The sequence below is a fragment of the Arthrobacter sp. genome (assembly GCF_031179385.1).
Taxonomy (GTDB): domain Bacteria; phylum Actinomycetota; class Actinomycetes; order Actinomycetales; family Micrococcaceae; genus Arthrobacter_D.
The window spans coordinates 55819-113489 of sequence record NZ_JAPSHV010000001.1; the positions used below are offsets into that span (position 1 = coordinate 55819).

At 64.3% G+C, this 57671-nt stretch carries 42 protein-coding genes and 4 tRNA genes (2 of these 46 only partly in view); 23 read left to right on the forward strand and 23 right to left on the reverse strand.

Annotation, left to right across the window (positions count from 1 at the left end; genetic code table 11):
- The 3 genes from RIF85_RS00290 to RIF85_RS00300 form a co-directional block, all read left to right on the forward strand.
- Positions 1 to 369, forward strand: the 3' end of a protein-coding gene (locus RIF85_RS00290; protein ID WP_309069906.1) for an acyl-CoA dehydrogenase family protein. Its footprint begins 825 nt before the window's first position; 369 of the gene's 1194 nt are visible here — the last part of the coding sequence; its start codon lies off the left edge, out of view; the stop codon is at positions 367 to 369.
- 50 nt (positions 370 to 419) lie between these two features.
- Positions 420 to 1760 carry a cytochrome P450 gene (locus RIF85_RS00295; protein ID WP_309069907.1) on the forward strand — a complete coding sequence of 447 codons (1341 nt, stop codon included), beginning with the start codon at positions 420 to 422 and terminating at the stop codon, positions 1758 to 1760.
- Between the two features lie 85 nt (positions 1761 to 1845).
- Positions 1846 to 2769, forward strand: coding sequence for an NADP-dependent oxidoreductase (locus tag RIF85_RS00300; protein ID WP_309069908.1), 924 nt, complete (start codon positions 1846 to 1848; stop codon positions 2767 to 2769).
- 63 nt (positions 2770 to 2832) lie between these two features.
- Here the strand turns inward: RIF85_RS00300 and RIF85_RS00305 are convergent, their stop codons facing one another.
- The 10 genes from RIF85_RS00305 to RIF85_RS00350 form a co-directional block, all read right to left on the reverse strand.
- A complete protein-coding gene (locus RIF85_RS00305) occupies positions 2833 to 4218 on the reverse strand; it encodes a hypothetical protein (RefSeq protein ID WP_309069909.1) in 1386 nt (461 codons plus the stop codon).
- Complete coding sequence (locus tag RIF85_RS00310; protein WP_309069910.1) at positions 4103 to 4816, reverse strand: VTT domain-containing protein; 714 nt, start codon at positions 4814 to 4816, stop codon at positions 4103 to 4105. Before RIF85_RS00310 ends, RIF85_RS00305 begins: the two co-directional genes overlap by 116 nt.
- A 93-nt stretch (positions 4817 to 4909) precedes the next feature.
- Positions 4910 to 5818 (reverse strand): RluA family pseudouridine synthase, encoded by a 909-nt coding sequence (locus tag RIF85_RS00315; protein WP_309069956.1) that lies wholly within the window; start codon positions 5816 to 5818, stop codon positions 4910 to 4912.
- 45 nt (positions 5819 to 5863) lie between these two features.
- Positions 5864 to 7792: a DUF6541 family protein gene (locus RIF85_RS00320; protein ID WP_309069911.1), complete on the reverse strand. Its 1929-nt coding sequence runs from the start codon at positions 7790 to 7792 to the stop codon at positions 5864 to 5866.
- A 55-nt stretch (positions 7793 to 7847) separates the two neighbouring features.
- The gene (locus RIF85_RS00325; RefSeq protein WP_309069912.1) at positions 7848 to 8642 is read right to left on the reverse strand and encodes a DNA-formamidopyrimidine glycosylase family protein; all 795 of its coding nucleotides are present in this window, start codon (positions 8640 to 8642) and stop codon (positions 7848 to 7850) included.
- A complete protein-coding gene (locus RIF85_RS00330) occupies positions 8635 to 13305 on the reverse strand; it encodes an ATP-dependent helicase (RefSeq protein WP_309069913.1) in 4671 nt (1556 codons plus the stop codon). Before RIF85_RS00330 ends, RIF85_RS00325 begins: the two co-directional genes overlap by 8 nt.
- Positions 13306 to 13368: 63 nt before the next feature.
- Positions 13369 to 14055, reverse strand: a complete 687-nt coding sequence (locus tag RIF85_RS00335; RefSeq protein ID WP_309069914.1) for a DUF4232 domain-containing protein — start codon at positions 14053 to 14055, stop codon at positions 13369 to 13371.
- Between the two features lie 82 nt (positions 14056 to 14137).
- Positions 14138 to 14872: a YcnI family protein gene (locus tag RIF85_RS00340; protein ID WP_309069915.1), complete on the reverse strand. Its 735-nt coding sequence runs from the start codon at positions 14870 to 14872 to the stop codon at positions 14138 to 14140.
- A gap of 78 nt (positions 14873 to 14950) precedes the next feature.
- Positions 14951 to 15550, reverse strand: coding sequence for a hypothetical protein (locus RIF85_RS00345; protein WP_309069916.1), 600 nt, complete (start codon positions 15548 to 15550; stop codon positions 14951 to 14953).
- A gap of 97 nt (positions 15551 to 15647) precedes the next feature.
- The gene (locus tag RIF85_RS00350) at positions 15648 to 16115 is read right to left on the reverse strand and encodes a 23S rRNA (pseudouridine(1915)-N(3))-methyltransferase RlmH (RefSeq protein ID WP_309069917.1); all 468 of its coding nucleotides are present in this window, start codon (positions 16113 to 16115) and stop codon (positions 15648 to 15650) included.
- Positions 16116 to 16333: 218 nt separating this feature from the next.
- On the opposite strand from RIF85_RS00350, the gene ectB reads away from it, so the two are divergent.
- The 4 genes from ectB to RIF85_RS00370 all read left to right on the forward strand — a co-directional run bounded on the left by ectB (position 16334) and on the right by RIF85_RS00370 (position 24250).
- Positions 16334 to 17605, forward strand: coding sequence for a diaminobutyrate--2-oxoglutarate transaminase (ectB, locus tag RIF85_RS00355; protein WP_309069918.1), 1272 nt, complete (start codon positions 16334 to 16336; stop codon positions 17603 to 17605).
- Between the two features lie 95 nt (positions 17606 to 17700).
- On the forward strand, positions 17701 to 18981 hold the full coding sequence (locus RIF85_RS00360; RefSeq protein ID WP_309069919.1) for an aspartate kinase: 1281 nt from the start codon (positions 17701 to 17703) through the stop codon (positions 18979 to 18981).
- Complete coding sequence (locus tag RIF85_RS00365) at positions 18978 to 23210, forward strand: Pls/PosA family non-ribosomal peptide synthetase (protein WP_309069920.1); 4233 nt, start codon at positions 18978 to 18980, stop codon at positions 23208 to 23210. The genes RIF85_RS00360 and RIF85_RS00365 overlap by 4 nt, the downstream gene beginning before the upstream one ends.
- Before the next feature lie 317 nt (positions 23211 to 23527).
- A complete protein-coding gene (locus tag RIF85_RS00370) occupies positions 23528 to 24250 on the forward strand; it encodes a lysyl oxidase family protein (protein ID WP_309069921.1) in 723 nt (240 codons plus the stop codon).
- A 204-nt stretch (positions 24251 to 24454) separates the two neighbouring features.
- Here RIF85_RS00370 and RIF85_RS00375 read toward each other — a convergent pair whose 3' ends face one another.
- The 5 genes from RIF85_RS00375 to tadA form a co-directional block, all read right to left on the reverse strand.
- Positions 24455 to 25495, reverse strand: a complete 1041-nt coding sequence (locus RIF85_RS00375; RefSeq protein ID WP_309069922.1) for an AAA family ATPase — start codon at positions 25493 to 25495, stop codon at positions 24455 to 24457.
- An 81-nt stretch (positions 25496 to 25576) separates the two neighbouring features.
- A tRNA-Ser gene (locus tag RIF85_RS00380) sits at positions 25577 to 25666 on the reverse strand.
- A 52-nt stretch (positions 25667 to 25718) separates the two neighbouring features.
- Positions 25719 to 26180, reverse strand: coding sequence for a pyridoxamine 5'-phosphate oxidase family protein (locus tag RIF85_RS00385; protein WP_309069923.1), 462 nt, complete (start codon positions 26178 to 26180; stop codon positions 25719 to 25721).
- 103 nt (positions 26181 to 26283) lie between these two features.
- Complete coding sequence (locus RIF85_RS00390; RefSeq protein WP_309069924.1) at positions 26284 to 27207, reverse strand: SDR family NAD(P)-dependent oxidoreductase; 924 nt, start codon at positions 27205 to 27207, stop codon at positions 26284 to 26286.
- A 45-nt stretch (positions 27208 to 27252) separates the two neighbouring features.
- The gene (gene tadA / locus RIF85_RS00395; protein WP_309069925.1) at positions 27253 to 27732 is read right to left on the reverse strand and encodes a tRNA adenosine(34) deaminase TadA; all 480 of its coding nucleotides are present in this window, start codon (positions 27730 to 27732) and stop codon (positions 27253 to 27255) included.
- A 22-nt stretch (positions 27733 to 27754) separates the two neighbouring features.
- Between tadA and upp the strand changes: the two genes are divergently transcribed.
- From upp to RIF85_RS00410, 3 genes are all read left to right on the forward strand, one after another.
- A complete protein-coding gene (gene upp, locus RIF85_RS00400) occupies positions 27755 to 28390 on the forward strand; it encodes a uracil phosphoribosyltransferase (protein ID WP_299167573.1) in 636 nt (211 codons plus the stop codon).
- Positions 28391 to 28840: 450 nt separating this feature from the next.
- A complete protein-coding gene (locus RIF85_RS00405; RefSeq protein WP_309069926.1) occupies positions 28841 to 29683 on the forward strand; it encodes a winged helix-turn-helix domain-containing protein in 843 nt (280 codons plus the stop codon).
- Positions 29684 to 29713: 30 nt separating this feature from the next.
- The gene (locus RIF85_RS00410) at positions 29714 to 30238 is read left to right on the forward strand and encodes a histidine phosphatase family protein (RefSeq protein WP_309069927.1); all 525 of its coding nucleotides are present in this window, start codon (positions 29714 to 29716) and stop codon (positions 30236 to 30238) included.
- On the opposite strand, the gene RIF85_RS00415 is transcribed toward RIF85_RS00410, so the two are convergent.
- Positions 30235 to 31647 carry an NAD(P)/FAD-dependent oxidoreductase gene (locus RIF85_RS00415; protein WP_309069928.1) on the reverse strand — a complete coding sequence of 471 codons (1413 nt, stop codon included), beginning with the start codon at positions 31645 to 31647 and terminating at the stop codon, positions 30235 to 30237. The genes RIF85_RS00410 and RIF85_RS00415 overlap by 4 nt on opposite strands.
- Positions 31648 to 31756: 109 nt before the next feature.
- Positions 31757 to 31832, reverse strand: a tRNA-Arg gene (locus tag RIF85_RS00420).
- Between the two features lie 292 nt (positions 31833 to 32124).
- Between RIF85_RS00420 and RIF85_RS00425 the strand changes: the two genes are divergently transcribed.
- Positions 32125 to 33984, forward strand: coding sequence for a phosphoenolpyruvate carboxykinase (GTP) (locus RIF85_RS00425; RefSeq protein WP_309069929.1), 1860 nt, complete (start codon positions 32125 to 32127; stop codon positions 33982 to 33984).
- 75 nt (positions 33985 to 34059) lie between these two features.
- Here the strand turns inward: RIF85_RS00425 and RIF85_RS00430 are convergent, their stop codons facing one another.
- On the reverse strand, positions 34060 to 35466 hold the full coding sequence (locus RIF85_RS00430) for a phosphomannomutase/phosphoglucomutase (RefSeq protein WP_309069930.1): 1407 nt from the start codon (positions 35464 to 35466) through the stop codon (positions 34060 to 34062).
- 123 nt (positions 35467 to 35589) lie between these two features.
- Between RIF85_RS00430 and RIF85_RS00435 the strand changes: the two genes are divergently transcribed.
- Complete coding sequence (locus RIF85_RS00435) at positions 35590 to 37704, forward strand: RecQ family ATP-dependent DNA helicase (RefSeq protein ID WP_309069931.1); 2115 nt, start codon at positions 35590 to 35592, stop codon at positions 37702 to 37704.
- Between the two features lie 97 nt (positions 37705 to 37801).
- On the opposite strand, the gene RIF85_RS00440 is transcribed toward RIF85_RS00435, so the two are convergent.
- Both RIF85_RS00440 and RIF85_RS00445 read right to left on the reverse strand, forming a co-directional pair.
- A tRNA-Ser gene (locus tag RIF85_RS00440) sits at positions 37802 to 37889 on the reverse strand.
- A gap of 63 nt (positions 37890 to 37952) precedes the next feature.
- Positions 37953 to 40043 (reverse strand): prolyl oligopeptidase family serine peptidase, encoded by a 2091-nt coding sequence (locus tag RIF85_RS00445; RefSeq protein ID WP_309069932.1) that lies wholly within the window; start codon positions 40041 to 40043, stop codon positions 37953 to 37955.
- Between the two features lie 161 nt (positions 40044 to 40204).
- On the opposite strand from RIF85_RS00445, the gene RIF85_RS00450 reads away from it, so the two are divergent.
- Together RIF85_RS00450 and RIF85_RS00455 are read left to right on the forward strand one after the other, a co-directional pair.
- Positions 40205 to 42598, forward strand: coding sequence for an excinuclease ABC subunit UvrA (locus tag RIF85_RS00450; protein WP_309069933.1), 2394 nt, complete (start codon positions 40205 to 40207; stop codon positions 42596 to 42598).
- A gap of 62 nt (positions 42599 to 42660) precedes the next feature.
- Entirely contained in the window at positions 42661 to 44583 is a 1923-nt protein-coding gene (locus tag RIF85_RS00455; RefSeq protein WP_309069934.1) for an FAD/NAD(P)-binding protein, read from the forward strand.
- An 87-nt stretch (positions 44584 to 44670) separates the two neighbouring features.
- On the opposite strand, the gene RIF85_RS00460 is transcribed toward RIF85_RS00455, so the two are convergent.
- The 3 genes from RIF85_RS00460 to RIF85_RS00470 all read right to left on the reverse strand — a co-directional run bounded on the left by RIF85_RS00460 (position 44671) and on the right by RIF85_RS00470 (position 50291).
- Entirely contained in the window at positions 44671 to 49149 is a 4479-nt protein-coding gene (locus tag RIF85_RS00460; RefSeq protein ID WP_309069935.1) for an ExeM/NucH family extracellular endonuclease, read from the reverse strand.
- 318 nt (positions 49150 to 49467) lie between these two features.
- Positions 49468 to 49989, reverse strand: a complete 522-nt coding sequence (locus RIF85_RS00465; RefSeq protein ID WP_309069936.1) for a septum formation family protein — start codon at positions 49987 to 49989, stop codon at positions 49468 to 49470.
- Between the two features lie 214 nt (positions 49990 to 50203).
- Positions 50204 to 50291 (reverse strand) — tRNA-Ser (locus RIF85_RS00470).
- A gap of 92 nt (positions 50292 to 50383) precedes the next feature.
- On the opposite strand from RIF85_RS00470, the gene RIF85_RS00475 reads away from it, so the two are divergent.
- The 9 genes from RIF85_RS00475 to RIF85_RS00515 form a co-directional block, all read left to right on the forward strand.
- Positions 50384 to 51373 (forward strand): NAD(P)H-quinone oxidoreductase, encoded by a 990-nt coding sequence (locus RIF85_RS00475; protein ID WP_309069937.1) that lies wholly within the window; start codon positions 50384 to 50386, stop codon positions 51371 to 51373.
- A gap of 64 nt (positions 51374 to 51437) precedes the next feature.
- The gene (locus RIF85_RS00480; protein ID WP_309069938.1) at positions 51438 to 51677 is read left to right on the forward strand and encodes a hypothetical protein; all 240 of its coding nucleotides are present in this window, start codon (positions 51438 to 51440) and stop codon (positions 51675 to 51677) included.
- Between the two features lie 132 nt (positions 51678 to 51809).
- Complete coding sequence (locus RIF85_RS00485; RefSeq protein ID WP_309069939.1) at positions 51810 to 54107, forward strand: carbon starvation CstA family protein; 2298 nt, start codon at positions 51810 to 51812, stop codon at positions 54105 to 54107.
- Entirely contained in the window at positions 54107 to 54283 is a 177-nt protein-coding gene (locus RIF85_RS00490) for a YbdD/YjiX family protein (RefSeq protein ID WP_309069940.1), read from the forward strand. Before RIF85_RS00485 ends, RIF85_RS00490 begins: the two co-directional genes overlap by 1 nt.
- Before the next feature lie 103 nt (positions 54284 to 54386).
- On the forward strand, positions 54387 to 54641 hold the full coding sequence (locus RIF85_RS00495; RefSeq protein ID WP_309069941.1) for a hypothetical protein: 255 nt from the start codon (positions 54387 to 54389) through the stop codon (positions 54639 to 54641).
- Positions 54642 to 54672: 31 nt separating this feature from the next.
- Positions 54673 to 55323, forward strand: coding sequence for a bacterial proteasome activator family protein (locus RIF85_RS00500; protein ID WP_309069942.1), 651 nt, complete (start codon positions 54673 to 54675; stop codon positions 55321 to 55323).
- Between the two features lie 16 nt (positions 55324 to 55339).
- Entirely contained in the window at positions 55340 to 55798 is a 459-nt protein-coding gene (locus RIF85_RS00505) for a hypothetical protein (protein WP_309069943.1), read from the forward strand.
- 65 nt (positions 55799 to 55863) lie between these two features.
- Positions 55864 to 56703, forward strand: a complete 840-nt coding sequence (locus tag RIF85_RS00510; protein WP_309069944.1) for an aldo/keto reductase — start codon at positions 55864 to 55866, stop codon at positions 56701 to 56703.
- A gap of 109 nt (positions 56704 to 56812) precedes the next feature.
- Positions 56813 to 57671 carry the 5' portion of a beta-propeller fold lactonase family protein gene (locus tag RIF85_RS00515; RefSeq protein ID WP_309069945.1) on the forward strand. It continues 188 nt past the right edge of the window, so 859 of the gene's 1047 nt are visible here — the first part of the coding sequence; its start codon is at positions 56813 to 56815; its stop codon lies off the right edge, out of view.

Below are 57671 nucleotides of genomic sequence, written 5' to 3' on the forward strand. Positions count from 1 at the left end.
CGTCCACTGGCAGGCTTCCAGCTCATCCAGCAGCAGCTGGTGCGAATGCTCGGGAACACCACGGCGAGCCTTGGCATGATGGCGCGCGTGGCGCAGCTGCAGCAGGACGAGCATCTGGGACCGCAGGGGCTTCCGCACAGCGGAGCCGACATGGCGCAGGCTGCGCTCGCCAAGTCCTACACCTCCTCGTTGATGCGGGAGACAGTGGCCCTGGGCCGATCGATCTTCGGCGGCAACGGGATCGTGACTGACTTCGGGATGGCGAAGATTTTCGCCGACGCCGAAGCCATTTTCACCTACGAAGGTTCCTTTGAAATCAACACACTGATTGTCGGGCGGGCGGTCACGGGAGTCTCGGCCATTCTTTGAATGCCTGGGTTGCGGTTGCCGCGGCGGACCATTTCACACCACAGTGGAGTATGAGTACCGATGCATCCCTCCCGATGCTTACTGTGCGGGAGACCGCGGCGGTCCTGACGAACGTCTTCGCGCCGAATATTGCAAAAGGCCCGATCATCAGGCGGCCGAAGGTGGTCGCGCTCAGCGAAAAGCTGCGGCTGGATGAACGGGCTGTTGCCACGGTGAAAGCGCTGTCTGAGAAATACCCGCAGTCCCCAGTGCTCCTCCGGTTGCCGCTGCGTCGCCAGGCGATTGTGCTCGAGCCGCGGGACGTCCACCGTATCCTGGCCGAGAGCCCTGACCCGTTCGCCACTGACAGCAGCGAAAAGAAGGCTGCCCTGGCACACTTTCAGCCGCGGAACTCACTTGTCTCCCATGGGGCGGAGCGAAGTGTGCGACGGGCCCTGCAGGACCAGGTGCTCGACAGCGCCAGCCCAGTCCACCACCTTGCGGAACCATTCCTTCGAGTCGTGGCCGAAGAGGCCGAAGACCTACTGGCCGCATCGAGGGCGACAGGGGTTCTGGCCTGGGACGAGTTCATCCGCAGCTGGTACCGAATGGTGAGGCGGATCGTCTTCGGCGACGCCGCGGCCGACGATCACGAGTTGACGGATATGCTCCAGCAGCTGCGCGCCGACGCCAACTGGGCGTTCCTCAAGCCCCGAAGGAGGAAGCTTCGCGCTGAGTTTCTTGCCGCCGTCGAACGCCGGATGCAGTCGGCACCTCCGGGCAGCCTCGCCGCAGTGACGGCGGGAGCGAACCCGCCGGACGACGCCGCTCCCCGCGAACAGATTCCGCAGTGGCTGTTCGCCTTCGACCCGGCAGGGATGGCAACGTTCCGCAGCCTTGCTGCAATAACAGCTCACCCCGGGGTGCTCTCACGGGTGGCCGAGGAGGTTGCTGAGGCCCACGGCCAACGCAGTTACCTTCCATGGCTTCGCGCATGTGTCCTGGAGTCGCTGAGGCTGTGGCCCACCACGCCGATGGTTCTCCGGCAGACCACCGCCGACGTCGAGTGGGAGACAGGCACCATCCCTGCGCACTGTGGTGTGCTCATCTACGCTCCCTTCTTCCACCGGGATGAGCGCACGGTTCCAAACCCGCATGCGTACACTCCGGAACGGTGGCTGAATGACGACGACGGCGACTGGGCACTCATTCCCTTCAGCGACGGCCCTGCGGCATGCCCGGGACGCCACCTGGTGTTGATGCTCACCAGCGCCTTCCTGTCGCACCTTCTCGGCGGATCGGCGTTGAAGCTCGAGTCTCCCGGGCGGCTCAAGGTGGGCGGACGGCTGCCTGGAACGCTGGACAATTATTCCTTGCGCTTCGTGGTCGAGGCGAACGCTCCCCAGATGTGACGAGGTCCTCGCCGTTCCACGGAATGCTGGGGAGGGTCCGCACGGTTCTTCTGGGGGAAGCAGAACCGATGGAAGGAAATCCCCAGTGAAGGCAGTGTTCTATTCGAAGTACGGCGACCCCGGCGTCCTTGAGTACGGTGAGCAGCCGGAGCCGAAGGTGGGCCCGGACACGGTCCTCGTCGAAATCAAGGCAACCTCAGTCAATCCCGTCGACTGGAAGGTGATGGGCGGCTACCTTGACGGCGCACTCACGGCGCACTTCCCGGTCATTCCCGGATGGGACGTTTCCGGCGTCGTCATTCAGCCAGGGCCCGCCGTCCCCGAGTTTGCTGCCGGCGACGAGGTCTTCGGCTACGTCCGGATGGACACCGTCGGCCAGGGGACCTTCGCGGAACGGGTGTCCGCCCCGGTCCGCACCCTCGCTCGCAAGCCCTCGAACCTCTCCTGGGCGGAGGCGGCCACGATTCCACTCACCGGACTCACAGCCCTGCAGACACTGGATGCACTGGACGTGTCGGACGGTGACACGGTGCTCGTCCACAACGGCGCCGGCGGCGTGGGCACGCTCGGCATCCAGATCGCTCGGTCGCGCGGCGCCAGGGTCATTGCCTCCGCGTCGGAGCGCAACCACGACTTCCTCCGCGAACTGGGTGCTGAGCCCCTAGTTTACGGGGATGGGATCGCTGACCGGGTCCGGAAGATTGCCCCGGACGGCGTGAGCGCCGTCGTCGATTTCGTTGGCGGTGCCGATTGGCAGGCATCCCTCGACGTCCTCAACCAGCCGGGACGGGTGGCATCCATCGCCGACGCGAAGGTGAAGGAACACGGCGGACGGTATGTGTTTGTGCGTCCGGACGCACAGGGTTTGTCTACGCTCGCGGACCTCATCGAGGCAGGCCACGTGAAACCTGTGCTCGCCGCCACCTACCCTTTGGAGCAGGCCGCGGAGGCGTTTACCGCGAATATGGCGGGCCATACGCGCGGGAAGATCGCGCTCACGGTCGGCTGATGCGTCCGGGATGAGTCAGCGGGAACGGCTGGTCGGCGCACATGCGCCAGCCGTTCCCGAGGCTCAGCGCCGGTCGTCGGGGCGGCCGAACCGTCCGGGGTACTCGTCGTAAAAGTCATCGTCGTCGTCCTCGTCATCCAGGTTGAGCGGCGGAAGGTTCGCAGTCTGACGACGGCGAAGGGCCCGCCGGTAGGAATGATCCACGCGGTGGCGGCGCGAGCCTGACGTGATGAGGAGCAGGAATGCCGCGAGTGCCGCGGTGCCCGCTATGAGCAGGGACTGTGGTTGCCCGATGATGCGTTCCACCACGATCCAGCCGATGCCCCAAACCACGGCGAGAGCGACGGCGATGCGCCCGCGGTCCGTGGAGCACACGACGCTTCCAATGACGACGACGATCCCCAGCCCCACAAGCGCCCACCGGAAGTCGTCATCCCACAGCCACGAAAAGCCGTTCAGGGAGAGCACCGCAGCACAGTGGCTCAGCGCCGTGAACCCGGTCCAGCCAAGGAAAAGCCCAAGCGGTACATCGACGAGTGAGCCCTCCGTCGAGGTGGCGGCCGGCCAGCGGTTAAGCCACCGCAGGGAGAACAGCAGCAGGACAAGCAGGACGCCATGCAGGATCAGGCTTTCGAGGTACAGTCCGGCCGAAATCATGAGGGCCAAGCCGAAGTTCAGCAGTACCGCGGCCATCACAACCCAGCCCAGCCTGCGGTGCCGCGGACTGTTTGATTCGCCGGGCAGCCATTGGTGCACCACATACCCCACCAGGCCGAGCCCGATCAGCGCCCAGATAGCCAAGGCGTAGCGGTGGGGCGAGAGGAGCGAAAGATCGGGCCGGAAGAGATCGACCGTCCAGATCTCGGTTCCGCCGAACAACCCCGCCGCCCAGGCGGTGCCTGCCAACGATCCGAGGACCACGACAGTGACCAGAATGCGCCGGACCACGTCCAGCGGCCAGGAGCGAACGTTCGCAGCGGCTGACCGGGAAGCCGACGCCGTCCACTGTGCAGTACGCTTCCCGGATTGAGCTGCCCACGCCGAGGCAGCGCTGGAAGCAGTCCTGAGTTTCTCTGCGCGAGCCGCCTTCAGCTCTTCTTCTCGTGTCTTTGATGGTGTTGCGTCGGCGCCCTGGTCCTGACGTTCCTGGCCCGGCCGTTCCTGGCCCGGCCGCCCGGTGGGGCCCGAGTCCGACGTGCCGCCGGCGGGAGGACTGGAAGGGGTGGGCGCCGTGACCGGCGCGTCCGAGGGTGCGGCGACCGTCGCCGTCGTGCTGGTGGCGTCGCGATCGTCCGAAGGAACGGGCGTCTTCGGACGTGCTGCCTTCAGCCTCTCAATGACGCTGGTCGTCTCGCTCAGTGGGGGTGGAGGAACCGCTTCGGGTGTCTTCCGGGGCGGGACGGGCGGGGGTTGGGGCAGCCGGTGGTTGGACGGAGTCGGCATGCTCATGTGTCTTTCGGACCTCCCGGCGTTGCTTCAGCGCGAAGAACGCTGCAATGATCAGTCCCACCAGAGTACCCACCCCCATTCCCAGAAGTGCGCTAGCCCACATGGGGAAGCCCGTTGTGGCATCGGAGATGTAGCCCAGGCCGACCAGCCAGACGGACCACAGGATTCCGCCGAGTGCAGCGAATCCCAGGAACGGACGGAGGGGGAGTTCAGCTATCCCGGCGGCTGCAATCCCTGCGGTCCGCCCGCCGGGGAGGAAGCGGAGCGCAACCAGGCCGGCGTAGGTGGGGGACTTTCCGGCTTTCTCGACTGCGCCTCGGATCCCGCGGTGGACGGCCCGGCCCCAGCGGAAGCGGTCCAGCCAGTGTGTCAGCTTTCTTCGGAAGAGCAGGTAGAGCGCGAGGTCGCCCAGCAGGCTACCGGTAGCGGCTGTCAGGAGGGACACGGGCAGCAGCACGGACCCCTCAGAGGCCAGCGATCCGGACGCGATGACCAGGAATTCGGACGGCATAATGGGCGCGAAGACGTCGGCCACAACTACGAGCAGTGTGACCGGATGAATCATCAGGGACCACTCTGCGAGCGTCGACAGGTCCACCTGTACCAATTTACAGGGCGCTGTTCGCACACGACCCTTCGGTACGCAGTTTGGTCTGCGTCAGGATTTGGTCTGCGTCAGGCGAGTGCCGCCTCAGGCGAGTGCGGAGAGTTCCAGGCCGCTGGTGAACGACGTCGGCCGGAAGGAGAGCGGGTCGACGAACTCGATGTGCCGGGCGAGGAGCTGGAGCGGCTTCGAATAGTCATCGTCCTGCTGGGGGAGCAGCACCGGGTAGAACGGGTCGTTCAGAATCCCGAGACCCAGCCCGGCCATGTGCAGCCGGAGCTGGTGGGTCTTGCCCGTGTGCGGCTGCAGCCGGTACCGGCCCATACCGTTGCGTTCCTCGAGGAGCTGGACGCGGGTTTCGGCATTCGGCTCGCCGGGAACCTCCTGAGCGAGGAGGTAGTCCCGTGACTTCACGATGCGGCTGTGAACAGTGCGCGGGCGGATGTCGAGTTGCAGCGACGGATCGATGGGTGCGGCGGCCTCATACTCCTTGCGGATCCGCCGATTCTCGAACAGGAGCTGGTACGCACCGCGGGTGGCGGGGTTCGTCGAGAACATGAGGATTCCCGCCGTCATACGGTCGAGGCGGTGCATCGGAATCAGGTCCGGCAGGTCGAGTTGGACCCGCAGCCTCACGAGCGCCGATTCAGCGACATACATGCCGCCGGGTGTGGTGGGGAGGAAATGCGGTTTGTCCACCACCAACAGGTTCTCGTCCTGGTGCAGGATGCTCAATTCCACCGGGAGTCGCTTCTCAACCGGCAGTTCCCGGTAGTACCAGATGAAGGTGTGCTCGGTGAGGGGCGTGTGGCGCGTCAGGCGCTCGCCGCCGAGCGCAACCACCTCGCCGCGGTCGAAGCGCTCGGCAATGCCATCCGGATCCACGTGGTTCCAGCGGTCGAGGATGTACTCAAGGGCCGTGCTCCACGGGCCTTCCGAGGGGAGGCGCAGCCGCGTGGCGTTGACGCCGTTGCGGACCGGGAGCGGAGATTGCATCACCTATCAAGGGTAGCTAACCCTTCCGCGCTCGATATAAACCGGTCAGCACCCGGTGACGCGGTAGAGCGCTGCTGTTCCCTCACTGTCCACGCGCTCAAACCCGTTTTCCCGGGTGAGGTCCTCCAAGCCCGCTGCCCTTTCGGTCTCGCCCGGGTGCACGGAGCTGATGCCGAAGTCGAGGACGTAGCGCACTCCCGTTTCTTCGACCGCGGGGCAAACCTCCGGGTTGGTGGACATCTCGTCCAGGGCGGCGAAGACAACCTTGCCGGCAGCCGATGATGGGAGGACCCCGTACGGAAGCAGGGTGGGGATGCCCGTGTAGGAGTAGGACAGGGAGGCTCCCGTCAGCGGCACCCCGACAATGACCGCGCCCTCCTCAACCTTCTCGGGCAACCGCTGGATGAGCGCCAGTTCCTGGCTGGTCAGCAGCTGCGAATTCTCCGTAAAGCGGTACTTTGCGGCCGCTTCCGTGACCCCTCGCTGAACCGCACCCAGCGGCGCCAGCGCCACTCCGACGAGCAGCAGTACGACGACGACGGCGGCCGCACGCTTCCTGCTTCCACCCTGCCCACGCAGGAAGGAACGCACCGCCGGTCGTCGGGCAGCGACGTCGATGAGTGCGACAGCTCCAAGCGACGCGAGGATGATCCCGGCCACCGGCAGCATGGCGCTGATCCTGAAGAAGTCGTTGTACCAGACGCCGGCTACGATCCACCGCAGGTCCGGCACTTCCTTCCAGTTCGCGACAACGAACAGCATCGCCGCCAGCGCGTACAGGGCCAGTGTCCAGCGGTGGCGCCTGCGACGAAGAACGACGACGGCTCCGGCAAGAGTCAGGGCGGCGGCAAGATACGCGGGGGGCCGGTAGAGCGGCGAATGCAGGACCACCTCGACGAGGGCCTGGCCCGCGTTGCCGAGTTCGTCCCAATTGTCTGAACTGCTCCGTGCCGGGCGCAGGTTCATCCAGGCGACCGCAAGCACCGCCAGGAATGCGCCGGTCGGCAGCAGCGTCTTCCACGGAGCCTTGTTGTCCCTGCGCAGGCGGCTGTAGGCGGCGGCGAGGACCATCGGCAGGCTGAGGCCCAGAGCGCCGACGAGCGATGACGGATGGGCGAGGGCCAGCCCGGGGAGAACGCCCAACAGCAGCAGGAGGTTGCCGGCCGTCGTGGTACGCAGGGGTGAACCGACGCGCATCAGCTGCACCACGAGCCCGAGTACCGCCGGCAGCAAGGCGAGAGACAGCATGAAGGGGTAAACCACGCCGAACTCGTACAGCAGGTAGGGGAAGCTGCTGTAGGCGCCGGACAATACGGCCGCACTCAGCAGGGCCGCGCGGCGCTCGCCGGTGACCCGCGTGACGAGGAAGAGGCAGCCGAAGGACCAGACCGTCAGGACAATGGCAAGGTTCACCACGTTGATGGCCGCCGGGATGGACAGGCCAGATGACATCAGCACCACCGCGACCAGCGCATGCCAGCCCGCGGGATAGAAGGTGGGTGCCCGCGTTCCGAGGTACCCAAGGTTCGGTGAGGACGCGTTGCCGCTTTCCGCAATGTAACGAATGGCGTTGAGGTGGAAGATGTTGTCGTGCGACTGTGCGATGTTCTCCGGGTTACCGAAGATCCACAGTGTGATCAGACCGACGGGTAAAGCTGCAACACCCCACGCAATCAGGGTCCGGCGCAGCGGTCCGCCGGGGTCCATTGCGAGGGCATCCCGAAACCGCCGGCGGATCAGCCACAACACCAGGGCAACGCCGGCGGAGACGCCGAAGAGAGGCCCCAGCGACCAGCGCACGCCGGCCAGGGAGGCAACTTCCGACGCGACGACGACGGCGGTCACACTCAGAGGGCCGGCGAGGGCCAGCAGGGTGAGGCGCCGCAGGCCGAGGATCGCACCCCAAAGCAAGCCCGGACCAAGGAGAACCACTAGCGCCACGAGGAAGCCGGGGAGCGCGCTGAACCAGCTCATGGTCTCCCTCGGTAGGCGGTACGGATGGTCAAACGGGTGCCGGTGAGTGTCAGCGTTACGCTGAAACCCGTGCCGGTTGGCAGTGGGGGCAGTGGTAGAGCACGCGTTGTTCGAGCTCGTTGTCCCCGAGTTCACTGCGGACCACCCGAGTTCCGCACCGAAGGCATCCCCGGTCGGTCCGCCCGTATACCCACAGCGGATCGCGAAGCATTGATCCCGTGGTGACGCGGGTTGACCGCTCCTTGTTCACGTCAAGCAGACGATGCGCCAGCTCCACCATCCGCGGCAGGTTCTTCACCTCACCCACCGGTGTGAGCGGATGCTCGCCGGCAAGAAAGCACAACTCGCACCGGTACACGTTACCGATTCCTGCGAGATTCCGCTGGTCGAGGAGGGCAAGGCCGATGGGACGGTCGGGATCTGAGCGCAGCCGGCGGAGCGCTTCTTCCGCGTTCCAGTCAGGTCCGAGGAGGTCAGGACCAAGGTAGCCGACGGCGTCGTCCTCCTCTGCCTGGGCAATCACCCGCAGGAAACCGAGCTCGAACCCCACCACCGCGTTCGTGTCGGTTTCGAGGATGCACCGGGCCTTGAAGGCCGGTCGGCGCCACTTCCCGCCGCGGGGGTATACGTGCCAGAGGCCCTCCATTTTCAAGTGGGAGTGGATACTCCACTCGTCCTCCACCCGGATGAGCAGGTGCTTGCCGCGGGCGGTGACATTGCGCACCGTGCGTCCGGTGAAGTCCACCGTGGCGAAACGGGGCACCCGGATGTCGCACCGGGTGAGTTCCTTGCCCCGGAGTGCGCGATCGAGGTCGCGGGCGGCCCGCCAGACGGTATCTCCCTCAGGCACGGATCCTCAATCCACGCGGTGTGCTGTAGAAGCCGGCGTCGCCAAGGGCACGTCCGGCCGGGGAATCGAGGGCGGACTCACCGTTGATCTTCTCGACGGCCATCTTGTCTGCTGCGCCGTGTCGGATGGCTGTGACCAGCGCCTCCGCTGCCGCTGTGAGGGCATCCGTGTCTTCGGTGTACGTCAGCATGGTCTTCCCACCGCGCTCCACATACAGGGCGAGCTGTCCGTCGACGAGCACCACCAGGGCGCCGGCCTTTCGGCCCGGGCGGTGACCGCCGTCGTGTGCAGGCCAGCCCAGCGCCGCGCCGAACGGGTTGGCCGGATCGGTGGCGGCAAGGGCAACGGCGGCCGGCTTCTTCGCCACGGCGGCATCCGGGCGGGCATCGGCGCTGAAGGAGCGGAGCCGGTCGACCGTCGACGGCACGGCGAATTGGGCGGCGCCGAGGTGCTCGATGAAGTAGCCGCGGCGGCAGCGTCCCATCTCCTCCAGGCGGGAGAGCATTTTGTACATCAACCCGAATCCGCCGGGGATACCCTCGCTGGCGACGGACCCGCGGGTGAGGATCCCGTAGCGATCCATGAGCAGCTCAGCCGTGGCGTGCGCCTGGATGGTGGTGTCGCCTTCGACGGCAGGAAGCAGGGACCACCGGCCGGCCACCTGTGGAGGAGTGCTGCGCTGGTAGCCTGTGCCGCCGTCGTTCGCGGCCGACAACCCCGCAGTCCGCAGACTGCTGCCGGTGAGCGACGGCGCCCTGCCCAACCGCCCCATCCTCGCCGTCCGTGCTCGCGGGGTGGGGGTGCGCTGTTTGTGGGCGGTCTTCCCGCCGGCCAGCAGGGAGCGCACAGGTGTGAACGTGTCATTGCCGATCCGTCCGGCCCACACCAGGTCCCACAGGGCGGCGGTCACCGTGCCGTCGGCGGGCTGATTGCCGTTGGTCAGCCCCTGCACCAATTGGCGGAAGAAGTACGCGCCACCGCCGGCGAGCAGTTCCAGGAGTTCCTGCTGCAGCGCGGTGGGCTCGAACTCCGGATCCGGCCGCAGGGTCAGTGGGGCGTTCTCCGCCAGATGAAGCGAGATCCAGCCGTCATTGCCGGGAAGGGACCCGGCGCCGGACCACACGACCTCACCTGTTGCGGCCAGCTCATCGAGCATGGCCGGGCTGTAGTTGGACACGCGCGAACGGAGGATGAGCGGTTCCCAGGCCGAAGCGGGGATGGGCACACCGGACAGTTGGTCGATGACAGTGGCGACACCGTCGAGCCCGCGCAGACCCGAGCCGACGTGCTGCCATGCAGGCAGGAACCGGCCGTATGCCGCAGGGTCCACTGGCTCGACCTCGTGCCGCAGGGCCGCCAGGGAACGGCGCCGGAGCCGCCGCAGGACCTCCGTGTCACACCACTCACTTGAGGCGGCCTGATGGTCGGGCGCGGACTCGGTCGGGCGGAACTCGCCTTCCACCACCCGGCCGTCTGCGGAAAGCCGCTGCAGGGCAGTCACGACGACGGCGACACCCAGTCCCAGCCGTGCTGCGGCTTCGGCGGCGGTGAAGGGACCGTGGGTGCGGGCATAACGGCCGATCAGATCGCCGAGCGGGTCCGGCACCGGTTCGATGAACGCCAGCGGGACACCCATCGGCAGCGGCACGCCGAGGGCGTCACGCAGCCGGGCGGCGTCTTCCACTGCAGCGATGCGCTCGGCGCCGGCTACGTTCACGCGCAAGGCCCGATTCGCCTTGACGAGGGCGTCCACGTGATCGGTGGCGGCGTCCGGGTCCTCGGACCGTTCGGCGATCTCGGCGGCGGTCAACGGCCCGAGCAACCGCAGGAGATCGGCAACGCCCTCAAGCCCGCGCGCCTTCCTGTCTGGAGCAAGGCGCTGCAGTTCCTGCTCGGTGTCCGCGATAACGCCGGCGTCGAGCAGCTCGCGCAGTTCGGCTCGGCCAAGGAGTTCGTTGAGGAGCGTGGGGTCGAGGGACAGAGCGGCCGCCCGGCGTTCCGCGAGCGGGGAATCGCCCTCGTAGAGGAAGGAGGCTACATAACCGAACAGCATGGTGCGGGCGAACGGCGAGGGCTGCGAGGTTGTGGTCTCGACAATCCGCAGTTCCCGGCGGTCGATCTGCCCGGCGATGTCCTTCAGCGCAGGGAGATCATAGACGTCCTGCAGGCATTCGCGCACTGTCTCGAGGATGATCGGGAAGGTGGGGAATTTGCGCGCCACGTCCAGCAACTGGGCCGAGCGTTGCCGCTGCTGCCACAGCGGGCTGCGCTTTGAAGGATTCTGGCGGGGCAGCAGCAGCGCCCTTGCCGCGCACTCCCGGAACCGGGACGCGAAGAGCGCCGAACCGCCCACCTGCGCCGTGACGATGCCGTCCAGTTCTTCGGCGTCGAAGAGGAACAGGTCAGCGCCGGGCGGCTCGTCTTCCATGAGGGGAACGCGCAGCACGATGCCGTCGTCGGAAGCCATGGCTGAGCCGTCCATCCCGTACCGCTGTTCGAGCCTTGCTCCGACGGCCAGCGCCCAGGGTGCGTGAACCGGCATGCCGAAGGGGCTGTGAAGGACAACCCGCCAGTCGCCGAGCTCGTCATGGAAGCGCTCGACTACAAGGGTGCGGTCGCTGGGAACGACCTCCGTGGACTGCTGCTGCTCCCGGAGATAGGCCAGAAGGTTGCCGGAGGCCCATTCGTCGAGGCCGCTTGCGGTGCACCTCGCGGTGGCGTCCTCATCCGACGCGTTGGTCAGCTCCCGGACGAACTTCCCAAGGGCGCGGCCGAGTTCCACCGGGCGGCCGAGGGAGTCGCCCTTCCAGAAGGGAAGCTTGCCCGGTTGACCGAAGGCAGGGGACACCAGCACGCGGTCGTGGGTGATGTCCTCGATGCGCCAGCTGGTGGCGCCGAGGGCGAAGACGTCACCGACGCGTGACTCGTAGACCATCTCCTCGTCCAGCTCGCCGACCCGACGCCCGCCCCGGTTCGACCCGGCGTCCTCGGAACCGACAAGGTAGACGCCGAACAGGCCGCGGTCCGGGATGGTGCCACCGGAGGTGACTGCCAGCCGCTGTGCACCCGGCCGGCCGGTGATCGTCCCCTCGACGCGGTCCCAGACGATCCGGGGCCGCAGCTCGGCGAACTCGTCCGAGGGGTACCGTCCGGCGAGGAGATCGAGCGTTGCTTCGAAGGCGGAGCGAGGGAGGGTAGCGAACGGTGCTGATTTCCGGACGACGTCGAACCATTCCTCGACGTCGATGGTATCGAGAGCCGCCGCCGCAACGGTCTGCTGCGCGAGGATATCGAGGGGGTTGGTAGGGATGTACAGCGGTTCGATCTGACCGGCGAGCATTCTCTCGACCGTGACCGCGGTGTTCACGAGGTCGCCGCGGTGCTTCGGGAAGAGCACGCCCTCGGACACCTCGCCAACCTGGTGGCCAGCCCGGCCAACACGCTGCAGCCCGCTGGCCACGGAGTGCGGCGACTCCACCTGGATGACCAGGTCCACCGCGCCCATATCGATCCCCAGCTCGAGCGAGGACGTCGCGACGACGCAGCGCAGGCGGCCTGACTTCAGATCATCTTCGATCAGGGCACGCTGATCCTTGGACACGGAGCCGTGGTGTGCCCGAGCGAGCAACGGCTCTGCACCTTCCGTCTGCCCGGCCTGCGCCATCACCTCGGCAGGAGGGCGCTGCGGCTCGGCCTTCTCCCCAGGCGCAGCCGCACCCGGCGAATCCCAGAATGAAGCCGCTTCGAGACGCTCAGCGTGGATCTCGTTCAACCGGGCCGTCAGCCGCTCGGCCAGACGGCGGGAATTCGCGAAGACGATCGTTGACCGCTTGGTCTCGATGAGATCCACGATCTTCTCTTCGACATGTGGCCAGATACTCGGCGACGGGGTAGGGCCGCCGTCGTCATCCGAGGCAGGTGAACCGCCCAGCTCCGTCATGTCCTCCACGGGCACGGTGACGGTGAGGTCCCAGGACTTCTTGGACGGTGGTGCCACTATTTCCACGGGAGCGTCCCCGGCGAGGAAGCGGGCGACCGTCTCCTTCGGTTCGACTGTTGCCGACAGGCCGATGCGCTGTACGGGCTTGTCGAGCATCGCGTCAAGCCTCGCCAGGGAAACGGCGAGGTGCGCTCCGCGCTTTGTTCCGGCGACGGCGTGGACCTCATCGATGATGACCGTGTCCAGGTCCGTCAGCGTTTCCCTTGCCCGTGAGGTGAGCATCAGGAAAAGTGACTCTGGTGTGGTGATCAGGATGTCGGGAGGGCGGGTGAGCAGCGTACGGCGCTCGGCCTGCGGGGTGTCACCGGATCGAACGCCGACGGTGACGGAGGGTGCGGGAAGTTCGAGCCGCTTGGCCGTCTGCGTGATGCCGATCAACGGCGCGCGAAGATTCCGCTCCACGTCCACGCCGAGAGCCTTCAGCGGTGAGATGTAGAGGACGCGGGTTGATCGTTTACCCTCGACCGGCCGGGCTATGAAGCTGTCCAGCGCCCAGAGAAACGCAGCGAGGGTTTTCCCCGACCCGGTGGGTGCAACGACAAGCGCGTGGGACCCGGCGGACACCGCGTTCCACGCGCCTTCCTGTGCGGGCGTGGGTGCGGAGAAGGCGCCCTCAAACCACTGGCGTGTGGCGGGCGTGAATTTCCCTAGCACCGATGTCATCGACTCATCATCTCCTACCCTTCCGACATTTTCTCAGGTGGGGGACAAGCCGCGCGGGGTCGGTTATGGCGCGAGCGGCTTGGTCGGCGCCACCGTCATGAGCACCACGTCCTCCGAGGCGCACGCCGTGCCGACCTGGTCAACGAGCAGCGACGCAGTGTCGTTCGGTGGGTACACCCGCAGCCCGGTAACTTCTGTCGGTTCGCACTCAGCGCCGTAGTTCTCGGCGTTGGTCTGTTTGACAGGCGCAACGGCCATTTCTCCCGGCGCGAGAACCACCTCGGCGGATTCGCCCGGCTCGCGTTCTGCGGGAGCCCCGACCTGCTCGCCCGCGGCGTTAACGTAGGAGACGCCCGGGTAGCCGGTAATTTCGCATTCCTCGTCGGACGCGTTGGTGAAGATGATCTGTCGGTAGACGCTGCCCGCGGCGCCTCCTCCCATCTCGGTCTCCAGCGCGGCACTCAGCATGTCGGCGGTGCATGCGCCGTCGGTGGGCGCCGCCGTCGGGCTGGAGGTTGCGGCCTCCGAAGGGTCCGGTTCGCCGCTCTCAGTAGAGTCGGCGGACGGTGACGCTGATGCCGGAACCGAAGACTCCGGCGAGGAGCTGGCTTCCACCGTGGGAGCGGCGGCGGACGACGCCGGACTGGTGGATTCCTGGGCGGGCTCCCCGGACGCGCAGCCGGCCAAGGGAAGCGTTCCGAGGAGAACGGCGGCGGCGAGCAGGCGGGGAGTGGAGAGGCGGGTAGTCATAAAACCACCCTTACGGCGAAGGTTCCCCGCGTCAAACAGCCTCGGCGGTGCAGGGCTGAGTGACGCAGGGAGCCCGCTTCCGTTACGCCTTGGCCTTGCGGGTGCGCAGAAGGGCGGCCACTCCGGCGATCAACCCGAGCACGCCTGCTCCGAGGCCGACATAGCCCGCGGTCCCAGCGCCGGAGGTGTCATCGCCCGCGGACGCACTCTCCAGGTCAGCGGTTTCGGCAGCGGATTCCGACTCCACCGCCGCTTCCTCTGCCTCGCCGTGCCCGCCCTCTTCAGCACCGGTCAGGGTGATGGTTGGGGCCGGAGCCTCAAGGCTGTGCGGGTCTTCACCTTCGGCGGGAACTTCAGCCCAGTCGGTCTCGCCTTCCACGCAACTCTGCAGCACGGGGAACGCGATGGTCTCGCCTTCGGCATCAGGCAGCTGGACCGACATATCGAACTGCTGCAGATAGCCGTCCTCGACCGGGGTCTCGGCGGTGTACACAATCTGCCCGACGCGCTCCGTGACGCTGGACCCGTTGTCCAGGGTCAGTGGTTCGTCGAGCTTCTCGGTCACTTTCTCCACGGTCCAGCCGGGAACAATCTCCGGCTTGGCGTCCACCAGCGGCTCCGGCAGGGAGATGGTGAGCTTGTTGGTCGGCGAGCCGTCGCAACCGTGGGAGAAAGACACGTTCAGGAGGGCAAACGCCCCGGCCGAAGTGGTGTCGGGTTCGATGGTCACGTGTGCGGCGGCGCCGGCGAGCCCAAGGCCCATCAAGCCGGTGGTCGCGGCGGCAGCTGTCAGGGTACGGCGAATTGAAGTCTTCATGGTGTTACCTCTCAGGGGTGCTGGCTCAAGGGCCAGCGGGATCAGGGAAATGGCGCGTCAGAAGACCGCCGGTGTGAGTCAGTGAGAGGTGGGCAGGGGCGGACCGCGCAGCGGTCGGAAGTCCAGCAGGGGTGCAAGGTAGTTGCGCGCCGGGATGTCGGGGAGGGGCGGCAGGTCGGTGACCGGCAGGATGGCTCTCAGCCGGGGAAGCATGACGAGCGGCCGTAGCCACTGCACCGCCAGCTCAACCGCGGACTCCCCGTGATACAGCATCAACGCCGTGACCACGACCGCTACTGCGTGCGCCCCGAACATCACCGGATTATCGAACAGCGAGAAAGCATGCGCATGCTCAAGCCCGCCGGTCGGCGAGCAGTGCACCTGTTGCGGACCGAAGTGGTCACGGGCGGCTGGGACGCACGCCGCCGCCGTCGTAAGCATGGTGAAAGCTTCATGAAGGAGGAGTTGGCCTGCGCTCAGGACGCCGAGCACGGCCGGAAGCGAAAGCTTACTCCGCGACAGCACGGTGGCGGCGAGGAGCGTGGTGACCGCCAGTGCGCCCAGAATGAAGGGGCTGGGGAGAGCTGCTCCACCCGCCAGGTGAGCGCCTGCGGCAAGGAAGAAGACGACGACGGCGCACGCTGCGGCGCGCAGGATGCGGGCGTGGCTGCTCGTCATGGTTCCTCCTCCCCGAATCCACTTCTTCTACTTCCGGTAGAAGAAGTGGTGTAGTCCTACTCTATTCGCTGCCGAGGATACTTTGGCTCGGTCGTACTCACTCGTGATGGTAGGGACGGCGCCCTGCAATTTCCTGGGACCGATAGAGCTGCTCGGCAAGAATGAGGCGCACCAGTTGGTGCGGGAATACGAGCGGTGAGAGCGACCACACGAAGTCCGCACGCTGGTGCACTTCCGCATTGACGCCGTACGCCCCGCCGATGATCAGCGTGATGTTGCGTGAGCTGTCGAGCGGTTGCTGGAGCCGCGCAGCAAGGGTGGGGGAGTCCACGGCTTTGCCCCGCTCATCGAGAAGGATCACGTAGTCACTTGCGTTCTTGCCTGTGAGCCGTTCAAGGAGGCGGGCAGACTCCTCATCGCGGGCAGCATCACCCTCGCGGGCTGAATGCGGGATGAGCTGCCACGAGAGGTCGAAAGGCTTCTTGAGTCGCTTCTCGTAGCGGGCAATTCCCTCGGCCACCCAGGATTCATGTTTCCGGCCGACAGCCAGAGCGCGTAATGCCATGTGTATCAACGTAGCGCGACCGCCAACACACTCCCGTATCGAGGTTTTCATAAGGTACGGGCCGGAAGCTTCCTACATAAAAGTAGACGCGTGCATACGTGCACACATCTAACCGGCGCGAGGCTCAGCTATTGCCGGGACGTTCCAGCTCCGCTGGAACTGTTCATATCGGTCCTTACCACCAGACCCCGGTGGTAGGCGAGCCTAGGAGACCCACCATGGATGTTTTCGAAAGCCTCGAATCGAATGTCCGGTCCTACTGCCGAAACTGGGACACGGTTTTCTCCCATGCGGAGGGAAGCACGGTCCATAGCGAGGACGGAAGGGCGTATGTAGATTTCTTTTCCGGTGCAGGCGCCTTGAACTACGGCCACAACAACCCCCTCCTGCTTGCACCGTTGATTCAATACCTGCAGTCCGGTGCCATCGTGCACTCACTCGACATGAAGACGGCGGCCAAGCGAAGATTCCTGGAAACCTTCCGTGACCTGATTCTGATCCCGCGCGGACTGGACTACAAGGTGATGTTCACCGGGCCGACCGGCACCAACGCCGTCGAAGCCGCCCTCAAGCTCGCCCGCAAGGTCACTGCTCGGCACCATGTCCTCAGTTTCACCAACGCGTTCCATGGGATGACACTGGGCTCGCTGTCGGTGACGGGCAATTCCATGAAACGAGGGGGAGCGGGCATCCCGCTCAACAACGCTTCAAGCCTTCCGTACGACGGTTACCTTCCTGATCAGGCGGATCACCTGATGTGGCTACGGCAGGTCCTTGAAGACAAGGGGTCCGGGGTCGACATGCCGGCGGCCGTCATCGTGGAGACTGTCCAGGGCGAGGGAGGTCTCAGAGCAGCGCGGATGTCATGGCTCAAGGATCTATGCGAGCTGTGCCACGTGCATGGCATTCTCCTGATCGTTGACGATGTACAGGCCGGTTGCGGACGATCGGGATCATTTTTCAGCTTCGAGGCGGCGGGGATAACACCCGATATTGTCTGCCTCTCGAAGTCCATATCGGGTTTCGGGTTGCCTATGGCACTGACGTTGTTCCGGCCGGCACTGGATATCTGGGAACCGGGCGAGCATAACGGGACCTTTCGCGGACATAACCCCGCATTCGTCACGGCGACCGCAGCACTCGAGGAGTACTGGAGCGACGGGGCCTTTCAGGAAGAGGTCGGCGCTCGCATAGCCCAACTGCACGAGGGATTGGGAACCATTGCCGCCCGCACCTGCGGGGCGACGGTTCGCGGGCGGGGAATGATCGCCGGGATCCACTATCAGGACCCGGAGACAGCCCGCAAAATCACCGCGGAGGCTTTCCGCGCCGGCCTGCTCGTGGAGACTTCAGGCCCGCAGAGCGAGGTTGTGAAGACGATGCCGCCGCTCACCATCACCGCGGACGACCTTTCGCGGGGCCTGGGCATACTCGCGGAGGCTGCCTCCTCGGTCACCGGTGATTCTTTCGCTGAAGCTGACGTCGCATGACGGCGGGCGCTGAAGCACCCCCGGCTGATGGTGTCCCTTATGCCGGTCGATCCGCGTACGTGCATTCAGTGGGAGCACCTGGATGCCAACCGCCATTGGGAAGCCTGATCGTACAGAAGTTCGGTGGTTCTTCTGTCAAGGATCCCGCGTGCATCCAGCGGGTGGCTCATCGGCTCGCCAGCGCGCACTCGGCCGGATACAAGGTGGTGGGCGTGGTTTCTGCGATGGGCGACACCACGGACCAGTTGCTGAAACTGGCGGGCTGTGTTTCTGAACATCCGTGTCAACCGCATCTGGATGCGCTATTGATGACGGGCGAGCTCATTCCGACGACGCTCCTCGCCATGGCCCTTGCTGATCTCGGCGTCAGCGCCCGCACGTTCACTGGCAAACAGGCGGGAGTCCTGACCGACCACGCCTACGGTCATGCTCACATCGTTGAGGTCAAACCCCATCGAGTCCGCGACTGGGTCGATCAGGGAGGCATCGCCATCGTGGCGGGATTCCAGGGCAGGGTCCGGAAGAAGAAGCGAGAAATCACCACCCTCGGCCGAGGAGGATCCGACCTTACCGCCGTAGCGCTCGCCGCAGCGCTGGGAGCGAGTATCTGCGAAATCTATACCGACGTTGACGGCGTTTACACGGCAGATCCCCGGGTGGTGCCAAGCGCCCGAAAGATCGATGCACTTTCGAGTGAGGCGATGCTTGAACTGGCAGCGTCCGGCGCGGGTATCCTGCATCTCCGAAGTGTTGAGTATGCTCGCCGGTGGAACATTCCCATTCACGTGCGGTCGTCGTTCACCCAGAATCCCGGAACTCTTGTCCTGCCGTGCCTGGACGGCAACCGCCGGAGATCCGCAGGGGAACAGCCTGTCGTCTCGATGGTAACCAGCAACAACTCCGCGGCCACGGTCACGATCGCCGATGTGCCGGGGAGACCCGAGGCCACCGTGGGGATTTTCGAGGGCCTGATCAAATCGGGGGTGGCTTTCACCACGATTTCCCAGGCCTCGCACGCATTGGACCACACCAGTTCTGACGTTGTGTTTGCACTTCCATCAGCCGAAGCGTCTACGGCGGTTGCCACCCTGACCGCGCTGCAGGAGACCATCGGATTCAGCAGTGTTCAGGTTCAGGATCGGATGGGCCGGATCACGGTTTCCGGGCTTGGCATGCGATCGTCCGCGGAGGTGCTTTTCGTATTTCTCCGGGAGCTTTCCGACGCGAACATTCCCGTCCAGCTGATGGAAACGTCGGAGCTATCCCTTTCGGCGGTCATCCCTGCAGAATCGCTCCCACTCGCGGTAGCAAGGGTTGAAGCGGCATTCGGCCTCGGGAAAGGCTGGTCGGCTCTTGAAGAAGAGGGGAACTCATGAACAGAACGTCCCAAACCGATTCCGGAATGAACCGCCCCGTCCAACTGCACGGCGTCGGGTCCTTTGGATCGACCGGAGCCGGACCCGTCCTGAAGGCGGAGGACATCGACCACACTGCCCGCTGGCGGGCGGGCGAGCGGCTCAATCACCTGTTTGAGGGCCGCTGTGACAGCCTGCGGAGCCAGGGGCAGGGAGGCCAGCTAGCCGTTGACACGGGGGAAGTCATCCTCAGCTATGACGAGCTCGATGGACGGGCGAACCAGCTCGCCCGGCACCTGCTGGTGTGCGGCGCCCGTCCCGGAGACCGGATTGCCCTCCTGTTCGATCAGCCGTGGCAGGCCTATATCGCAATGCTGGCCGTGCTGAAGATCCACGCAGCATACGTCCCTCTTGACCCCGGTTTTCCGGCGGACCGGCTGAAGTACATAGTGGAAGATGCCGACGCTGCCCTGGTCCTGTCCCTCACGCATTTGAAGGATCTGCTCCCTGAAGTCGCTGCCCCCGTAGTGTGCCTCGACCATGTGCGCGTACATGTCGCGGCCGAGGATCCGTCCCGCCTGTCTGCCCTTCCCGAAGGCGGTGTGGACGACGAATTGGCGTACATCATCTACACCTCCGGCTCGACCGGGCGCCCTAAAGGGGTTGGAGTTGAGCATTCCAGTATCTGCAACTTCGTCCGTGTTGCCGCGGAGGTTTACGGCTACACACCGGAGGACCGCGTTTACCAGGGCATGACCATCGCCTTTGACTTCTCTGTAGAGGAAATATGGGTGCCATGGATGATCGGAGCCACTCTGGTTCCCAAGCCCGGCGGTTCCAGCCTTCTGGGAGCTGAACTGGCTGATTATCTGCAGGACCGCCGTATCACCGCCCTGTGCTGCGTTCCGACCCTGCTGGCTACCATCGATGAAGACCTGCCCGGCCTGCGATTCCTGTTGGTCTCCGGTGAGGCCTGCCCCCGCGACCTGATCACCCGCTGGCACCGGCCCGGACGCCGGTTCCTGAACGTCTACGGGCCCACGGAAGCGACTGTCACCGCGACCGTGGCCGTCGCCGACCCGGACCGCTCAGTAACGCTGGGGGTGCCCCTGCCCACCTACTCTGCCGTGATCCTTGACCCTGACGAAGACCGGGCCCTGCAGATCGGCGAAAGCGGGGAGATCGGATTGGCCGGCGTCGGACTAGCCCGCGGATACATCAATCGGCAGGACCTAACTGAGCGGGCGTTCATCGCGGACTTCCTCCAGCTCGACAACAACCCGTCCGGCCGGATCTACCGCACCGGCGACTTGGGAAGAATCAATAACGACGGTGAAATCGAATACTTTGGCCGCATTGACACCCAGGTGAAGATCCGTGGCTACCGTATTGAACTGACAGAAATTGAATCCGTTCTTCTGCAGGTACCAGGCGTCGCTCAGGCGGTCGTGTCGACCTACGAACCCGAGCCCGGGTTGGTGGAGCTGGCCGCCTACTACACGCTGCGCCATGACAGCGTGGACCTCGATCCGCATGACATCTACAACATGCTCAGGCTTCGACTCCCGGGCTACATGGTCCCGGCCTACTTCGAACGGCTCACGGCCATTCCGATGATGGCCAGCGACAAGGCCGACCGGAAACGCCTACCGCAACCGGCGAACAGGCTTAGTCTGGCCGTTACCGGCACCTATACGGCGCCTGCGACGCCAACGGAGGAATTGCTGGCAGCGGAACTCGGCGCGGTCCTTCGTCTGGATCGAGTCTCCACCGACGCACACTTCTTCAATGACCTCGGTGCGAACTCCCTGCTGATGGCGCACTTCTGCGCCAGGGTTCGAAGGCATGCAGACCTCCTTCCGCCCGCGATGAAGGACATCTATCTGAATCCGTCGGTTCAGCAACTCGCACTGCTTCTGGGCGCGAGCCAGCCGGAGACCGACGGCGGAGCAGCGCCCGCCACGGAGGCCGTTCCGGCGCGGAGGACTGCCAGCACGGCACAGTACGTCATGTGCGGGGCGCTGCAGATGCTGATCTTTTTGGGCTACCTCACGTGGGCCTCGCTGCTGCTGGTCTTAGGTTATGAGTGGATCTCGACGGGCGGCGAACTCGTGCAGATGTGGGCCCGCGCCATAGCTTTCGGTGCTGCAACGTTCGTGGTGCTGTCGCTAGTGCCGGTCCTGTTGAAATGGATCCTGATCGGACGGTGGAAAGCGGCGGAAATCCAGATCTGGAGTATGGCCTATGTCCGGTTCTGGGCGGTCAAAACCCTTATCCAGACCAATCCTCTTGTGCTCTTTGCCGGCTCACCTCTGTACCTGCTGTACCTGCGGATGCTCGGTGCGAAGATCGGAAAGGGCGTCGTGATCTTCTCCCGCATGGTCCCGGTGTGCACTGACCTGTTCACCGTGGGAGATGGCACCGTCATCCATAAGAACTCCTTCTTCCTGTGCTGCCGCGCCCGCTCGGGAGTCATCGAGACGGGTCCCGTCACCTTGGGACGGAATGTGCTCATCTCCGAGAAAACAACCCTGGACATCGGCAGCTCGATGGGAGACGATGCCCAGCTGGGGCACGCCTCGTCCCTGCAAACATCACAGTCGGTACCAGCCGGGCAGACGTGGCACGGCTCGCCCGCAGCCCTTACCAGCACGAACTACCGGCGCGTGGAGCCCACCAATTGCAGCACCCGCAGGCGGGTTACTTACAGCCTCCTTCAACTGGCGAACCGTCTCTTGCTCGTTTTTCCGGTCGGGCTGCTCGGCTTGTCCGCCCTGCTGCCGGAGTACCTGGGACTGGATCATCTGAGACTGGGAAACCTAGGCTTTTTCCTAGACACCATGCTGGTGACCTTGACGCTGTTCATAGGCGGTTTCATCACCGGTTTAGTTGTTGTCCTGACCGTTCCGCGGCTGTTGAACACCATCCTGAAACCCGATACCGTCTACCCGCTCTACGGCCTGCACTACTCGTTCCAACGCGCCCTGGCGAGGATTTCGAACATAAAGCTGTACAAGGACGTGTTCGGGGACAGCTCCTACATCACTCACTACCTCTCCGCGCTCGGGTACAACCTTGGCAAGGTGGAACAAACCGGATCGAACTTCGGCCCCGAGGTGGCCCACGAATCGCCCTACCTGTCCTCCGTCGGAACAGGAACCATGGTTTCCGACGGCCTGAACCTTATGAACGCCGACTTCTCCAGCACGTCCTTCCAACTGAAACAGGTACGGATCGCTCCACGGAACTTCCTCGGTAACGACCTCACCTTCCCCATCGGTGCCCATGTGGGAGAAAACTGCCTGCTAGCGACGAAAGTAATGATCCCCATCGACGGACCGGTCCGGACCGGGATAGGGCTGCTGGGCTCGCCGCCCTTCGAAATCCCACGCGCGGTCATGCGCGACGCCCAGTTCGACGAACTGAAGATCGAGGAAGCAAAGAACAGGCTTTTGCCCGCCAAGAACCGGCACAATATCGTCAGCATGGTCCTGTTCCTGTCCGTACGCTGGTTCCTGCTGTTCGTCGGCACCCTGCTGACCGCTGTTGCTGTCACCCTCCACGGAGTTCTCGGTGCTCTCGCACTCGCCCTGGCGACGCTGGCATTTCTGGTATTCCGCGTCCTGTTCTCCGTGCTGGTCGAACGCGCAGTGATGGGCTTCCGGCACCTGACCCCGCAGTACTGCTCCATCTACGACCCATACTTCTGGCGCCATGAGCGGCTGTGGAAGCTGCTGGCGACACCGCCATTCAACGGGACCCCGTTCAAAGCGCTCATCTGGAGAATGCTCGGCGTGAAGGTCGGAAAGAGGCTCTACGATGCCGGGGTCAATATCCCAGAGAAAACCCTGGTGACCATCGGGGACGACTGTGCCTTTAATGAAGGCACCGCCATACAGGGCCACTCCCTTGAGGACGGAACGTTCAAGTCGGACCACATCGTGCTAGGCGACCGCTGCTCTCTAAGCGTTGAGTCCTTCGTCAACTACGGGGTCACCATGGGCAACGGCGTCGTCCTCGAAGCTGACTCCCTCCTAATGAAGGGCGAGGATGTGCCGGACAACTCCGTCTACGCCGGCAACCCCGCCCGCGAAACCAGAAAGGCAGCAAGGACGGCGACAATCCCGCCCGGCCCGCGGCACCGGGCAGCAAACAGGCGGCTCCCAGCCAGCTGGCGCCCATCCCACGGCTCCCACCGAATCCCTGCCCACGAGGCACATCGGAAACCCGCCCTCATAGCGCGCCACTAACCGAATCTACGAATAGGACAACGTCAATGGTACGCAGAGCAAAGCCACCGAAGCTCACAGAAACCTTCACGGAATCCCCAACCTGCTGCCAACACGGCTATGGGGGAGGCTGCTGTTCACATGCAAAAGCCAACCGGCCATGCGGCGGCCCCTTGCCAGGAACGACCAGAACCAAGATAAGGAAATCACCTTCCTCCGACATCAGAATGATCTCATTGCGGCGGGCAATAGCTTCGTCGACCTGTTACTGGCGCCCCTGCGTGGCGGCGGTCCTAGCGATCACGGTTTCTTCATGTTCTGCGCAGGGCGATGCGTCGTTGGACCCTGCAGAATCCTCCCCGCCGACGGCCGTCGAAGCATCGCCGGCAGCTTCGGCTGGCGCGGGTGATCTACTCCCCGACCTGGTAATGCTGCCGCTGCAATCGATCCACATCGGTTATGACCGCGGCGAGAAGGTGCTTCGCTTCACCGCCGATGTCCTCAATGACGGTGACGGTCCGATGCAAGTGACCGGTACCCGGTCCAGTACAGAAGAGCCCGATCTGAAGGTTTCTCAAGACGTCCTGCAAGCAGATGGTAATTGGAGGTCGGTGGAAACGGACGCCATCATGCGGTACGAAACTTTCGACGGGCACGACCACTTCCACCTGCAGGAGTTCGAGCGCTACCGGATGCGACCGGAGGACAGTGACGAGTGGCGGGGCTCCCGCAAGGAAGGATGGTGCCTACGTGATGACGGCGCCCTGCGCGACACACCCTCCAGATACAGCGACGACGACTATTACTGCGGCGAAGACGAAGAATCAGAGCTTACGGAGCTAATTCAAGGAATGACCGAAGGATGGGTGGACTCCTACGACTGGTACCTCGAGGGTCAATACATCGAGCTGAAGGACCTGAAACTGCCCGGAAACTTCTGCCTCGAGGCAGAGGCAGATCCTAACCGTGCCCTTACCGAGAAAAACGACGACAACAACCTGACCTCGACCCTGGTGCACATCACCGAAAGAGAGGCCACCGTCGTCAAACAGGGCTGTTAACGCTCGAAGCTTCCGGTAACTCGGAACTTCCTCCCTTCTCCTTGTAGCGTGCAGGATCGGAGCTCCTGGCTCGTGGAAGACGGTGCCTTAAAAGTGGAAGGCATATCCATCGGGGCGGGCTGTTCACTCGGGGTGAATGCCTTCGTGCACTACGGGGTAACGATGGAGGGCTCCGCTGTACTCGAGGCGGAAGACCACGACTGGCTAACCGACCAGCCAGCGCCACCAGCGTGATTGTTCCGGTTCCGGCGTCCGTTCCGGTTCCGGCTCCGGCTCTTCCCCCAGGGCCAGTGCGGCCTCGACGATGTCGTCTGCCGTGAGCGTCATAACGGCCTCACGGTCGAGCGCGTCGAGACTTTGATCCTCCGACGACAGCCGCAGCGCCTGACGGTTAAGGGCCTGCTCGAACAGCGTGCGGGCGAACCGTGCGTTGCCGGAGTCCTCGCCCGCGTGAAGCCCGGCGAGGATGCGGCGCAACATCTGGTCGGCACCCGGCTCCAGGGTGTACTCATGCTGGGCCAACATCCGGTGGAAGATCGTCTGGAGTGCGTCGACGGAGTAGTCGGGGAACGTGATCTCGCGGGCAAACCGGGAGCGCAGCCCGGGGTTTGAGAGCAGGAAGGACTCCATCAGCCGCGGGTATCCGGCCACGATCACGACAAGGCGGTGGCGGTGGTCCTCCATTCGCTTGAGCAGGACCTCGATCGCCTCGGGGCCGAAGTCCATCCGGCCGTCCTCCGGGGCCAGCGCGTAGGCCTCGTCGATGAACAGGACGCCGTCCAGCGCACGCCGGATCACCCGGTCCGTCTTGATGGCGGTCGCGCCCACGTACTGTCCCACCAACCCCGACCGGTCGACCTCGACAAGGTGGCCCTTCTGCAGCAGACCGACCGCGCGGTACATCTCCGCCAGGAGCCGCGCCACGGTGGTCTTGCCCGTGCCCGGGTTTCCGAGGAACACCAGATGCTGTGAAGTGGCCACCTCCGGTAGGCCATGCGTCTTACGGCGGGCCTGGACCTGGAGCAGTGCGACGAGGGCCCGGACCTGTTCCTTCACGGTTTCCAGTCCGACCAGGGCGTCGAGCTCGGCCTGCAGTTCGGAGAGCGGCCGGGCCGGTCCAGGCCTCGTACCGATGAGATCGCCGACCAGGTCGTCGACGCGCTCCGAACCGGGCAGCTTGAGTTGGTCGGCCAGATGACCGATGGTTTCGCGCAGGTCATCGAGCGGATTCCGGCTTGCAGCCATGCCTCCACTGTAGTACCGACCGGCACCAACAACGCAGAAGGTCCCGGCCCCCTCGTACAAGTGAACCGGGACCTTCTCACGTGGCGGTGACGGTGGGATTTGAACCCACGTTGGCTTTTACACCAAACAACATTTCGAGTGTTGCACCTTCGGCCGCTCGGACACGTCACCAACGGTGCCCTACTTTACCGGCTGAGGTGCCCTCCGCCCAAAATGGGCAGTACTACAGGTTCACGACGTCGTTCTTGCCCGGATCGGGGCGCTCGCCGGTAACCATCCCCTTGGCGATTTTGAAGGCGGCCACGACGCGCGGTGTATCCATCGACCAGTACTCGGCAGTGTCCGCGTCGACCTTGATCAGTGCCACCGAGGGATCGTCCTTCCCATCGAACCAGGGCTTCACGGAAGCGCTCCACAGCTCGTCGATCTTCGCCCGATCCTTCGTCAGCATGGCGGTGCCGGCGATGGAAAGGTACCCCTTGTCGCTGCTGATGGACACGTTGACCTGTGGGTTGGCCCGGATGTCGTCCGCCTTCGGAGAGGGATCCTCCGTGAAGAACCACAGGTCGCCGTCGAACTCCGCCTCCTGGACCGCGAGCGGTCGGCTCACGAGCTGACCCTGGGCATTGATAGTGGTCAGGATCGCGATGTCCGCGTCCTTGACGATCTTGATGAGTTCCTTCATGCCGTCCTACTGCGAGTTCATTCCTTCTCCATATTCCTCGTGCTCGTTACTCTTGGTGCTCGTTACTCTTGGTGCTCGTTCGATGTGCTGCGCGAGTGGTCATTCAGTGTGGGGGTGTCCTCCGGTGAAGGCGTCCCAGCTTCCCCCAGCCGCCCGTGACTGAATTCGACCCCGGCGATGACCGCAGGACAGTACCCGGATGTGCCCCTTCCCCGCCCCGCCGAAGCGCGACGAGATCCATCAACGGACCGACGCACGCATCGTAGATTCGGGGGAGCAGCGCATGCAGGGGTATGAAGGTCCGCTGGACCGCCCCCACGATGGTCACCGCGCGGGGGTTTTCAGCACAGCGGAGAATCGCCTGCGCCACCCTGTCAGGGCGGACCACGGGCGGCAGGGGATGCACGTCATGTCCGGTGTAGTTCGCGGCGTGTTGATAGATGGGCGTGTCGATCGTGGCAGGCAGCACGAGTGAGACGTGTAGCTCCGGCGTCTTGCGCAGCTCCTGCCGGAGTACGCGTACCAGGCCGTACAGGCCGAACTTGCTGGCCACATATGCCGATACATAGGGGGACGTGATTCTTGAGTAGACCGAACCGATGAAGATCAAAGTCCCAGTGCCGGCCTCGCGCATGTGCGAGAGCGCATGCCGGGCGGTAGCCGCCGCACCTACCAGGTTGGTGTCGATGATCTTGCTGAACACGTCCGAAGGCGTGGCTTCGAAGGTGCCATAGCCATACACCGAGGCGTTGATCACGCACACGTCGATCCGGCCGAACTCGGCGATGGCCGCTTGCATCAGGGCCGCTACCTGACCCTCATCGCAAACGTCCGTCGGCACGCAGGCCACGCGGGCGCCTCGTTCCCGGCACTCGTTCGTAACTTCCTGCAGGTTTTCCTCACCACGCGCGGCCAGCACCAGGTGGGCTCCCTGCGCAGCGAATGTCCGGGCGGCGGCTCTACCGATACCGCTTCCGGCGCCGGTAATAACGACGACGGCTCCGGCAATACTTCGACCGCGCTTCACGGGACCTCCAGGGAGTTGATAAGCACGCTTATCAACCACACTACGTCAGCCTCTGCGGATAGCGAAGAAGTCCTTCAGAAGCGCAGAGCACTCATCTTCCAGGACCCCGGGGAACACCTCGGTCCAGTGATTCAGGCGACGTTCACGCAAAACGTCGAAGACGGACCCTGAAGCCCCGGCCTTCTCATCCCACGCCCCGAACACGACGCGCGGAATCCGCGCCAGCACGCTGGCTCCCGCACACATCGCACACGGTTCCAGGGTCACCACCAGGGTGCAGCCCTCAAGCCGCCAGGCCCCGATGGCTGCCGCAGCCCGCCGGATGGCCAGGACTTCTGCGTGGGCGGTTGGATCGCCGGTTGCCTCGCGCTCATTCCAACCGGTGCCCAGCACCATCCCGTCAGGACCGACGACGACGGCGCCTATCGGCACGTCCGCCGTCTCGCCAGTGCGCCGAGCGGCTTCCAGCGCCAGTACCATCCACGCGTCGTAGTCCCGGGGCGCAGGAGCAGGGTGGGCGGGCATGAGCCAATGATACTTTTGACCAATGCGCGTTCTGGTTGTCGACCATCCCCTGGTGTCCCACAAGCTGACGGTCCTGAGGGACAAGAACACTCCGTCACCGGTCTTCCGGTTGCTCACCGAGGAGTTGGTAACGCTGCTGGCCTACGAGGCCACCCGGGATGTGCGCGTGGAGCCGGTGCAGATCGAGACTCCGGTGACCACCGCCGTCGGGACGGGCCTGGTGAAGCCGACGCCTCTGGTTGTCCCTATCCTGCGCGCCGGGCTCGGCATGCTTGAGGGAATGACACGCCTCGTGCCCACTGCGGAAGTGGGATTCCTGGGAATGGCGCGCAATGAGGAGACCCTCGAGGCCATCACCTACGCCGAGCGTCTACCGGATGACCTCACCGGCCGGCAGGTGTTTGTTCTCGACCCGATGCTCGCCACCGGCGGCACCCTCCGCGAAGCGATCAAGTTCCTGTTCCGCAGAGGCGCGGCCGATGTTACGTGCATCTGCCTGCTCGCGGCGCCCGAAGGCCTTGAGGCCCTCAGGCAGGAGTTGGAGGGGACCAACGTCACCATCGTGCTTGCCTCGATTGACGAAAAGCTGAACGAGAATGCGTACATCGTCCCCGGTTTGGGCGACGCCGGTGACCGCCTTTACGGCGTCGTAGGTTAGCCTCCCGCTGTCCACAATGTGGTCAGCGGGGTGTGGCACCCGGTTCGCAACCGGTTCACTTTCCAGACGGATTGCTTTGTTCTCTTCGCGAATGCCGCGTACCGTCTGCGATCCGGCGCCGCTGGCACGGCGTGCTTGACGATTAGTCCGGCGGCGTTGCCTGTCCAGAATGCGGACGCTCTACCATTGTTACTTGCGCGTAGCGGATTGTTACGTGCAATAATTCGAATTGTGAACACCAACTCAGCAGCATCTGCAGCCGCAGCTTATTTCCCGGGCGTCTTGCCCGCACAGGGAACTCGCTGCTGTCGAATGTGCGCGTAACGGTTTACCCCACCCTCTTACGCATTTTCTAGCCCAACGGCGGGCTCCACAGAAGCTCCATCCCGACCGGGCACACCCCTGCATTCGAGCCGTGATGACGGCGATTCACCATGAGGTTGTTTAGACATGACCGTTTCTTCCGGATACGTCCACATTTCCCTCCGCAACGCGCAGAACCGCGCCAGCCTTCAACGGCAGGCTTACGGGCAGCGTCCCGGTTTCCCCGCCTACAGCCAGCCAACTGCTGCCGCTTATGCTCCGAGCTACGGACAGCTGAAGCCCGTGCCTTCGCCCGCTGACTCTGCTCAGCCCATCACGGCGCCGGTTCCAGTGGTGACACCCAACGGGATTCCCGGACCGCAGGCGGTCACCGGCGACACCACCGCACGCGGATTCGTGCTGTACGTCGCGCTGGACGAAGACACTGCCGCTGAGCACGACACCACACTGAGCAAGCTGGCACAGGATGTACGGGCCTATGTCCGCACCCTGGTGCCCGGCGCCCAGAGTCACGCTGCAGTTGCGCTTGCTCCGTCAGACGCCGTCGGCACTGACATCGACGTGGTCAGGCAGGCGCTGGGGGACCCGACGGTCAACCGCCGGCCGCGCACCGAGCAGCAGCCCACTCCGCCGCCTGCACCCCGTCCTACCGGTGTCCTGATCGATCTCTCCAGGCGCGAAGTTCACCTGGACGGTGAAATCCTGAACCTGACGTTCAAGGAGTTCGAACTCCTCAACTACCTGGTGGAGAATGCCTCCCGAACCGTGGGGCGCGAGGAACTCCTCAGCGGTCTGTGGCGCAATGCCGATGAGGTGCCTAATGAGCGCACCATTGACGTACACATCCGCCGCCTGCGCTCCAAGCTCGGCCGGCTGGCCAACACCGTCCGCACTGTCCGCGGCCAGGGATACCGGTTCTATGAGCACCCTGAGGTTGTTGTGTGGGCCGCTCCGGAGTACTCCATCTAGCTGCCGCCCGTCACGAAGTAGGGTGAGGGAATGTCCTCACACCACCTGAAGCGCCTGATGCTCCTGCGGCATGCCAAGTCCGACTGGCATGGCGAAGTGGCGGACCATGAGCGCCCGCTCAGTGCGCGGGGGCATCGGGACGCACCGCTCATTGGGCGCTGGATGGTGGAGAACGACGCCGTACCTGACCTGATTTTGACGTCGTCGGCCCTGCGGGCGCGCCAGACCTGCATTTGGGTGTGCCAGGAATTGGGGGAGAAGGCCCCGACGCCCCGGCTGGAGCCGAAGCTCTATGCGGCCAGCGCCACGGAGATGCTGACGGTGATCAACCATGTTCCGGAGACAGCGACGAGCGTCCTCGTGATAGGGCACCTGCCTGGCATTCAGAACCTTGCCATGCGCCTGGCGTCAGCCGATTCGGACGAGGACTCCGTTGTGGACCTGGCCACGCATTACCCAACGGCAGGGCTGAGCGTCCTTAGCCATGGCGGCCGTTGGGCTGAACTCGACGGCCGCGACGCCGATGTGACCAATTTCGTGGTCCGCCGCGCCTAAAGCCCGTACTTCTCGAGCAAACGCAGCCATACCTCGCTGATTGTCGGATACGCAGGCACCGCATGCCAGAGCCGGTGCAGCGGCACCTCCCCGGCAATGGCGATGGTCGCCGCGTGTAGGAGTTCGGCGACGTCCGGGCCGGCGAAGGTGACGCCGACGAGGACGGAGCGGTCTTCGTCCACGATCATCTGGGCCCAGCCCTCGTATCCGTCCGCATGCAGCGAGGAGCCGGCGACCGCGAGTTCGAGCGATGTCTCGCTGACGTTCAGCCCATCCCGTCTGGCCGCCTCGAGGGTTCGGCCCGCCATTGCGATCTCGGGATCCGTGAAGACGACCTGGGGCACCGCATAGGTGTCGGCAGTCGCAGCGAACCGGCTCCAGGGTTCGGGCTGCCCGCTTAGGGAACCGTTGGCTCGCGCAACGATCGCGTCCCCCGTCATCCGGGCCTCGTACTTGCCCTGATGCGTGAGCAGCACCTTCCCGGCTGCATCACCCACGGCATACAGCCACGGGTGGCCGCTGACCTGTCCCGAGTCATCCGTTTCCAAGCCGCGCGGCTCAAGTCCAAACTGTTCGATGCCCAGACCTGACAGGGCCGGACGGCGTCCGGTGGATACCAGAAGCTTCTCCGACTCCACCACGGTGCCGCCGGCCAGGGTCACACGGAACCGGTTGCCGTCGTACGCGACGGAGGTGGTGCCGGTGTTCAGGTGGAGGGTGACGCCGTCGTTCTCGATGCCCTGCTGGACCAGGCGGGTGGCGGGTTCGGGGTAGGAGCCCAGCAGCGCGCTCCGCGCGACGAGGGTCACCGATGAGCCGAGTCGGGCGTAGGCCTGGGCCAGTTCTGTGCCACTGACGCCGCCACCGAGGACGGTGAGGCTTTCGGGAATTTCCTTGGCCGCTGTCGCTTCGCGGGTGCCCCAGTATGGGAGATCCTTCAGGCCATCGATGGGCGGTATGGAGGGCGTGGAGCCGGTCGCAAGAACGACGGCGTGCCGGGCTTCCAGCGTGATGGCGCCGTCGTCGGTGATGACTTCAACGCGACGCTCACCGGTGAGGCGGGCACGTCCGCGGACCAGCGTGATGCCGGCGCCTTCCACCCACTCAACCTGCGAGGAGTCGTCCCAGTGCGATGTGAACTCGTCCCGGCGAGCCAGCACTTGCTGCGCATCCAGTGTGCCCGTCACTGCCTCGCGCGAGCCGGCCACTGCACTAGCGGCGTGCAGCGCAGAGCTTGGCCGTAATAGCGCCTTGGAGGGCATGCAAGCCCAGTAGGAACATTCACCGCCGACGAGTTCGAACTCAACGAGGACAATGGAAAGTCCGCCTTGAGCCACACGGGCGGCAGCGTTCTCGCCGACGGCGCCGGCTCCGATAACAACGACGTCAGGATTTTGGGAAGGGCTCATGGTCCTGAGCCTTTCACTGCGGTGAAGGCTGGGCAAGGGAGCGCGCAATCCCCGGTCGGTCGCACGGAGGTTAAAGCAAAACCGCCCCGGTTTCCCGAGGCGGTTGGACTGGTGCGCGCGAAGGGATTCGAACCCCCAACCTTCTGATCCGTAGTCAGATGCTCTATCCGTTGAGCTACGCACGCATTTCAAAAGTCTTTTGAGTGACTTTCTCATGGCCGTTTGGCCGTAGATAACTTTACAGCCAATCGGCACCTAACGCTAATTGAGCTCAGGAGCGGGAATCTACTGAAAAGTAGTATAGACCGGTCTATGTGACCTTTGTCACAGAGTGAAACGTTATTCTCTTTCGACTTCCGCGGAAACTCGCGGTTTCGGCGCGGCTCAACTCGTACTGTACTCCTGCAATCGCGGTAGTAGCCCGTAATCACGCCCCTAGCATCGATACACACCACCCACCCAACGAAGGGACAAGAAATGGGCGATACCGCGCGACAGCCGCTGCTCGCTGACCGAGTGAATGACCGGGACGCAGCGACAACTGCACCGACAACGCACCAGGAACTGCTGGCATGGGTTGAGGAGACTGCCGCGCTGACACAGCCGGACCGGGTGTATTGGGTCAACGGATCCGAAGAGGAGAATCATCAGCTCAGTGACGAACTGGTCTCCGCCGGAACGTTCACAAGACTCAATTCTGAACTCTTCCCGAACTCCTTTGCTGCGTTCTCCGATCCGGCCGATGTTGCCCGCGTCGAAGAACAAACTTTCATCTGCTCTCGCAACGAGCGCGACGCCGGCTTCACCAACAATTGGATGGACCCGGACGCGATGAAGGAGAAGCTGCGCGGGCTCTTCGCCGGTTCGATGCGCGGCCGAACCATGTACGTGATCCCCTTCGTCATGGGCCATCTGGACGCCACGAGCCCCAAGTTCGGCGTTGAGATCACCGACAGCGCCTATGTTGTGACCTCCATGCGCATCATGGCGACGATCGGCACAGAGGTCCTCGACCGACTGACCGAGCTGAACGCGGAATTCGTTCCGGCGCTGCACTCCGTCGGTGCACCGCTGGAGCCGGGCCAGCAGGACGTGGCGTGGCCGTGCAACGAGGAGAAGTGGATTGTGCACTTCCCGGAGGAACGCTCCATCTGGTCCTTCGGCTCCGGCTACGGCGGGAACGCACTGCTCGGCAAGAAGTGCTACGCGCTGCGGATCGCTTCCGTGATGGCCCGGGACGAGGGTTGGCTCGCCGAGCACATGCTCATCCTGAAGCTCACCTCACCCGCGAACAAGACGTACTACGTCTCGGCTGCGTTCCCATCCGCGTGCGGCAAGACCAACCTGGCCCTGCTGGACCCGACCATCGACGGGTGGAAGGTCGAAACCCTTGGGGATGACATCACCTGGATGCGATTCGGCAAGGAAGGCGAACTTCGCGCGGTCAACCCGGAGGCGGGCCTGTTCGGCGTAGCCCCCGGCACCGGCTGGCAGACCAACCCGAATGCCATGCGCGCCATTGCCAAGGGCAACTCCATCTTCACCAACGTGGCGTTGACCGACGACGGCGGCGTCTGGTGGGAGGGGATGACCGAGGAGGTGCCGGCGCACCTGACGGACTGGCAGGGCAACGACTGGACGCCCACATCAGGCGCCACCGCCGCGCACCCGAACGCACGTTTCTGCACGCCGATCGACCAGATCGACATGCTCGCTGAGGAGTTCAACGATCCTGAGGGTGTCGAGCTGTCGGCCATTCTGTTCGGCGGTCGCCGCAAGACCACGGTTCCGTTGGTCACCGAGTCCCGTGACTGGACCAACGGCATCTTCATGGGCTCCACCCTTTCCTCCGAAACCACGGCCGCCGCTGCAGGAGCAGTAGGTCGGGTGCGTCGTGATCCGATGGCGATGTTGCCCTTCATCGGTTACGACGCCGGTGACTACCTTAGCCACTGGCTGAAGGTGAGTGGGCAGGCAAATCAGGAACGGCTGCCGAAGATTTTCCTCGTCAACTGGTTCCGCCGTACCGCTGACGGCGGTTTCGCGTGGCCTGGCTTCGGTGACAACTCCCGCGTGCTCAAGTGGATCATCGAGCGGCTCGAAGGCCAGGCCGAGGGAGTCGAGACGCCCATTGGGTACGTCCCTGCGCCTGATGCCCTCGACCTGACCGGGTTGGACCTCACGCCGGCGGACGTCGAGCAGGCGGTTCGCGTCGATGCTGACGAGTGGGCAGCAGAGCTCAAGGGTATTGAGGAGTGGTACCAGCAGTTCGGTGATTCCCTCCCGCAGGAGCTTTCCAGCGAATTGCAGCGCCTGAAGGAGCGGTTCGCCGCCTAGGCGGCAGTCAAGACACTTGTGGCCGGTTCTGCTTGAAGGCGGAACCGGCCACACTGCTTATTGACCGAGCAGCTGTTACTGGCGGATCTGCTCCAGGACGGCTGAGGTCAGGTTTTCGAGTGTCTGGGGATTTTCTGCTTCCGCGTTCAGCCGCAGGAACGGCTCCGTGTTGGACGCGCGGAGGTTGAACCACCACGATCCGTCGTCCGCGGTGAAAGTGAGGCCGTCGACTTCGTCGACCGTGACGCCGTCGTTGTCGAATTCCTGGCGCACGCGCGCAATAGCAGCCCGGACGTCGTCGAGCTTGGTGTTGAGCTCGCCGGAGGCAAAGTAGGGCTCGTATTCGCGGCCGAGTTCCGACAGCGGCTCATTCTGCTCGCCGAGCGCCGCAAGAACGTGCATGGCTGCGAGCATGCCGGTGTCAGCATTCCAGAACTCCCGGAAGTAGTAGTGGGCCGAGTGCTCGCCGCCGAAGACTGCGCCTTCCTCGGCCATGACTGCCTTGATGAACGAGTGCCCTACGCGGGTCCGCACCGGGCGGCCGCCCTCCGCACGGACAAGCTCGGGAACCGCACGGGAGGTGATCAGGTTGTGGATGATTACAGGTTCCTGCTCGCCGGCTGCCTGGGCGCGGCGGATCTCCCGGCGCGCAACCATACCGGTGATGGCGCTCGGCGAGACGGGATTGCCCTGCTCATCGATGACGAAGCACCGGTCGGCGTCACCGTCGAATGCGAGGCCGATGTCCGCCCCGTTGCTGACCACGGCCTGCTGCAGGTCATGGAGATTCTCGGGCTCCAGGGGGTTGGCTGGGTGGTTGGGGAAGGTGCCGTCGAGTTCGAAGTAGAGCGGGACAATCTCCAGCGGCAGAGCCTCGAGGAACTCTGCACCAAGAACGGCGGGAGTGGTGAGGCCGGCCATGCCGTTGCCGGCGTCAACGACCACCTTCAGCGGACGGCTTCCGGACAGGTCCACCAGTGAGCGCAGGTACTGTGCGTAATCCTTGAGAACGTCGCGGGAAGAAGTGGAGCCCCGCCGGTCGGCTGACGGGATGGAACCTTCCCCAAGATACTGTTCGGCCAGTTCCCTGATCTCCGCCAGGCCGGACTCGGACGACACCGGGACGGCGCCGGGCCGTGACATCTTCATACCGTTGTACTGCGCGGGGTTGTGGCTGGCGGTGAAGGTGACGCCCGCTGCGTTGAAGGTTCCGCTCGCGTAGTACAACTCATCGGTGGAGATCTGGCCCAGAAAAATAACGTCGGCGCCGCGGGCGGTAGCTCCCTCCGCGAACGCTTCGGAGAACTCAGGGGAGGAAGGACGCATGTCTCCTCCCACCAGGATCGTTTCCCCGGCAAGGCCGATTACATCGACAAAAGCAGCACCTACTGCCCTGACGGACTCCACGGTGATGGTTTCACCGACAATCCCTCGAACGTCATAGGCCTTGAACGATGCGGAAAGGTCGATGGTTGTAGTCACGCTGGAAAGTCTAACCGGTCTGTTACCCGCCACCGCGGGGTGGGGAGTAACAGACGACGACGGTTGTCCACACTCGCGAAGAGGGCCACGGGAGCGTCGGTTGCAACTGCCATACTGGGGCGCATGGCTGAAACAACCACCCTGCACCAGCAGGCGCTCTCTATTCTCCGAACCCTTGTGGGTCGTGAGGATGCCGCTTTCCATGAGGGGCAGTTCGAGGCGATCGAGGCACTGGTTCATGGCGGCCGCCGCGCTCTGGTGGTTCAGCGCACCGGTTGGGGAAAGTCAGCTGTCTACTTCGTTGCGAGCCTCCTGCTGCGTTCGGCCGGTGCCGGGCCCACCCTCATCGTGTCACCGCTGTTGGCCCTGATGCGGGATCAGGTGGCGGCTGCCGAGCGTGCCGGGGTCAGAGCCGCGGCGATCAACTCCGCGAACCAGACGGAGTGGCAGGAAATCACCGCACAGCTTGAAGCGAACCAGCTCGACGTTCTGCTTGTCTCGCCCGAACGGCTCAACAATCCGGGTTTCCGGGAGAATCAGCTCCCCGAACTTATCCGGCGAACCGGGCTGCTGGTGATCGATGAAGCCCACTGCATCTCCGACTGGGGACACGATTTCCGGCCGGACTATCGCCGGCTCCGCGACCTCATCACCACCCTGCCGTCCGGCGTTCCGGTGCTGGCAACTACTGCTACTGCCAACTCGCGGGTGGTCGAGGACGTCGAGGATCAGCTCGGCACTGACGGAACAGCCGTTTATACGCTGCGGGGGGAACTTGCCCGGAAGTCGTTGCGGTTGGGTGTGCTCCGCCTTCCCAGTCCGAAGTCGCGGCTGGCATGGCTGCTGACTCATCTGGGGGAGCTTCCGGGGAGCGGCATCATCTACACCCTTACCGTCTCAGCCGCAGAAGACACAGCGCGGCTCCTGCGTGAAAGCGGTCATGCAGTGCTTGCCTATACAGGGCGCACCGACCCTGCGGACCGCGAATCCGCAGAGCAGGCGCTGAAGAACAACGACGTGAAGGCTCTCGTCGCCACCAGCGCCCTCGGGATGGGATTCGACAAGCCGGATCTTGGATTCGTGGTCCATCTCGGGGCGCCCTCGTCGCCGGTCGCCTACTACCAGCAGGTTGGCAGGGCCGGGCGAGGTACGCCCAACGCAGACGTCCTGCTGCTTCCGGGAAATGAAGACCGCGACATCTGGGAGTACTTCGCTACTGCGTCGATGCCGGCAGAAGACAAGGCGCAGCGCATTCTTGAGGAGCTCGCCGGTGGTGCAGTGCTCTCCACCCCGGCTCTGGAGACCCGCGTCGATGTGCGCCGCTCACCTCTCGAGCTCCTCCTGAAGGTGCTCGATGTGGACGGGGCAGTACGGAAGGTCACCGGCGGGTGGCAGGCAACCGGAAACCGCTGGACCTACGATCGCGAGCGCTACGCCCGCATTTCGCAGGCACGGGTCCACGAACAGAACGCGATGCTCGATTATGAGAACACCGGCAGTTGCCGAATGGAGTTCCTTGCCGCTGCGCTCGACGACCCCTCGGCCGCACCGTGCGGCCGGTGCGACAACTGTGCCGGCCCGTGGTACTCCGATGAGGTTTCGCACGATGCCTCGGAGAGCGCGGGAAGCGCCCTCGGCAGGGTGGGTGTCCTTCTGGAGCCCAGGGGGCAATGGCCGTCCGGGATGGACAAGCTGAATGTGCCCGTCAAGGGCCGTATCGCCGCCGACCAGCAGGTCTCCGCCGGTCGCGCGCTGGCTCGCATGACCGACCTCGGGTGGGGCAACCGGGTGCGAGAACTCCTGGCAGATGCAACGGAGGATGCGGCACTGGATCCTGCCGCCGCGCAGGCCTGTGTCCGTGTTCTGTCGGAGTGGCACTGGGACACCCGCCCGGTAGCGGTGGTCAGCATGCCATCCCGACGGCGTCCCCTCCTCATCCGATCACTCGCCGAGGGCCTGGCCGGAGTCGGACGTATTCCGTACCTCGGCGCACTGCAGTTGCCGCAGGGATGGCCAAGCGGCAGCTCCGGCGGCAACAGCGCGTTCCGTCTCGCCTCGGTATGGGAAAAGTTCGCGGTGCCAGAGGAAGGCCGAGCCTGGTTCGGAGCGAACCCGGGGCCGGTGCTGTTGGTCGATGACCTGGCGGACAGCCGCTGGAGTATCACCGTCGCCGGAAGGGCGCTCCGGCAGGCGGGTGCTCAGGAGGTGCTTCCCTTCGTGCTCGCGCTCAAGGCCTGACGCGGCCGGTGGAGGCACCCGCCCCGCACCGGTTGAACCAAAAGAAAAGGCGCCCTGGGAGTTGATTTCTCAATTCGCAGGGCGCCTGATCCAAACGCGGAGACGGGGGGATTTGAACCCCCGGTGGGCTTTAGACCCACACTTCATTAGCAGTGAAGCCCATTCGGCCGCTCTGGCACGTCTCCAGCAGCTATTACTAGCCACCCAAGACTACCCAGAACCTCCGGGCAAGAGCAAAATCAGCCAAGCTACAGCCCGCCGGTCAAGGCCTTCCACACGAACTCGTAGGACATGGCATGCATGCGCGCAGCCTGGCGGTTATCCGACGCGCCCGCATGTCCACCTTCGAGTGCCTCGTGGAACCACACGTTCTCCACACCGAGCGACTTCATTCGTGCAGCCATCTTGCGCGCCTGCACCGGGCCAACCCGATCGTCACTCGTGGCCGTCCAGATCAGGGTCTTCGGGTACTTCCTACCCTCCTGCAAGCGGTGGTACGGGGAGAACGTCTGAACGTATTCCCACTGCTCCGGGTTGTCAGGATCACCGTACTCGGCGATCCACGAGTACCCCGCGGAAAGCTTGGTGTACCGCTTCATGTCGAGCAGCGGCACGCCGCACGAGATTGCCCCGAACAGGTGCGGATACTGCGTCAGCATGTTCCCGACCAGCAGGCCGCCGTTGCTCCTGCCCGTGCAACCGAGTAGTTCGGGGCTGGTGACGCCGCGGTCCACCAGATCCTGCGCAATCGCGGCAAAGTCCTCGTAGGCGCGGTGCCGGTTGGCATGCAGGGCCGCCTGATGCCACGCCGGGCCGTATTCACCGCCACCGCGAATGTTCGCCAGTACATACACGCCTGAGCGGCCGTCACCGGTTCGGCGTTCCAGCCAGCCCCGCCCGATGACCCCGCTGTACGCCGGCGTCATGGCATGCTCAAATCCTCCGTACCCGGAGAGCAGGGTCGGGTTGCCGCCGTCGAGCACGAGGCCCTTCGGCGCGACCTGGAAGTAAGGCACCCGGGTGCCGTCAGCGGACACTGCGAAGTGCTGCTCCACCTCGAACGCAGACTCATCGAAGTACGACGGCGACGCCTTGACTTCCTCGTGACCCCCGCCGATGGTGCCGCGCACCACCGTGGTAGGCGTCAGGAATCCGGTGGCGACAAGCCAGTAGTCGTTACCGGCGTCGTCGTCCTCGTCATCCACGGCGTACGCGTCCACCGAGTGGAGGGGCGGGCACGCGTCCAGCAATTCTGAAGACCAACCATCGGCTGGATTGAGGACGCGGATTTCCGAGGAGACATCCTTCAGCAGGTTCAGCAGGAGGCGGTCGCGGGTCCAGCTCCACGACTGCAGGGCCGTGTGCTCGTCGGGCTCGAAGACGGTTGTCAGTGCGCGTTGCCCGCTCAGGAAAGCTTCCAACGGCGCGGCCTGGAGGGAGCCGCCACGGTACGTTACACCGTCCAGCTCGAAGTCGGTTCTGGGCCGCAGCACCAGCCATTCCCGGTGCAGCGACACGTTGACGTCATCCGGAACGTCGACATGCACCCACTCACCGTCGCGGCGCAGATACGTGCGGCTGGAGTAGAAGTCAACGATGTGCGCGGCGATGTCACGCTCGAATCCCGGGGTCTGGTCATGCATCACCACGGCCATCATCGAGGTTTCCGGAATTTCGAAATACAGCTCCGCAGAATCAAGCTCCTCCCCACGGCGGAGGGTGCGCACGGTGCGCGGGTAGGAGCTCGTGGTCATTGTTCCGGGGCCAAAATCCGTGCCGATGTGAAGCGCATCCGGTCCGGCCCAGCTGATCCTGCTCTTCGCCACCGGGATGTCGAAGCCGCCCTCCACGAACGCGCGGTCAACGACGTCGTACTCGCGGTACCGCTGCGCGTCGCCGCCGTCCGGCGAAAGCGCGATGAGCACGCGCCGATAGGGCTCGCCCTCGTCGGGGCGCAGGAACATGGCTCCGCCCCACACCCATTCCTTCTCCTCGTCTGCCGCCAGGGCATCCACGTCGAGAAGGACGTCCCACTCCGGCGCGTCCGTCAGGTAGCTGTCCCAGGTGGTCCGCCGCCACAAGCCCTTCGGGTGATCTTTGTCACGCCAGAAGTTGTAATAATGCCCGCCGCGCTTGGAAACCATCGGAATGCGGTCCGTGGCATCGAGTACCTCAAGGAGTCGCTGTTCAGATGCTAGGAACTCCGGGTTGACGAGAGCTTCCTCTGTCACGGAGTTCTCGCTGCGCACCCATTCCAGGGGCTTCTCTCCGTAGATGTCCTCCAGCCAGAGGAACTCATCCTCAAGTGCAGAGTCGGGCTGCTGCGTGGTGTGCGTCATACCGTTATCTTAGGCAACCTGCCCCATTTTCTCTCGGTACCGACCGGGTCTGCCCATTGGCGATGCCACCTGATTAGATAGATCCAGTCTGGATAGTGCCGGGGTAGCGCCACACGTCCGCCGTCCCGGATTCCACCCGCTCCGCAGCACCTGGAGGCAGAATGAATACGGCCACAAGCACTGATCTGGACAGTGCAGACACGCACATCGCGGATACCCATGAAGTGATCCGGGTGCAGGGAGCCCGCGAAAACAACCTCAAAGACATCAGTGTGGAGATCCCCAAGCGGCGACTGACGGTATTCACCGGCGTCTCCGGATCGGGCAAGAGCTCCCTGGTCTTCGCAACCATCGCCGCCGAGTCCCAGCGGATGATCAACGAGACCTACAGCGCCTTCGTGCAGGGGTTCATGCCTTCGCTTGCCCGGCCGGAAGTCGATCTGCTCGAGGGGTTGACGACTGCCATCATCGTCGACCAGGAGAGAATGGGAGCCAACCCGCGCTCCACCGTGGGAACGGCGACGGATGCCAACGCCATGCTCCGCATCCTCTTCAGCAGGTTGGGGTCGCCGTATGTCGGTCCACCTACCGCGTATTCCTTCAATGTGCCGACGCGCAAGGCCAGCGGTGTCATGTCCACCGACAAGGGCGGCCGCGTGGAGAAGAGCGTGGTCAGCCAGGCGGTATACCTCGGTGGCATGTGCCCGAGATGCGAGGGCATGGGCAACGTCAGCGACATTGACCGCACCGCTCTCTACGACGAGGCCAAGACGCTCGCCGACGGGGCGCTGACCGTCCCCGGCTACTCGATGGACGGGTGGTACGGAAGGTTGTTCGAGGGCATGGGGCTGCCCATGGACAAACCGATCGAGAAGTTCACCAAGAAGCAGCTCGACACGATGCTGTATGCGGAGCCCACCAAGATCAAGGTCGAAGGCGTCAACCTCACGTTCGAGGGGATTATCCCGAAGATACAGAAGTCGATGCTTTCCAAGGACCCGGAAGCCATGCAGCCGCATGTGCGTCGGTTCGTTGAGCGCGCCGTGACGTTCCAGACCTGCCCCGAGTGCGAGGGAACACGGCTCACCCAGGCGGCTCTGTCCTCGAAGATCCAGGGCAAGAACATCGCCGAGCTCTGCACCATGCAGATCAGCGATCTTGCACAGTGGCTCCGGGACCTCAAGGAGCCTTCCGTTGCACCGTTGCTCAAAGGGCTTCAGCACCTTCTCGACTCGTTCGCCGAAATCGGGCTGGGTTACCTTTCCCTCGACCGGCCGGCCGGCACGCTCTCGGGCGGCGAGGCGCAGCGGACCAAGATGATCCGGCACCTGGGATCCTCACTCACCGATGTCACGTATGTCTTCGACGAGCCGAGCATCGGCCTCCATCCGCACGACATCGAGCGCATGAATAAACTGCTGCTGCAGTTGCGGGACAAAGGCAATACTGTGCTGGTCGTTGAGCACAAACCCGAGACCATCACGATCGCCGATCACGTTATCGACCTGGGGCCCGGGGCCGGAACCGGGGGCGGAGCGGTCTGTTACGAGGGAACTGTCGAGGGACTGCGGGAAAGTGACACCATCACCGGTCGCCATCTCGACGACCGCGCCAGGCTCAAGGAGCAGGTCCGTTCCCCGAAGCAGGTGCTGGAGATCAGGGGAGCTTCAACGCACAACCTGCAGAACGTCGACGTCGATGTCCCCCTGGGGGTCCTGTGTGTGGTCACGGGCGTGGCCGGTTCCGGCAAGAGCTCGCTGATCCACGGATCCGTTGCACAGCGCGATGGCGTTGTAGTGATCGACCAGGCGGCCATCCGTGGCTCCCGGCGAAGCAACCCCGCCACCTATACCGGACTTCTTGAGCCCATCCGCAAGACGTTCGCGAAGGTCAACGGCGTCAAACCCGCTCTGTTCAGTTCCAACTCGGAGGGTGCCTGCTCCACCTGTAACGGCGCAGGGGTGATCTACACCGACCTGGGCGTGATGGCGACCATGGAATCCCCGTGCGAAGAATGTGAAGGCAGGCGATTCCAGGCCTCAGTACTTGAGTACACAGTGGGTGGAAAGAACATCTCCGAAGTGCTTGCCATGCCCGTTTCGGAGGCGGTCGGGTTTTTCGGGGACGGCGAGGCCCGTACCCCCGCCGCCCACAAGATCCTCGAACGGATGGCCGACGTCGGCCTCGGCTATCTCAGCCTGGGGCAGCCGCTCACCACACTGTCCGGCGGCGAGCGGCAACGGCTCAAGCTTGCCACCCAGATGGGGGAGAAGGGTGACATCTATGTCCTTGACGAGCCGACGACCGGACTTCACCTGGCCGACGTCGAGCAGCTGCTTGGGCTGTTGGATCGCCTCGTCGACTCTGGGAAATCAGTCCTGGTCATTGAGCATCACCAGGCGGTGATGGCGCACGCAGACTGGATTATCGATCTCGGTCCGGGCGCCGGGCACGACGGAGGCACAGTGGTCTTCGAGGGAACGCCGGCCGACCTCGTCGCTGAGCACTCCACGCTGACAGGCAAGCATCTGGCGGCATACGTAGCCACGGGATGAGGGCCATGCGGGCGATGAATCGGTTGAACAGAAGCTCAGCGCACGGCGGATAACCTAGATGGATGGAGACAACGCGGGCTGTACAGGTGGCCATTATCGGCGCCGGCCCGCGTGGTATCTCCGTTCTCGAGCGCCTCATCGCGAACTGGCGCGCACAGGCCGAGGTTGATCGTTCCGTCGTCACCGTCCACCTGATCGATCCTCACCACCCCGGCCCCGGTCATGTCTGGCGCACCGACCAGTCGCGGCACTTCCTCATGAACACCCCGGCACTGTTTCCCACTGTCGTGCCGGTCGGTCAGGCCGCCGCCGAACGTGCGCAGTCGCCCGTGCCACTGTCCTTTGACGACTGGCGGCAGCGCATGGACGCGGCTCCTGATGCGCGCCTGAGCGATGCGGACCGTTCGGAGCTTCGATCGCTCAGCTCGGTGGACTTTCCGAGCAGGGCGATCTATGGGCGATATCTCGAATGGATCTTCTCGTCTTTGACGGGCTCGCTGGGGGACGGCTTCGATGTCATCGTGCATTCCTGCGAGGCCCAGCATGTCGAGGCGCTGCCTGCAGGTTTTCGGATCGAACTCAGCGAGGGCAGCACGGTGGCGAGCGACGCCGTCGTACTGGCTATGGGCCACCTTCCCGCCCAACTCAACCCCGAGCAGGAAGCCCTGCGCGACGGCGCAGCGCGGCTTGGCCTTCAGTACTGGGCCCCCAACGTGCCGGCCGACGCCGATTGGAACCGGCTCCCGGCCCGCAAGCGTGTCCTGTTCCGCGGGCTCGGCCTGAACTTCTTCGACATCATCACTCACCTCACGGAAGGCCGTGGCGGCAGATTCGTGACGAGCGGTGAACCCGCGGGCAGGGCGCTGACCTACCAGCCCTCCGGTAGGGAGCCTCTGGTGATTGCCGCGTCGCGCCGAGGAACTCCGTACCGCGCGAAAGCGAAGCTCGACAGTTATGTTCCACGCAGTGTGCAGCTCCGCTACTGCACGCTTGAACGCGCCGGCAGCTTCGCAGCGAACGGGATTCAGCCCGGTTTCGACCACGACCTGTGGCCGCTGCTCCACCGGGACGCCGTGTGGGCGTACTACAGCACGCTGGCCCGGATCTCCGGGCTTCCCGATTCGTTCTGCGCGTCGCTTCGGGACGTGCTCGACGACTCTGACAGGGCCTGGCCACGGCGGTTGGAGGATCTTCTTGAGGCAACCGTCCCGCCTGCCGACCGGCTTGATCTCGAAGCGCTGGCACAGCCTTTCGGGAGGCACCGGTTTGCGTCCTCCGACGAGTACAACCGGGCGGTGCTGGATTATCTCGAGAAGGACGCGGCCGGCTCCGACCGCGGCGAAGATGACCCTCTGAAGATGGCCATCGGTGCGATGAACGCCGGGCGGTCCGTCATCAAGCAGGTCGTCGCTGACGGCGGCCTCACTGAGGCCTCCTGGACCGCTGAATTGCGCGGCTGGTTCGAGCCGCTCGTCGAAGGTCTTGCGAGCGGACCGCCCGCATTGCGGATAGAGCAGTTGGCTGCATTGGCAAGGGCGGGCATCGTACGCTTTGCAGGTCCTGCTCCGCGATTCGAGCTCGACGCCGAATCAGGTCGGTTTGCTGTCTCCTCGCCCTGGGTGGATGGAGGCAAGTACGAGGCCGGTGCCCTCGTTGAAGCCATGATGCCCGCCAACCGTGTAACCCAGAATCAGACCGTCCTCCTTCGCCGGTTGCTCGAGGACGGGCTTGTTCGTGCGCGAACCACTATGTCCGAAGACGGTGTGCCTGAAGTTTCCCCGGGCCTCGACGTGACCAAGCCGCCATACCGTGCGGTGGGCGCGAACGGTCTCGTGCAGGAGAACCTTTTCGTTCTCGGCCTTCAGCTGAGTTCCGTGCAATGGGGAACTGCGATTGCTGCCGAGGCCGGTGCATCGCTGGATGCCGGGGGCCGGACCCTCCGCGATGCCGATGACATCGCCTTGGCTGTCCTCGGCCGACAGTAGCGGGTATCCCAGATAACAACAAGAAGCGCCCCTCCACTGCTGCGAAGGGGCGCTTCCTGTGTGAGTTAGTTCAACGGCGGATGCGTTCTAGCCGCGGGCCGCCGCAAGGCACCTGCGGTATTCCGCCATTGCCTGGCCGTAGCTGTTGGGTTTCTCAGCGCCGGGTCCGCGCTTCGGCTTCACCGGTGCAACGCACGCGTCCTCCGCAGCCGCTTCCACAGTGACCGGCAGGGTGACGGTAGTGCCGGATTCTTCTGCCACCACAACGATCCTTCCGGGTCCGGCAACTGCTTCCGGAACGGTGACGGTAACCTGCGCAGCGCCGCCCGCGACGGGAGTGCTTCCCAACTCGGTGACGTTCCCGTCAGCGTCAACGAAGCTTGTCGACAGGCTGGTGTTAGCCGGGCTGCCAAGTGAGGTCAGATCCAGCTTCGCAACACTGAAAGTTACGGAGTCACCCGCGGTGACAGTGGCCGGTGCATCCTTCACCACTACGCCCCTACGGTCGAAGCTCGGCGACAACGGGCTGTTCTGCTCGATGTAGCTGATCCACGCGTCGCGGTCCACCAAACCTGAGTCACGGACGTCGGTTCCCTGCTGGAAGACGGTGAAGTTGTCGCCGCCCTGTGCCAGGAAGCTGACCGTACCGATCCGATATTCCGCGGCCGGGTCCAGCGGTGCGCCGTCGATAATCACGGAGGTGATGCGGGATCCGGCTGCCAGGTCCGGGTTGTAAGTGTAGGACACGTTGTCGGAGAGACCCAGGGCGAGGAAAGACCTCGATGAGCCTTCCGGCTGCCACTGCTGCTCCAGCATCGTTGTGAACTGCTCGCCGGTCAGTGTGACGGTCCACAGGTTGTTGACGAAAGGCAAGACGGCGTTCGCTTCGGCGTAGGTGATCACGCCGTCTTCCCCGTAGTAGAGCTCGTTGCGAAGGCCGCCCGGGTTGATGACGCCTATCTGGGCTCCGCCCCGCTCTGTTGCCGAGAGTGATGCCTTCATGGAGTCGGCGACGAGATTGCCCAGCGTCGATTCGTTGGTCCGGTCGTCGCGGCCGCCGTTCACAAAAGCGGTTGTGATGTCCGAAGTGACCGAACCCACCGCACGGCTGCCGATGACCTCGGCCTCAGCGAGCGCCGCATCGACGATCGCCTTGACCGCGGCGACGCGGGGATAAGTTGCTACGAGGGTGGCCGGGGCCGTGGCGGTGCGCTTGACGTTCTGCGCGGTGTAGGACTCAACCTCTCCCGTGGCGTTATCCACGGTGAGGGTGATCTGCCCGATGTACTCGCCGTAGGAGCCGGTCTGAACTACCGGACGGGTTTCACCCTCGACACCGGGAACGGGAGCGTCCCACACATACTGCTTGTGCGTGTGTCCCGTGTAGATAGCATCGACGAGCGGCGAGGTGCCGGTGACGATATCTGCGAATGCATCGCCCGCGGCGACTTCCTGTTCGAGCGTTGATCCCTCGGCTACGCCGTCTCCAGCGCCCTCGTGGTACTCGGCCACGATAACGTCAGCGAGGTCCTGCTCCTCGATCTGCGCAGCGACGCGGTTCACTGCCTCCACGGGATCGCCGAACTCCAGGTCCGCGATGCCGCCGGGGCTCACGAGCGACGGCGTTTCTTCTGTGACTGCGCCGATAACAGCTACGTCGATCCCTCCCACCTCCACGATCTCGTACTCCTGCATGGCAGGAGTGGTGGTGCCCTTCTGGTACACGTTCGCACCGAGGTAGGGGAATTCCGCGGCGTCAGCCACCCGCCCGCTCAGGTCGGCGAAGCCGCCGTCGAACTCGTGGTTGCCCACCGCTGAAGCCCTGAGGCCGAGTGCGTTCAGAACGTCGATCGTAGGCTGATCCTTCGCGACCGAAGAGGCAAAGAGCGAGGCCCCGATGTTGTCTCCAGCCGAGAGGAACAGGGAGTTCTCCTCGCCGTACTGTGCGCGCAGTTCTTCGACGGTTCCGGCGAACTTCACGGTATTCGCATCGATTCGACCGTGGAAGTCGTTGATGCCCATGAGGTTGAGCTCCGTAGTGGCCTTAGCGGGCGCCAGGTCCAGCCCGACAATCACCGGATCGTGATCGCTGGCCCTGAACTGATTGGGCTCGTAAAGGTTGGTCGCGTTGTAGTTGTAGCGGCTGTACTCCAGCGCCACCGACTCCACCGCGTTGATGTTCCATACGTCTACGCCGGAGACCATCGCGTCGGCTTCGGGCGACGCAAGGATGTGATCCAGCGACCCCACAAGGCCGGAGAAAACGTAGGAGTATCCGTCGGTCTTGGCACCCTGGTTGATGTAACCGGCGTCGTACAGGACCTGCATGGGATCCTCGGCCGAGTAGGAGTTGAAATCACCGGCGAGGAAGACCTTGTCTGTACCGGCGTCCTTCTTGAGCTGGTCGGCGAAGGCCACGAGAGCCGTTGCCTGCTCAACGCGGTCCGCGTTGGAAGCGCCCTGGCCATCACCCTGGTCAGCGTTCTCACCGCTGCCTGATCCCTTCGATTTGAAGTGGTTGGCGATCACAAGGAACTTGGTGGAGTCGTTCCCGCCGGGCAGGTTGAAGGACTGGGCCAGCGGCTTGCGGGCGTTCGAGAACGCGTCATTGTCATTGAGGATGACCGACTCGCCTACTGCCTCGACCACTGCCTTCTTGTAGATGAAGGCGGTGCGGATGAAGTCCTCATCCTCAAGGGCGGGCAACTGCTCCGGTGAACGGACGAAGTCCCACACACCGGGAGCGGCCTCGTTCAGTGCGGCGGTCAACGTGGCCAGGGCTTCGTCGCGGTCCTTGCCGAACTTCGCTGAGTTCTCGATTTCTTCGAGGGAGACGACGTCGGCGCCAAGCCCGTTGATGGCTGCAACGATCTTCGCTTCCTGGCGTTCAAGGTTCTCAGCATTCGCCGCACCGCGAGCATCGCAGCCTCCACGCACCGTGACCGGATTACCTGCCCGGTCCTCGTAGTAGGTGCACCCGGTGAGCTGGTCACCGGTGGTGGTGAAGTAGTTGAGTACGTTGAATGATGCGACCTTGACGTTGCCGCCAACGCTCGCGGGCGATTCGGGACGGGACCCAACAAACGCGACGGGCTGCACTTCGGCCGAGTTGGCAGCCGTGAGCGCGGTCAGCGGCTGGAACTTCCAGGAGCTGTTGCGGAAGTCAAAGATCACGGGCGAGGTGAAGGTCGCAGACGAGTTGACCCGGACCGGTTGCTCCGGCGTGAGGTAGGGCAGCGGTTGGTCCATCGCCGTGCCGCGGAGGAAGTTGGTGGTAGCGCCGTCGTCGAGCTTCACGGCCCGTGCGGCGTTGTCTGCTGTGACAGCCGTGTTCTCGGGGGTGCCCGGGGGGGCGACCTCCGTAGGCTGGACCAGGGGAGTGTCCCCGGCAGCGAGCGTGATCTCGCCATACTGGTTCAGCATGTAGTTGTCGGAAACGGTGAAGGCGCCGGGCGGTTGGACGAGCATGCCCTCCAGAGCTTCACGTGCGGCGTCCGTGGCGGGGTAGGCGACGGACGCCGGCTTGACTGCTTCGGCAGCTTCCGTGAGCTTGGACATGCCACCGGCTGGCACGGTGATCTGCGACAGAGTGAAGTACTCGCCCGCGGTGCCCGTTACCTCGACGGAATCACCGACGGCAACGTCGCCGACGGTGTCGGGTGAGTAGATAAAGATTCCATCCGAGGCGGAATGGTCCGCTCCAAGATCTCCGCCTGTTCCGGCGGTCTGGATGTAGTAGCCCTCAAAACCACCGCTGGGGTACGCGGCGGTGACCACACCTCGCGTGGTGACAATTTGGCCGAGGTAGGGAGTAGCTGTGGAGGTGCCCTGAATCTGGTCGATGGGGATGACCTCGCCGGGCACCGGCGGTTCCGGTTCGGGATCTGGTTCGGGTTCGCTTCCGGCAGTCCCACCAGCGGCGTTGGTGGGTGTAACGGCGTCCAGAGCAGTGAAATCCGCACGGTTGTTGTCGGTATCGATGCCATCAGCGCGGTTCATCGAGAGCGTCGTGGCACCGGCTGGGCCTTCCTCAGCAAGCGACTCATAGGTGTTGGAGGTGCCGTAACCGAGCAGGTCAACAACACCGGCGGCGCCGACCACGGAACCGACCGGCAGCGGGTTCACGGCCGTAGCCTGATTGGCCAGGATGATAGTGCCGCCCGCCGCAGCGGGATTCAATGCGCCGCTGGCCTGGTCAGGTGCCGGAAGAGCAGCGCCGTTCCCGGCGTTACTGCCGCCCTGTACAAGGAAGTGGCCGTTCGCAGGGATGGTGCCCTTCAGCGGTACGACGCCGGACGGTGCAGCTGCCCCCGTCGCCGACCGGTACTGCAGCGACCAGCCGTCGAGGCTCACAGGAGCGTCAGTGGTGTTGAGCAGCTCAACGAACTTGTGGGTGAATGGTGCGTTGGCACTGCCCCCGTTGACGAATGCCTCATTGATAACGACGCCGGCGCCTGCCTGGGCTTCGACGGATTCTTCTGCGCTGGCTGGCGAGAACGCCAACGGCGAGGCTAGCAAGCCCACCGAAAGCGCTGAACACAGCGCGCCCCTCCACGAATTATTCATTCGTACTGTTTCTCCTTGACTTTGGCCGGATTACGGCCGCGAGTGATGCCCGCGTTCGGCATGGTGCTTCGGCGGAACTGGCCACGAAAGTGACAATAGGATCTGCCGGTGACATTCCGGTCGCGGCAAGCCAACCACGCTGTAGTGAACAGGCGGTTACCCCGCGGGGAACAGATCAGCCGGGTAGAGACCATCTACGGCATTTCCCATCGTCGGCCCGGTGGTGACGGACTTCAGCGCCGCTCCCGCTCACCTGATAGTGATGTGGGACACAGCGGACGCTTTGCACATTCAAACACGAGTGCTTGCTGGTGGAAACTATCTGCGGGAGTCGCGGAGTGTCTCCGTCGCCGGTGCGCCCCCGGCGTTGCCAACCAGGCACACGACCGTCCGTCCGCCGTCGTCGTCGTTCCATTCCGACTCAACCGGATAAAAGTACTGAAGCTCCAGAGATGAGGCGTCGTAGTCGACGCCCACGAATGAGAGGAACTCGGTGCGGCAGAACTCCTGTGCCTGCGCGTCCGCTTCGCCGACACCGGGGTAGTCGCCCTCCGGCAGTTCCTTGGTGGCGAAGACCTCGAACGCGTGCGGTTCCGTGCACGGGAGCAGTTGGATGGCGGGGTTTGCTGCAGTGCCGGAGTCGGTCATGCATTCGCCCGCGTGCAGGTCATTGGCAGCGACGTCCGACGTCGTGACCTGTGCGGCTTCCGTGCGTTCCGCTGACGCCGGGCCGGTAGGCGGCGCGCCGTCGTCGTTCCCTATGGCACAACCGGTGAGAGCTGCCGCCATGATGACCAGGGCAGCGGGCGGGAGCAGGTGCTTCGCGGCGGCGATCGTCATGGAGAAGCTCCTCGTCGTTGCGGGCGTCAGGATCGGCACTTTCCGGAGCCTACCGGATCCTATTGCGGAGGTCCGGGCACGCGGGCGCCCGGGGCGCCGGCACAGCGATCGGTGCCGATGGCGGGCACGCGAGCAGGCAGGTGGGGGAGCGGTTAAAGCAATTGCACCCCGCCTGTGACAACGGGGTGCAACTGGTGAGCCGGCCAGCTCAATGCGGAAGGTAAGGGATTCGAACCCTTGAGACGGGGTTACCGCCCACTGGTTTTCAAGACCAGCTCCTTCGGCCGCTCGGACAACCTTCCTCAGGGGAATAGTGTTTCATGCAGAGCAGGCAGCACAAAACTACCGCCAATTGCGCGGAGCTAAGTCAACATGGCAGGTCAGGAAGGAACCGATGAAAGCCGTAGTACTGCGTAGGTTCGGTGAACCGCAAGTCCTGGAGGTGGCCGAGGTTGAACCACCCCGTCCCCAGGCAGAAGAGGTACTGATCGATGTTGTCTCGGCCGGGCTGAACCGGGCGGACGTGCAGCAGCGGAAGGGCGTGTACCCGCCTCCTCCGGGAGCTTCCGAGTACCCCGGTCTTGAGGTGTCGGGAAGGATTGCCGACGCCGGTGGGTCACATTTCCAGCGGGGTGACGCCGTCGTCGCGCTCCTTGCCGGCGGCGGCTACGCCGAACAGGTAACCGTGCCTGCCGGGCAGGTACTGCCAGCGCCCGACGGCGTGGATCTGGTGGCCGCCGCGGGCCTGCCCGAAGTAGCGGCAACGGTGTACTCGAACCTGGTACTGACGGCTGGGATGGCCGGCGGTGAGACGCTGCTCATCCATGGTGCGTCGGGCGGAATCGGCACCATGGCCATCCAGCTTGCGCGTGCGCTGGGGGTCCGCACCATTGTCACTGCTGGAACGTCCCAGAAGCTCGACTACGCCCGTAGCCTCGGTGCCGAAGTGTGCATCAACTATCGGGAGCAGGACTTCGTCGCTGAGGTGGATGCGGTGACGGGTGGACGGGGTGCGGACGTGATTCTCGACGTCGTCGGCGCCAAGTACCTCAGCCGCAACGTGGAGGCGCTTGCGACAGGCGGCCGCCTCGTTGTCATCGGTCTGCAGGGTGGTGCCAAGGCAGAGCTCAACCTCGGTGTTCTCATGGCGAAGCGCGCGTCAGTCACCGGCACTACATTGCGCTCGCGGCCTGTCGAGGAGAAGTCAGCGATTATGGCCGGGGTTTACAAGCACATCTGGCCGCTAATCACAGAGGGAACCATCTCGATACCTGTCGACCGCACGTTCCCACTCTCCGACGTCGTGCAGGCGCACGAGTACTTTGATTCCGGTCAGCACACCGGCAAGATCCTCTTGACGCTGCAGTCCGTTTCAAAACAATAAGTCTGCTTGGTAGATTCCGGACGGTGTGACAAGCTAGCATCCACCGAAATTCCAAGGAGGAATCATGGCCAAGCACAGGGCAGACGGCGAGCCGGACAGGGCGGCGCAGGGCAAGGACGACGAGTCAGGACTTGAGCGCGCTGCTGAGAGCTGGGCGGAGAACCTCGCAGACCAGGTGAACGACGGCGTCAAGAGCAACCCTCAGGACACCGCTGACGAGGGAGCCGATCCGCGGACAGATACGCACTCCAGCCTCAGCGAAGGTTCCAACTCCCGCGACGGCAGGGACCAACCCTCGCACTGATACCGCGAGCCGTTCACCTCATCGTTCCCGCCGCTCAGCGAAGTTTCTTCAGCGCGGGCAGAAAGTTGTGACGCAGCACTCGCTCCCCTGCTACGTTCAGTGAGTTAAGCCACTCACATACAAGGGAGCACCATGAGTGAGAACAACCCCGGGCGCGAGCAGGCGGGGGCACGCCGCGTCGAACGAGATGAGGACACTGATGTCCTCCAGCACGATCCGAACCTGCCGCCGACCGCGGTGCATGTGGATACCGAAGACCGCGGCTGGACACCGCTGAAGGTTGCGATCTGGGTAGGCATTGCGCTACTCGGTGGCGTCAGCTGGACCATGCTCGCGATCGTCCGCGGCGAGACGGTCAACGCAATGTGGTTCGTGTTCGCGGCTGTCTGCACCTACCTGATCGCGTACCGGTTCTACTCGAAGTTCATCGAGCGGAAACTGCTGCAACCCAATGACCGCCGGGCCACCCCCGCTGAGTACAAGGCTGACGGCAAGGATTACGCCGCTACAGACCGCCGGGTTCTCTACGGCCACCACTTCGCCGCCATCGCCGGCGCGGGCCCGCTCGTAGGCCCGGTCCTTGCTGCGCAGATGGGCTACCTGCCAGGAACAATCTGGATCATCATCGGCGTCATCCTCGCCGGCGCCGTCCAGGACTACCTCGTGATGTTCTTCTCCATGCGACGGGGCGGGCGCTCGCTCGGTCAGATGGCGCGCGAGGAGCTCGGCGTGATCGGCGGTACTGCAGCCCTGATCGCGACCCTCACCATCATGATCATCATCGTGGCGATCCTCGCACTCGTCGTGGTCAACGCCCTCGGCGAAAGCCCGTGGGGCGTCTTCTCCGTATCGATGACCATCCCGATTGCGCTCTTCATGGGCGTGTACCTGCGCTACATCCGTCCCGGTAAGGTCACGGAAGTCTCGCTTATCGGTTTCGCGCTGCTCATGCTTGCCATCATCGCGGGCGGCTGGATTGCTGAGACCGACTGGGGCGTAGCGATCTTCACCCTCGATCGCGTCACCATCGCCTGGGGCATCATCATTTACGGGTTCATTGCGGCCGTTCTGCCGGTGTGGCTGCTCCTTGCACCCCGCGACTACCTCTCGACGTTCATGAAAATCGGCACCATCGTCATGCTGGCGGTCGCCATCGTCATTGTGAGGCCGGAAATCGACGTCCCCGCCTTCAGTGAATTCGCGAGCCGTGCCGACGGCCCCGTGGTCCCGGGCACGCTGTTCCCGTTCCTGTTTGTGACGATTGCCTGTGGAGCGCTTTCCGGCTTCCATGCGCTGATCTCCTCCGGCACCACTCCGAAGATGATCGAGAAGGAACGCCAGACCCGTTTCATCGGTTACGGCGGCATGCTCATGGAATCATTCGTGGCGATCATGGCCCTTGTGGCGGCGCTGTCGATCGACCGGGGCATTTATTTCGCGATGAACTCGTCCGCAGCGGCAACCGGGGGCACCATTGAAGGCGCCGTGGCGTTCGTGAACGGGTTGGGTCTAACGGGAGTGAACCTCACTCCCGAAGCCTTGAGCACCCTGGCCACGAACGTCGGTGAGGAGTCGATCGTCTCGCGTACCGGCGGTGCGCCGACGCTCGCGGTCGGCATTGCCCAGATCATGCAGGGCCTTTTTGGCGGCGCAGGCATGATGGCGTTCTGGTACCACTTCGCCATCATGTTCGAGGCTTTGTTCATCCTGACAGCGGTCGACGCCGGTACCCGCGTTGCGCGGTTCATGCTGCAGGACAGCATCGGCAACTTCGTGCCGAAGTTCAAGGACACCTCCTGGCGGGTGGGTGCCTGGGTTTGTACGGCCATCATGGTGGCAGGCTGGGGCGCGATCCTGATCATGGGCGTCACCGACCCGCTTGGCGGAATCAACACCTTGTTCCCGCTCTTCGGCATCGCGAACCAGCTGCTCGCGGCGATCGCGCTCGCGGTCTGCATGGCGATCTGTGCGAAGAAGGGCGCGTTCAAGTACCTGTGGATCCCCGCCCTGCCGCTGGCCTTCGCGTCAGTGGTCACCATCACGGCGTCGTTCCTCAAGATCTTCTCTCCGGTTCCGGCCGTGGGCTACTGGGCCAACCACTTTGCCTTCCGGAACGCGCTGGCCGCCGGCGAGGAGAGCTTCGGCAATGCACCGACGGTCGCCGCCATGGAAGCTGTCGTCCGCAACACCTTCATCCAGGGAACGCTGTCTATCGTCTTCGTGGTGCTGTCGATCATCGTCATTGCGACGGCGATCATCGCCACCGTCAAGGCCTACCGAACCGGCGGCGGACCGAGCGCTGAGGACCCCGCCGTGCCGTCCCGCACCTACGCTCCGGCGGGCCTGATCGCTACTCCGGCCGAGAAGGAGCTCGAAGCGCAGTGGGCCGCTCTTCCGCATGACCGGAAACCGGCACGGGCAGGTCACTGATGAGCGTCAAGGAGCTGATCTGGCTTTTCAAAGGTGTGATGGGCGAGAACGCGTACCAGCAGTACCTCGACCACCATGCCGCGACCCACAGCAACGAGCCTCCCATGACGGAGCGGCAGTTCTGGCGCGACAAGACTGATCGCCAGGACGCCAATCCGGAGGGCCGCTGCTGCTAGGGCGGAAATCTGCGCATCTGAGGCGGGTCCAACTGTGTTGGGCCCGCCTCAGCTGTGCGACCCTTCCCTAGCGCCGGGCAAGCCCCCGTGGTTTGCTAGAGGGATGACCGAGAACCTTCCAGAGCATCTGCGCGAAGACGTCGGAGCACCCAGCCCCGGTGCTGAATCCGAGGACCAGCATCTGCGCCAGGATGTGAATCTACCCCAGGAAGAGAACGACGGCGGCCCCGAATTCTCCGAAGGACACTTCACCTCCGGGCAGCTCAACGCCGGGCAACAGGTCCCGGGCGTGAGCCCGGCCGGCGAGTACAAGAGGGGCCGTGAGGAAGAGCTTGCCCACCAGGACGAGGCTGACTGACGCTCCTCAAGGCACGTGAGAGCATAAACCTATGACCGAACAGCAGCCTGAGCACATCAGTGTCACTCCTGAACAAGCGGCCAAGCACAACCAGGAAAGCCCGGTTCTCCTCGGCAAACTTGATGCCGGACGCGGGCTCCCCGAACAAAACGACGGCCGCGGATCCCGCGGTGAAAGCAGCCAGCCTACAAAGCTGCACGAGCTGGTGGACGAGCCCGCCAAGGTCATGCGCATCGGCACCATGCTCAAGCAGTTGCTTGAGGAAGTCCGCAGCGCCCCGCTGGACGACGCCGGGCGCAGCCGCCTCGCCGAGATCCACGAGCGGTCGGTGCGTGAACTTGAGGACGGGCTCGCGCCCGAGCTGGTCGAGGAACTGCACCGGATCAACCTGCCCTTCACCGACGACTCCGTCCCCACCGATGCTGAACTTCGTGTCGCACAGGCCCAGCTGGTGGGCTGGCTCGAAGGCCTCTTCCACGGTATTCAGACAGCCCTGGCCGCCCAGCAGATGGTCAACCAGCAACTCGCGGCGCAGCTCCAGCTCCGGCAGTTGCCGCCCGGCACGGTCATAGCGCCCGGCGTCGTCGTGGGTGAAGACGGTGAGCCGCGGCGTGCGCCCGGCCCGAGGCCGGCGAACCCGCCGCAGAAGCCCGACACCCATGGCCCGGGCCAGTATCTGTAAGCGCCGGTAGGCGCAGGTGGCACTTTTTGCGGCGGCCCGCCAGGGCCGCAGGGATGATGCTGAGCTCGGCACGGGAGTGTGGCGCCGTGCCCACGACCGCTTCCGGCGCGGACTCGACCGCTATCACCAGATCCTGGAAGGCGTGGAGGACGACGACGTCTACAACGACCTCGCCGGTCTCGCCAACGAGCTGGCAGAGTTGCTGCCGCGTGTCCGCCAGTGCTGTGTAGCGGCGCACTCCCGGCATCCCAGCGAGGGTCTGGACATACCCGGTGCGCTCCTTCAGGTGCACCGGGCACTGTCCCGCGCGGGCAACGCGCTCGCAACCACAGCCGAGGCCGCAGCTATGGCCCGTCTTGACGGGGAACGCTGGGGGATTGCATCGGCCGGGCTCGAGAACGTCCGGCGACGGGCGGACGTCGTTGCCGAGGATGTGGCGGAAGCTGAACGTTTGCTGTCAGGAACCAGTTCGTAGGAATACCTGCCGGCAGGCGTGAGTTAGCACAGTTCGAAGAAGCAATCAGTCATCGAAAGGAACCCATGAGCACCTCACCGAACCTGACTTTCAACGACGGCCGCACCATTCCCCAACTGGGCTATGGCGTCTGGCAGGTCGACGACGCAACGGCGGAGGACGTCGTCGGGCGCGCCTTCAAGGCGGGCTACCGCCACATCGATACCGCAAAGATCTACGGCAACGAAGCAGGTGTGGGCAGGGCGATTGAAGCATCCGGACTGAACCCGGATGAGCTGTTTATCACCACTAAACTGTGGAATGCAGACCAGGGCTACGAGAGCACCCTCAAGGCCTTCGAGGGTTCCATGCAGCGGCTCGGCCTGGAAACGCTGGATCTCTACCTGATCCACTGGCTCCAGCCCAAGCAGGGCAAGTACGTGGACACCTGGAAGGCGCTCGTCGAGCTGCAGAAGCGCGGACGGGTGCGCTCCATCGGCGTATCCAACTTCACCGTCGAAGCGCTGCAGGAAATCATCGACGAGACCGGGGTCGTGCCCGCAATCAACCAGGTGGAGACCCACCCTTACCTGAATCAGGCCGAACTGCGCGCCTTCGAAGCGGAAAAGGGGATCCTGCATGAGTCCTGGTCACCGCTTGGATCAGGGAAGGGCCTGCTCGAAGACCCGGTGCTCGCCGACATCGCCGAGAAGCGGGGAGCTACCCCCGCTCAGGTTGTGCTCGCGTGGCACCTCGCGCTGGGTCTGGTTGTCATTCCCAAGTCGGTGACCGAGTCCCGCATCATCGAGAACTGGGGTGCACTGGATGTTTCGCTGACTGAGGAAGACATCGAAGCGATCAACGGACTCGACAAGGGCGAGGCAGGCCGCATCGGTGCCAACCCGGCGACGGCGGACTTCGCCTGATCGGCACGTCCCGCGCCAGTCGCGGCTGATTCATTCCGGAAGTGCAGGCATTGCGCGCGTTGCCGTCAACGCATGCAGTGCCTGCACTTTTGTGTGAAGAATGGTCCTCATGCACACAGAAACAGTGGACCTCCTGATTGGCACCTATCCCGCCGACGGCACTGAGCCCGGCTCTGGGGAAGGCATCTGGCGGGTTGCCCTCGACCGGCGGAGTGGGAGCCTGACCGGCGAACGCCTGCTGGCGACGACGACGGCGCCCTCCTTCCTGGCGCTGCATCCTTCCCGCCCTGTGCTGTATGCGGTGCGCGAAGCGGAACAGGGGAGCGTCAGCGCCTTCGCCGTCGAGGATGACAGCCTGAATCTTCTGGGTGCAGTTGCGACGGGCGGGTCCTTCCCGTGTCACCTCCGGGTCGCGGAAGGACGGTTATGGGTCGCCAACTACGGCGACGGCGCCGTCACCCGGCTGGACCTGAACGAGCAGGGTGAGCCGGTTGAAGACCCGGCGGTATACCGGAACACCGGATCCGGACCCAACCCGGAGCGGCAGGACGGCCCGCACGCGCACTACATTCACGACGCCGGCCACGGGCAGCTGTGGGTGAGTGACCTGGGCACCGACGAAGTGCGCAGGTTCACTGCGTCCGGTCCCAACGGGGTCGTGGTGCAGCTCGCGGCGGGCACAGGGCCACGCCACATGACAACGCTGCCGGGAGGCGCCGTCGTCGTCGTTGGTGAACTGGACTCACGACTGCACGTGCTTCGTACCGACGGGAGCGATTTGCCCCTCAGTCCAGTTCCGGCCCTCGCCGCCTCCGTGCCGGCCGGGCAGCCAAGCCAGCCCTCTCACGTGGACGTCGGAGCGTCCACCGGGACACGGAACCTGTTGTACGCCGCAACCCGCGGCCCCGACGTCCTCGCGGTTTTCACCGTCTCGGGGGAGCAAACGCTGACGCATCTCTCGGATTCAC

What these genes read in the sequence shown, in the direction of transcription:
- RIF85_RS00295 (WP_309069907.1), top strand. Translation starts at nt 420, where the DNA reads ATGAGTACCGATGCATCCCTCCCGATGCTTACTGTGCGGGAGACCGCG.
- RIF85_RS00305 (WP_309069909.1), bottom strand. Translation starts at nt 4,218, where the DNA reads ATGAGCATGCCGACTCCGTCCAACCACCGGCTGCCCCAACCCCCGCCC.
- RIF85_RS00315 (WP_309069956.1), bottom strand. Translation starts at nt 5,818, where the DNA reads ATGCAATCTCCGCTCCCGGTCCGCAACGGCGTCAACGCCACGCGGCTG.
- RIF85_RS00320 (WP_309069911.1), bottom strand. Translation starts at nt 7,792, where the DNA reads ATGAGCTGGTTCAGCGCGCTCCCCGGCTTCCTCGTGGCGCTAGTGGTT.
- RIF85_RS00330 (WP_309069913.1), bottom strand. Translation starts at nt 13,305, where the DNA reads ATGACATCGGTGCTAGGGAAATTCACGCCCGCCACACGCCAGTGGTTT.
- RIF85_RS00335 (WP_309069914.1), bottom strand. Translation starts at nt 14,055, where the DNA reads ATGACTACCCGCCTCTCCACTCCCCGCCTGCTCGCCGCCGCCGTTCTC.
- RIF85_RS00340 (WP_309069915.1), bottom strand. Translation starts at nt 14,872, where the DNA reads ATGAAGACTTCAATTCGCCGTACCCTGACAGCTGCCGCCGCGACCACC.
- RIF85_RS00345 (WP_309069916.1), bottom strand. Translation starts at nt 15,550, where the DNA reads ATGACGAGCAGCCACGCCCGCATCCTGCGCGCCGCAGCGTGCGCCGTC.
- RIF85_RS00350 (WP_309069917.1), bottom strand. Translation starts at nt 16,115, where the DNA reads ATGGCATTACGCGCTCTGGCTGTCGGCCGGAAACATGAATCCTGGGTG.
- ectB (WP_309069918.1), top strand. Translation starts at nt 16,334, where the DNA reads ATGGATGTTTTCGAAAGCCTCGAATCGAATGTCCGGTCCTACTGCCGA.
- RIF85_RS00365 (WP_309069920.1), top strand. Translation starts at nt 18,978, where the DNA reads ATGAACAGAACGTCCCAAACCGATTCCGGAATGAACCGCCCCGTCCAA.
- RIF85_RS00375 (WP_309069922.1), bottom strand. Translation starts at nt 25,495, where the DNA reads ATGGCTGCAAGCCGGAATCCGCTCGATGACCTGCGCGAAACCATCGGT.
- RIF85_RS00385 (WP_309069923.1), bottom strand. Translation starts at nt 26,180, where the DNA reads ATGAAGGAACTCATCAAGATCGTCAAGGACGCGGACATCGCGATCCTG.
- tadA (WP_309069925.1), bottom strand. Translation starts at nt 27,732, where the DNA reads ATGCCCGCCCACCCTGCTCCTGCGCCCCGGGACTACGACGCGTGGATG.
- upp (WP_299167573.1), top strand. Translation starts at nt 27,755, where the DNA reads ATGCGCGTTCTGGTTGTCGACCATCCCCTGGTGTCCCACAAGCTGACG.
- RIF85_RS00405 (WP_309069926.1), top strand. Translation starts at nt 28,841, where the DNA reads ATGACCGTTTCTTCCGGATACGTCCACATTTCCCTCCGCAACGCGCAG.
- RIF85_RS00410 (WP_309069927.1), top strand. Translation starts at nt 29,714, where the DNA reads ATGTCCTCACACCACCTGAAGCGCCTGATGCTCCTGCGGCATGCCAAG.
- RIF85_RS00415 (WP_309069928.1), bottom strand. Translation starts at nt 31,647, where the DNA reads ATGAGCCCTTCCCAAAATCCTGACGTCGTTGTTATCGGAGCCGGCGCC.
- RIF85_RS00425 (WP_309069929.1), top strand. Translation starts at nt 32,125, where the DNA reads ATGGGCGATACCGCGCGACAGCCGCTGCTCGCTGACCGAGTGAATGAC.
- RIF85_RS00435 (WP_309069931.1), top strand. Translation starts at nt 35,590, where the DNA reads ATGGCTGAAACAACCACCCTGCACCAGCAGGCGCTCTCTATTCTCCGA.
- RIF85_RS00445 (WP_309069932.1), bottom strand. Translation starts at nt 40,043, where the DNA reads ATGACGCACACCACGCAGCAGCCCGACTCTGCACTTGAGGATGAGTTC.
- RIF85_RS00450 (WP_309069933.1), top strand. Translation starts at nt 40,205, where the DNA reads ATGAATACGGCCACAAGCACTGATCTGGACAGTGCAGACACGCACATC.
- RIF85_RS00455 (WP_309069934.1), top strand. Translation starts at nt 42,661, where the DNA reads ATGGAGACAACGCGGGCTGTACAGGTGGCCATTATCGGCGCCGGCCCG.
- RIF85_RS00460 (WP_309069935.1), bottom strand. Translation starts at nt 49,149, where the DNA reads ATGAATAATTCGTGGAGGGGCGCGCTGTGTTCAGCGCTTTCGGTGGGC.
- RIF85_RS00465 (WP_309069936.1), bottom strand. Translation starts at nt 49,989, where the DNA reads ATGACGATCGCCGCCGCGAAGCACCTGCTCCCGCCCGCTGCCCTGGTC.
- RIF85_RS00475 (WP_309069937.1), top strand. Translation starts at nt 50,384, where the DNA reads ATGAAAGCCGTAGTACTGCGTAGGTTCGGTGAACCGCAAGTCCTGGAG.
- RIF85_RS00480 (WP_309069938.1), top strand. Translation starts at nt 51,438, where the DNA reads ATGGCCAAGCACAGGGCAGACGGCGAGCCGGACAGGGCGGCGCAGGGC.
- RIF85_RS00485 (WP_309069939.1), top strand. Translation starts at nt 51,810, where the DNA reads ATGAGTGAGAACAACCCCGGGCGCGAGCAGGCGGGGGCACGCCGCGTC.
- RIF85_RS00490 (WP_309069940.1), top strand. Translation starts at nt 54,107, where the DNA reads ATGAGCGTCAAGGAGCTGATCTGGCTTTTCAAAGGTGTGATGGGCGAG.
- RIF85_RS00495 (WP_309069941.1), top strand. Translation starts at nt 54,387, where the DNA reads ATGACCGAGAACCTTCCAGAGCATCTGCGCGAAGACGTCGGAGCACCC.
- RIF85_RS00500 (WP_309069942.1), top strand. Translation starts at nt 54,673, where the DNA reads ATGACCGAACAGCAGCCTGAGCACATCAGTGTCACTCCTGAACAAGCG.
- RIF85_RS00510 (WP_309069944.1), top strand. Translation starts at nt 55,864, where the DNA reads ATGAGCACCTCACCGAACCTGACTTTCAACGACGGCCGCACCATTCCC.